General features: G+C 71.1%; 46 protein-coding genes and 2 pseudogenes. 25 read left to right on the forward strand and 23 right to left on the reverse strand.

What is annotated here, in order from left to right; all coding sequences use genetic code 11:
• Positions 1 to 40 precede the first annotated feature (40 nt).
• Together ABZV38_RS27065 and lnt are read right to left on the reverse strand one after the other, a co-directional pair.
• A complete protein-coding gene (locus tag ABZV38_RS27065; protein ID WP_356331062.1) occupies positions 41 to 520 on the reverse strand; it encodes an NUDIX domain-containing protein in 480 nt (159 codons plus the stop codon).
• A gap of 33 nt (positions 521 to 553) precedes the next feature.
• Complete coding sequence (gene lnt, locus ABZV38_RS27070) at positions 554 to 2,146, reverse strand: apolipoprotein N-acyltransferase (protein ID WP_356331063.1); 1,593 nt, start codon at positions 2,144 to 2,146, stop codon at positions 554 to 556.
• A 193-nt stretch (positions 2,147 to 2,339) separates the two neighbouring features.
• Here lnt and ABZV38_RS27075 point away from each other — a divergent pair, with 193 nt between their 5' ends.
• Positions 2,340 to 3,497, forward strand: a complete 1,158-nt coding sequence (locus ABZV38_RS27075) for an O-antigen ligase family protein (RefSeq protein ID WP_356331064.1) — start codon at positions 2,340 to 2,342, stop codon at positions 3,495 to 3,497.
• A 38-nt stretch (positions 3,498 to 3,535) separates the two neighbouring features.
• Here the strand turns inward: ABZV38_RS27075 and ABZV38_RS27080 are convergent, their stop codons facing one another.
• Both ABZV38_RS27080 and ABZV38_RS27085 read right to left on the reverse strand, forming a co-directional pair.
• Positions 3,536 to 4,099 (reverse strand): hypothetical protein, encoded by a 564-nt coding sequence (locus ABZV38_RS27080; protein ID WP_356331065.1) that lies wholly within the window; start codon positions 4,097 to 4,099, stop codon positions 3,536 to 3,538.
• Positions 4,100 to 4,167: 68 nt separating this feature from the next.
• On the reverse strand, positions 4,168 to 4,953 hold the full coding sequence (locus ABZV38_RS27085) for an aspartate/glutamate racemase family protein (RefSeq protein WP_356331066.1): 786 nt from the start codon (positions 4,951 to 4,953) through the stop codon (positions 4,168 to 4,170).
• A 58-nt stretch (positions 4,954 to 5,011) separates the two neighbouring features.
• Here ABZV38_RS27085 and ABZV38_RS27090 point away from each other — a divergent pair, with 58 nt between their 5' ends.
• Positions 5,012 to 6,190 carry a glycosyltransferase gene (locus ABZV38_RS27090; protein WP_356331067.1) on the forward strand — a complete coding sequence of 393 codons (1,179 nt, stop codon included), beginning with the start codon at positions 5,012 to 5,014 and terminating at the stop codon, positions 6,188 to 6,190.
• A 52-nt stretch (positions 6,191 to 6,242) separates the two neighbouring features.
• On the opposite strand, the gene ABZV38_RS27095 is transcribed toward ABZV38_RS27090, so the two are convergent.
• Positions 6,243 to 7,607, reverse strand: coding sequence for a TerD family protein (locus ABZV38_RS27095; protein WP_356331068.1), 1,365 nt, complete (start codon positions 7,605 to 7,607; stop codon positions 6,243 to 6,245).
• Positions 7,608 to 7,863: 256 nt separating this feature from the next.
• On the opposite strand from ABZV38_RS27095, the gene ABZV38_RS27100 reads away from it, so the two are divergent.
• The 3 genes from ABZV38_RS27100 (at position 7,864) to ABZV38_RS27110 (ending at position 11,923) form a co-directional block, all read left to right on the forward strand.
• Positions 7,864 to 8,343 carry a DUF6643 family protein gene (locus ABZV38_RS27100; RefSeq protein WP_356331069.1) on the forward strand — a complete coding sequence of 160 codons (480 nt, stop codon included), beginning with the start codon at positions 7,864 to 7,866 and terminating at the stop codon, positions 8,341 to 8,343.
• Between the two features lie 387 nt (positions 8,344 to 8,730).
• A complete protein-coding gene (locus ABZV38_RS27105) occupies positions 8,731 to 9,339 on the forward strand; it encodes a hypothetical protein (RefSeq protein ID WP_356331070.1) in 609 nt (202 codons plus the stop codon).
• A 151-nt stretch (positions 9,340 to 9,490) separates the two neighbouring features.
• The gene (locus ABZV38_RS27110) at positions 9,491 to 11,923 is read left to right on the forward strand and encodes a right-handed parallel beta-helix repeat-containing protein (protein ID WP_356331071.1); all 2,433 of its coding nucleotides are present in this window, start codon (positions 9,491 to 9,493) and stop codon (positions 11,921 to 11,923) included.
• Here the strand turns inward: ABZV38_RS27110 and ABZV38_RS27115 are convergent.
• Positions 11,893 to 14,325 (reverse strand): hypothetical protein, encoded by a 2,433-nt coding sequence (locus tag ABZV38_RS27115; RefSeq protein WP_356331072.1) that lies wholly within the window; start codon positions 14,323 to 14,325, stop codon positions 11,893 to 11,895. The genes ABZV38_RS27110 and ABZV38_RS27115 overlap by 31 nt on opposite strands.
• A gap of 203 nt (positions 14,326 to 14,528) precedes the next feature.
• Between ABZV38_RS27115 and ABZV38_RS27120 the strand changes: the two genes are divergently transcribed.
• The 3 genes from ABZV38_RS27120 to ABZV38_RS27130 all read left to right on the forward strand — a co-directional run bounded on the left by ABZV38_RS27120 (position 14,529) and on the right by ABZV38_RS27130 (position 16,649).
• On the forward strand, positions 14,529 to 15,371 hold the full coding sequence (locus ABZV38_RS27120; RefSeq protein ID WP_356331073.1) for a DeoR/GlpR family DNA-binding transcription regulator: 843 nt from the start codon (positions 14,529 to 14,531) through the stop codon (positions 15,369 to 15,371).
• Positions 15,372 to 15,446: 75 nt separating this feature from the next.
• Positions 15,447 to 15,899: an SRPBCC family protein gene (locus tag ABZV38_RS27125; RefSeq protein WP_356331074.1), complete on the forward strand. Its 453-nt coding sequence runs from the start codon at positions 15,447 to 15,449 to the stop codon at positions 15,897 to 15,899.
• A 60-nt stretch (positions 15,900 to 15,959) separates the two neighbouring features.
• Entirely contained in the window at positions 15,960 to 16,649 is a 690-nt protein-coding gene (locus ABZV38_RS27130) for a hypothetical protein (protein ID WP_356331075.1), read from the forward strand.
• A 312-nt stretch (positions 16,650 to 16,961) separates the two neighbouring features.
• Here the strand turns inward: ABZV38_RS27130 and ABZV38_RS27135 are convergent, their stop codons facing one another.
• On the reverse strand, positions 16,962 to 18,095 hold the full coding sequence (locus ABZV38_RS27135) for a PLP-dependent cysteine synthase family protein (RefSeq protein ID WP_356331076.1): 1,134 nt from the start codon (positions 18,093 to 18,095) through the stop codon (positions 16,962 to 16,964).
• A 414-nt stretch (positions 18,096 to 18,509) separates the two neighbouring features.
• On the opposite strand from ABZV38_RS27135, the gene ABZV38_RS27140 reads away from it, so the two are divergent.
• Both ABZV38_RS27140 and ABZV38_RS27145 read left to right on the forward strand, forming a co-directional pair.
• Positions 18,510 to 18,827: a hypothetical protein gene (locus ABZV38_RS27140; protein ID WP_356331077.1), complete on the forward strand. Its 318-nt coding sequence runs from the start codon at positions 18,510 to 18,512 to the stop codon at positions 18,825 to 18,827.
• 254 nt (positions 18,828 to 19,081) lie between these two features.
• Positions 19,082 to 19,603: an ATP-binding protein gene (locus tag ABZV38_RS27145; RefSeq protein WP_356331078.1), complete on the forward strand. Its 522-nt coding sequence runs from the start codon at positions 19,082 to 19,084 to the stop codon at positions 19,601 to 19,603.
• Positions 19,604 to 19,668: 65 nt separating this feature from the next.
• On the opposite strand, the gene ABZV38_RS27150 is transcribed toward ABZV38_RS27145, so the two are convergent.
• Genes ABZV38_RS27150 through ABZV38_RS27160 form a run of 3 tightly spaced genes read right to left on the reverse strand, consistent with a single transcriptional unit; the run spans position 19,669 to position 23,335 of the window.
• Entirely contained in the window at positions 19,669 to 22,260 is a 2,592-nt protein-coding gene (locus tag ABZV38_RS27150; protein ID WP_356331079.1) for an FtsX-like permease family protein, read from the reverse strand.
• Positions 22,257 to 23,036, reverse strand: a complete 780-nt coding sequence (locus ABZV38_RS27155; protein WP_356331080.1) for an ABC transporter ATP-binding protein — start codon at positions 23,034 to 23,036, stop codon at positions 22,257 to 22,259. The genes ABZV38_RS27150 and ABZV38_RS27155 overlap by 4 nt, the downstream gene beginning before the upstream one ends.
• Positions 23,033 to 23,335 (reverse strand): SHOCT domain-containing protein, encoded by a 303-nt coding sequence (locus ABZV38_RS27160; RefSeq protein WP_356331082.1) that lies wholly within the window; start codon positions 23,333 to 23,335, stop codon positions 23,033 to 23,035. The genes ABZV38_RS27155 and ABZV38_RS27160 overlap by 4 nt, the downstream gene beginning before the upstream one ends.
• Before the next feature lie 193 nt (positions 23,336 to 23,528).
• On the opposite strand from ABZV38_RS27160, the gene ABZV38_RS27165 reads away from it, so the two are divergent.
• The 3 genes from ABZV38_RS27165 to ABZV38_RS27175 all read left to right on the forward strand — a co-directional run bounded on the left by ABZV38_RS27165 (position 23,529) and on the right by ABZV38_RS27175 (position 25,688).
• Positions 23,529 to 24,098, forward strand: a complete 570-nt coding sequence (locus ABZV38_RS27165) for a TetR/AcrR family transcriptional regulator (protein ID WP_356331083.1) — start codon at positions 23,529 to 23,531, stop codon at positions 24,096 to 24,098.
• Positions 24,099 to 24,153: 55 nt separating this feature from the next.
• Positions 24,154 to 24,735: a DUF4865 family protein gene (locus ABZV38_RS27170; protein WP_356331084.1), complete on the forward strand. Its 582-nt coding sequence runs from the start codon at positions 24,154 to 24,156 to the stop codon at positions 24,733 to 24,735.
• Positions 24,736 to 24,968: 233 nt separating this feature from the next.
• The gene (locus tag ABZV38_RS27175) at positions 24,969 to 25,688 is read left to right on the forward strand and encodes a DUF4230 domain-containing protein (RefSeq protein WP_356331085.1); all 720 of its coding nucleotides are present in this window, start codon (positions 24,969 to 24,971) and stop codon (positions 25,686 to 25,688) included.
• A 114-nt stretch (positions 25,689 to 25,802) separates the two neighbouring features.
• Here the strand turns inward: ABZV38_RS27175 and ABZV38_RS27180 are convergent, their stop codons facing one another.
• Positions 25,803 to 27,017 (reverse strand): ROK family protein, encoded by a 1,215-nt coding sequence (locus tag ABZV38_RS27180; protein WP_356331086.1) that lies wholly within the window; start codon positions 27,015 to 27,017, stop codon positions 25,803 to 25,805.
• A 241-nt stretch (positions 27,018 to 27,258) separates the two neighbouring features.
• Between ABZV38_RS27180 and ABZV38_RS27185 the strand changes: the two genes are divergently transcribed.
• Complete coding sequence (locus ABZV38_RS27185) at positions 27,259 to 28,476, forward strand: MFS transporter (RefSeq protein WP_356331087.1); 1,218 nt, start codon at positions 27,259 to 27,261, stop codon at positions 28,474 to 28,476.
• 205 nt (positions 28,477 to 28,681) lie between these two features.
• Positions 28,682 to 29,443, forward strand: a complete 762-nt coding sequence (locus ABZV38_RS27190) for a maleylpyruvate isomerase family mycothiol-dependent enzyme (protein ID WP_356331088.1) — start codon at positions 28,682 to 28,684, stop codon at positions 29,441 to 29,443.
• Positions 29,444 to 29,496: 53 nt separating this feature from the next.
• On the opposite strand, the gene ABZV38_RS27195 is transcribed toward ABZV38_RS27190, so the two are convergent.
• Positions 29,497 to 29,898 carry a MarR family transcriptional regulator gene (locus tag ABZV38_RS27195; protein ID WP_356331089.1) on the reverse strand — a complete coding sequence of 134 codons (402 nt, stop codon included), beginning with the start codon at positions 29,896 to 29,898 and terminating at the stop codon, positions 29,497 to 29,499.
• A gap of 138 nt (positions 29,899 to 30,036) precedes the next feature.
• Here ABZV38_RS27195 and ABZV38_RS27200 point away from each other — a divergent pair, with 138 nt between their 5' ends.
• Positions 30,037 to 31,500 (forward strand): MFS transporter, encoded by a 1,464-nt coding sequence (locus ABZV38_RS27200; RefSeq protein WP_356331107.1) that lies wholly within the window; start codon positions 30,037 to 30,039, stop codon positions 31,498 to 31,500.
• A gap of 103 nt (positions 31,501 to 31,603) precedes the next feature.
• Entirely contained in the window at positions 31,604 to 31,918 is a 315-nt protein-coding gene (locus tag ABZV38_RS27205) for a DUF6332 family protein (RefSeq protein ID WP_356331090.1), read from the forward strand.
• Here the strand turns inward: ABZV38_RS27205 and ABZV38_RS27210 are convergent.
• The 3 genes from ABZV38_RS27210 to ABZV38_RS27220 form a co-directional block, all read right to left on the reverse strand.
• On the reverse strand, positions 31,879 to 32,544 hold the full coding sequence (locus ABZV38_RS27210) for a response regulator transcription factor (protein ID WP_356331091.1): 666 nt from the start codon (positions 32,542 to 32,544) through the stop codon (positions 31,879 to 31,881). The two genes, ABZV38_RS27205 and ABZV38_RS27210, sit on opposite strands and share 40 nt — an antisense overlap.
• Complete coding sequence (locus ABZV38_RS27215) at positions 32,541 to 33,791, reverse strand: sensor histidine kinase (protein WP_356331092.1); 1,251 nt, start codon at positions 33,789 to 33,791, stop codon at positions 32,541 to 32,543. Before ABZV38_RS27215 ends, ABZV38_RS27210 begins: the two co-directional genes overlap by 4 nt.
• 261 nt (positions 33,792 to 34,052) lie before the next feature.
• A complete protein-coding gene (locus tag ABZV38_RS27220) occupies positions 34,053 to 34,790 on the reverse strand; it encodes a TetR/AcrR family transcriptional regulator (RefSeq protein ID WP_356331093.1) in 738 nt (245 codons plus the stop codon).
• Positions 34,791 to 34,919: 129 nt separating this feature from the next.
• Between ABZV38_RS27220 and ABZV38_RS27225 the strand changes: the two genes are divergently transcribed.
• On the forward strand, positions 34,920 to 35,369 hold the full coding sequence (locus ABZV38_RS27225; RefSeq protein ID WP_356331094.1) for a nitroreductase family deazaflavin-dependent oxidoreductase: 450 nt from the start codon (positions 34,920 to 34,922) through the stop codon (positions 35,367 to 35,369).
• 141 nt (positions 35,370 to 35,510) lie between these two features.
• Here ABZV38_RS27225 and ABZV38_RS27230 read toward each other — a convergent pair whose 3' ends face one another.
• Both ABZV38_RS27230 and ABZV38_RS27235 read right to left on the reverse strand, forming a co-directional pair.
• A complete protein-coding gene (locus tag ABZV38_RS27230; protein ID WP_356331095.1) occupies positions 35,511 to 36,272 on the reverse strand; it encodes a hypothetical protein in 762 nt (253 codons plus the stop codon).
• A gap of 390 nt (positions 36,273 to 36,662) precedes the next feature.
• Complete coding sequence (locus tag ABZV38_RS27235; protein ID WP_356331096.1) at positions 36,663 to 37,877, reverse strand: geranylgeranyl reductase family protein; 1,215 nt, start codon at positions 37,875 to 37,877, stop codon at positions 36,663 to 36,665.
• 182 nt (positions 37,878 to 38,059) lie between these two features.
• On the opposite strand from ABZV38_RS27235, the gene ABZV38_RS27240 reads away from it, so the two are divergent.
• A complete protein-coding gene (locus ABZV38_RS27240; protein WP_356331097.1) occupies positions 38,060 to 39,424 on the forward strand; it encodes a dipeptidase in 1,365 nt (454 codons plus the stop codon).
• Between the two features lie 235 nt (positions 39,425 to 39,659).
• On the opposite strand, the gene ABZV38_RS27245 is transcribed toward ABZV38_RS27240, so the two are convergent.
• The gene (locus tag ABZV38_RS27245; RefSeq protein WP_356331098.1) at positions 39,660 to 40,697 is read right to left on the reverse strand and encodes an NUDIX domain-containing protein; all 1,038 of its coding nucleotides are present in this window, start codon (positions 40,695 to 40,697) and stop codon (positions 39,660 to 39,662) included.
• Between the two features lie 197 nt (positions 40,698 to 40,894).
• Between ABZV38_RS27245 and ABZV38_RS27250 the strand changes: the two genes are divergently transcribed.
• From ABZV38_RS27250 to ABZV38_RS27260, 3 genes are all read left to right on the forward strand, one after another.
• Complete coding sequence (locus tag ABZV38_RS27250) at positions 40,895 to 41,071, forward strand: hypothetical protein (protein WP_107063570.1); 177 nt, start codon at positions 40,895 to 40,897, stop codon at positions 41,069 to 41,071.
• 175 nt (positions 41,072 to 41,246) lie between these two features.
• On the forward strand, positions 41,247 to 41,510 hold the full coding sequence (locus ABZV38_RS27255; protein WP_356331099.1) for a hypothetical protein: 264 nt from the start codon (positions 41,247 to 41,249) through the stop codon (positions 41,508 to 41,510).
• Positions 41,511 to 41,514: 4 nt separating this feature from the next.
• On the forward strand, positions 41,515 to 41,724 hold the full coding sequence (locus ABZV38_RS27260) for a hypothetical protein (protein ID WP_356331100.1): 210 nt from the start codon (positions 41,515 to 41,517) through the stop codon (positions 41,722 to 41,724).
• 83 nt (positions 41,725 to 41,807) lie between these two features.
• Here the strand turns inward: ABZV38_RS27260 and ABZV38_RS27265 are convergent, their stop codons facing one another.
• Both ABZV38_RS27265 and ABZV38_RS27270 read right to left on the reverse strand, forming a co-directional pair.
• Complete coding sequence (locus ABZV38_RS27265; protein ID WP_356331101.1) at positions 41,808 to 42,734, reverse strand: carbohydrate ABC transporter permease; 927 nt, start codon at positions 42,732 to 42,734, stop codon at positions 41,808 to 41,810.
• Positions 42,731 to 42,892, reverse strand: a pseudogene (locus ABZV38_RS27270) (sugar ABC transporter permease); the annotation flags it as partial. The gene ABZV38_RS27265 and the pseudogene ABZV38_RS27270, both read right to left, overlap by 4 nt.
• Here ABZV38_RS27270 and ABZV38_RS27275 point away from each other — a divergent pair.
• Positions 42,885 to 43,634, forward strand: a pseudogene (locus ABZV38_RS27275) (NPCBM/NEW2 domain-containing protein); the annotation flags it as partial. The pseudogenes ABZV38_RS27270 and ABZV38_RS27275 sit on opposite strands and share 8 nt — an antisense overlap.
• A gap of 257 nt (positions 43,635 to 43,891) precedes the next feature.
• On the opposite strand, the gene ABZV38_RS27280 reads toward ABZV38_RS27275, so the two are convergent.
• Positions 43,892 to 44,857, reverse strand: a complete 966-nt coding sequence (locus tag ABZV38_RS27280; RefSeq protein WP_356331102.1) for an ROK family protein — start codon at positions 44,855 to 44,857, stop codon at positions 43,892 to 43,894.
• Between the two features lie 185 nt (positions 44,858 to 45,042).
• Here ABZV38_RS27280 and ABZV38_RS27285 point away from each other — a divergent pair, with 185 nt between their 5' ends.
• Positions 45,043 to 46,071, forward strand: coding sequence for a LacI family DNA-binding transcriptional regulator (locus ABZV38_RS27285; RefSeq protein ID WP_356331103.1), 1,029 nt, complete (start codon positions 45,043 to 45,045; stop codon positions 46,069 to 46,071).
• Positions 46,072 to 46,096: 25 nt separating this feature from the next.
• Here the strand turns inward: ABZV38_RS27285 and ABZV38_RS27290 are convergent, their stop codons facing one another.
• A complete protein-coding gene (locus ABZV38_RS27290) occupies positions 46,097 to 46,948 on the reverse strand; it encodes a DUF5937 family protein (protein WP_356331104.1) in 852 nt (283 codons plus the stop codon).
• Positions 46,949 to 46,966: 18 nt separating this feature from the next.
• On the opposite strand from ABZV38_RS27290, the gene ABZV38_RS27295 reads away from it, so the two are divergent.
• Positions 46,967 to 47,269, forward strand: a complete 303-nt coding sequence (locus ABZV38_RS27295) for an alpha/beta hydrolase (protein WP_356331105.1) — start codon at positions 46,967 to 46,969, stop codon at positions 47,267 to 47,269.
• A 59-nt stretch (positions 47,270 to 47,328) separates the two neighbouring features.
• Here the strand turns inward: ABZV38_RS27295 and ABZV38_RS27300 are convergent, their stop codons facing one another.
• Positions 47,329 to 48,627, reverse strand: coding sequence for an aldolase (locus tag ABZV38_RS27300; RefSeq protein WP_356331106.1), 1,299 nt, complete (start codon positions 48,625 to 48,627; stop codon positions 47,329 to 47,331).
• Between the last annotated feature and the right edge of the window lie 271 nt (positions 48,628 to 48,898).

Below are 48,898 nucleotides of genomic sequence, written 5' to 3' on the forward strand. Positions count from 1 at the left end.
TGATCGAGCCCGTCCGGCGACGCCACGAGCGGTTACGGCGTCACCGCTGGACGGTGGGTTCGAACCACGTGGGCTCATCGGTGAGCGACTGCTTGATCCGGAGGAGCGCCAACTCGTTCATCGGCGGCAGGGCGTCGACCGAGAACCAGGCCACCTCCAGCGACTCGTCGTCATTGACGCGAGCCTCACCTCCGGTCGCCCGGCAGCGGAAGGTCACGTCCAGGAACTGGCACCGGTCGCCGTTCGCGTACTGCACGGGGTCCAGCATCTGCGTGAGCACCACCCGCTCCACCACGCAGTGCACAGCGGTCTCTTCGTACACCTCGCGCACCGCGGTCGTGGCGGGCTGTTCCCCCGGCTCGCAGATGCCGCCGATGACCGACCATTTACCGGTGTCGGTGCGTCTCCCCAGCAACACCCGGCCCTCGTCGTCGAAGACCACGGCAGTGACGCCCGGCAGCAGGAGCAGCTGTGTACCGGCAGTGACACGAAGTTCGCGGATGAAGTCAGGAATGGCCATGGGGACGACCATACGTGGCCCGCCGGGCGCGGCTCAGCGCCCGCGGCGGACCCGTACCGTCCGGACAGCCACCCAGCCCAGTCCGGCCACGGCGATCAGCGCGAGCAGCCCTTCGGGGAGCGTGCCCAGCCGGGTCGCGGGGGTCAGTGAGGAGCGCAGCGGCACCTTGTCCACCAGTGCGTCCGGGGTGAACATCTTCGTCTGCTGGACGATCGTCCCGTCCGGGCGGATGACCGCGCTGACCCCACTGGTGACGGGAACGACGACGGACCGGCTGTGCTCGACGGCCCGCACCCGGCTCATGGCCAGCTGCTGGTACGTCATCTCGCTGCGCCCGAAGGTGGCGTTGTTGCTGGGGACGGCGATCAGCTGGCTGCCGTGTTCGACGGTGTCGCGTACGGCGTCGTCGAAGGCGGCTTCGTAGCAGGTGACGAGCCCCACCTGGGTGCCCGCCAGATCGAAGACGCCCACCTTCTTGCCCGGGCCGAAGTCGCGCTGCACCCGGTCGACGTCCGAGCTGAAGATGCGTGCGACGGAACGCATCGGCATGTACTCGCCGAAGGGCTGGATGCGGCGCTTGTCGTACGTGGCGACGGGGCCGCCCTCCGGGTCCCACTGGATGAGGGTGTTGCGCAGGTTGCCGGTACTGGGCTCGACGACGGCGCCGACCACGGTGGGGGCGTTGATCGCCTTCACGGCCTCGTCGATGACGATCCGCGCGTCCGCGTTGCGGTAGGGATCGAGGTCGGAGGAGTTCTCCGGCCACAGGACGAAGTCGGGCTGCGGCACCTTGCCCGCCTTCACCTCGCGGGCGAGCTGTTCGGTTCGGCGCGCGTGATTGTCGAGGACAGCGCGGCGCTGCGCGTTGAAGTCGAGTCCGAGGCGCGGCACATTGCCCTGGATCGCCGCGACGGTCGCGGTGCCGTCCTCCGCCGAGTCGTCGACGAGCGGCAGCGCGGCCAGCGCCCCGGCAAGGGGTACGAGGACGGCGGCGGCCGCTGCGGCGACCGTGGCCCGGGGAACCTGACCGGTGCTGCGGTACCTACGGAAGGCACGCACCGCTTCGAGGAGCCCGAAGCCGCACAGCACCACCGCGAACGAGAGCAGCGGGGTGCCGCCGACGGCCGCGAGCGGCAGGAACACACTGTCCGCCTGCCCGAACGCGATCTTGCCCCAGGGGAAGCCGCCGAAGGGCACCCTCGCCCGGACCGCCTCGTCCAGCGTCCAGACCGCAGCGGTCCAGACCGGCCACCAGGCGAGCCGGGACACGGCGGCGATTCCGATGCAGCCCACCGCGACGAACAGCGCTTCGGCGACGGCGAGCGCCAGCCACGGGACGGGTCCGACCTCCTCGCCTGTCCAGTGCAGCAGCGGCAGCATGAAGCCGAGGCCGGCCAGCAGGCCGAGGCCGAAACCGGCGCGGAGCCGACGGCCGTGCAGGCACCAGCCGAGCAGGGCGAAGCCGGGCAGAACCAGCCACCACAGGGGCCGGGGCGGGAAGCTCAGGTACAGCAGCACGCCCGCGAGCACGGCCGCCGCCGGTCGCACGAGCCGCGGCAGAAGCCGTCTGCCCCGGGACGAAGGGGCGGACTGCGGGTCGTCGACTGCGGTGATGGTGGCGCTCACCAGGCGGAGTCTACGGTGGTCGGCTGTGTGCGGGGCAGTCCCGTGCCGTGCCGGAATCCTCCCTACCGGATGGTTCCTGCGCTTTTCCTCCACAAACCCGCACCACTGCCGTTACCGTGTGCGCCAGTCCCCCGCCGACCGGCCGCATCCGGCCGCCGCGGACGGGACGGTCACAGTTCGGGGGGTCGGACGGATGACTGCACCGGCAGGCGGGCACGCGGCTCGGGAACGCGGCAACGCGTCCGACGGAGCCGGAGCGGCGATTCTCGCCGCCTGCGCGATCTGGTCGTTGGTCAGCGCGGCCGGGCGGGAGACGAGGCCGGAGGGCGTGCTGCTGGCGCTGCTGGCCGTCGCCGCGGGCTTCGCCTGCGGCCGGATCTGCGGGACGCTGCTGCCGGTGGCCACCGCCACGGCCGCCGCCGTCGCCGCCCTCGTCATGGCCCTCGTCTCACGCACCAGCGGTATGCCGGGCGCCACCGCCGCCGTCGACATCGCCCCCGGGCACACCGGGGCGGCGGCCGCGCTGCTGGTACTGGCCGCGGGCGCCGCCTGCTGCGCGGCCGCGGTGGCCCGGCGGGCTCCGTTGCGCCTCACGCTGCGGCTGCTCGCGTTCGGTACCGCCTGCGCCGCGCTGACCATGCGGTCGGTGGCCGGTTTCGTCGCGGCGCTCGGGGTGCTGCTCTGTTCGCTGGCCGCGGCGAAAATGCGCCGCAGGCTGCTCGGGCTCGCCGGGTTCGCACTGGTCACGGCGCTGGTGGTCGGTACGTCATGGGCGGTGGCCGAGGAGGCACTGCCCGACGGCCTGATGATCTCCCTGGAGGGTCAGCTCACCCGGAACCGCGTGCTTCTGTGGCAGGACGCGGTGACGCTCGCCAAGGAACATCCGGTGCTGGGCGTCGGATCCGACCGGTTCGCCGAACTGAGCCCGACCGCCCAGCAGACCCTGCGATCCGACGGGAAGCCGCACTCGGCGCCGCTGCAGCAGGCCGCCGAGCAGGGGGTGGTGGGGGTGACGCTGCTGGGGGCGGCCTTCGGCTGGCTGCTGTACGTGCTCTGGCGCTCGCCCCGCACCACGGCGGTCGTCCTGACGGCAGGCGCCGCGCTCACCGCACTCGCGGCCCTGGCGAGTGTCGGAAATGCACTGAGCTTCACGCCCGTGACGGCGGGGGCAGGACTGCTCGCGGGGCTGGCATCGGCCCGGTTGCCCATCGGGAACGGGAGAGCTGCGTCGGACACGGCACGAGCGGCTGACGGGTCCCGTGCGGAGGGTTCCGGCGATGCGGGCCCCGCCGCGGACGGGAGGCAGACCGCGGCCGAATGCGGCCCGCGGGCGGATCACACGCCGCTCTGACCGACCGGGTTGGCTGAGCCACTGGGGCTGCTACCCGCTCAGGCCCCGGCCGGTGCGCCGGCCGCCGGCAGGTGGAGCCGCTCGCGGATGAACCGTACGCCCGCCTCCGCGTCGTCCACCGTGACCGTGAAGGTCCTGCCGTCGCCGAGCCTGAGCACCAGGCCCTCTCCCTTGCGGACCACCACGGCTGTGCCCCGCTCGGGCCGCCAGCGGTAGCCCCAGCCGCCCCACTGGCGGGGGGTGACCTGGGGTACGAAATCCGCGCCCACCACCTGGGTGAGCAGGATCCGGCGGCGCGGCAGGCCCATGTGACCGCAGCGCACTTCGAGGGCGCGCGCGTCGACCCGGACGGCCACGTTCACGAAGGCGAGCGTGCCGAACAGCATGAGAAGTCCGGCCGCCACGCAGCCGATCACCGCCATCAGCAACGGGACGATGCCGGAGGTCCAGTCGGAGCTCACGGCGAGCTGAACGCCCAGGGCCGTGCAGGCCGCACCGGCGGCGGCGAGCACCCACTGGGCCTTGTTGGTGGCCCGTCCGGTCCAGACGGCGGGAGACGTCTCGGCTCCGGTGTGCGTCGGTTTTCGGGGGTGGTCCCTCATGCCAGAAGCGTACTCAGAATCGGGGCAGCCGCGACGGGTGGAACAGCCCTCGCCGGGCCGCCGCAGGCTCAGCGGGCGGGGCTGACGGCGCCCAGCAGCAGTCCCTCGGCATAGGCCAGGGCGGCTTCCGGCAGCTCGGCGGCGCGGCCGCTGAGGAGCACGGTGAGCGAGGTGGCCGGTTCGGCCGAAGGAACGGGTGCGGCCCCGATCCGGCGCAGCGCCTGGGCGGCGACGGCCCCGGCGGAGCCGTGCAGCGTGACGGGCGGCAGACCGGGCTGCTGCACGGCGGCCCGGATCCGCTCGGCGACCAGTTCGTAGTGGGTACAGCCCAGAACGACGGCCCTTACGTCCGATGGAGTGAGAGCCGCCGCCGCGGCGACGGCACGGTCGATCGCGGCTTCGTCCGCGTTCTGCACGGCGTCGGCGAGACCGGGGCACGGAACTTCGGTGACGGCGACCGAGCGGGCGAAGTCCCCGATGAGTCCGCGCTGGTACGGGCTGCCCGTGGTGGCGGGAGTGGCCCAGATCGCGACCGGACCGCCACCGGCCGCGGCCGGCTTGATCGCGGGGACGGTGCCGACGACCGGCAGCGTGGGTTCCAGCTCGGCGCGGAGCGTCGGCAGAGCGTGCACGGAGGCGGTGTTGCAGGCGATGATCAGTGCGTCGGGCCGGTGGGCTGCGGCCGCGCGGGCCACGGCCAGCGCGCGTGCCGTCACGTCCTGCGGCGTACGAGGACCCCACGGCATGCCGTCGGGGTCGGAGGAGAGCACCAGATCGGCGTCGGGTCTCAGCCGGCGTACCGCGGCGGCCGCCGCGAGCAGGCCGATTCCGGAGTCCATGAGCGCGATCTTCACCCGGTCACCATAGTCGACCGCCCTTGCGGTCTCGTCACAGTGGGGCAGACTGCGGCGAATGAGTGCCATTGCCTGGATCGCCGTGGGTTCACTGTTCGCATGGGTGTGGCTGCTGCTGGGACAGGGGTTCTTCTGGCGGACCGACCAGCGGCTGCCGCGGCGTGCGGCCCCGGACGGCTGGCCGTCGGTCGCGATCGTGGTGCCCGCCCGTGACGAGGCGGACATGCTGCCGGTGAGTCTGCCGTCGCTGCTGGCGCAGGACTATCCGGGGGCCTCGGAGGTCATCCTGGTCGACGACTGCAGCAAGGACGGCACGGGGGATCTCGCCCGTGCGCTGTCCGTACGGTACGGCGGGCTTCCGGTGACGGTGGTGTCGCCCGGGGAGCCCGAGCCGGGCTGGACGGGCAAGCTGTGGGCCGTGCGGCACGGGATCTCCCTCGCGCGTGCCCGGGAGCCGGCGCCGGAATACCTGCTGCTGACGGACGCGGACATCGCGCATGAGCCGGACAGTCTGCGGGAGCTGGTCGCCGCTGCCCGCTCCGGTGGGTTCGATCTGGTCTCGCAGATGGCGCGGCTGAGGGTGGCGAGCGCATGGGAGCGCCTCGTCGTGCCGGCCTTCGTGTACTTCTTCGCGCAGCTCTATCCGTTCCGGTGGGTGAACCGGGCGACGGCGCGGACCGCGGCCGCGGCGGGCGGGTGCGTGCTGTTGCGGACCGAGGCCGCAGAGCGGGCGCGGGTGCCGGAGTCGATCCGGCAGGCGGTGATCGACGATGTGTCGCTGGCGCGCGCGGTGCAGCGCAGCGGCGGCCGGATCTGGCTGGGGCTCGCGGAGCGGGTGGACAGTGTGCGGCCGTATCCCCGGCTGGCGGATCTCTGGCGGATGGTCTCGCGGAGCGCGTACGCCCAGTTGAGGCACAACCCGCTGCTGCTGGTCGGTACGGTGCTGGGTCTCGCGCTCGTCTATCTCGCACCGCCGGTCGCGCTTGCGGTGGGGCTGCTGGGCAGTGACCCGGTGGCGGCGTGGGCGGGTGGCGCGGCGTGGGCGGTGATGACCGGGACGTATATGCCGATGCTGGGTTTCTACCGGCAGTCGCTCTGGCTGGCGCCGCTGCTGCCGTTCACCGCCGTGCTGTATCTGCTGATGACGGTCGATTCGGCGGTGCAGCACTACCGGGGCCGTGGCGCGGCCTGGAAGGGGCGTACCTACGCCCGTCCCGAGGCCGCGCCGGACCGTTGAGCGGATGGCGGTGCCGGTCCGCCGACTGAGGCGGGACCGGACGGATCCGGGGTCATTTACGGCCTGGTGTCCAGTTCATCCCCCACCCGTAGGCGTAGTCGATGGTGCGCTGCGGGCTCACCCCGCGCTCGGGTACGAGATAGCGGGCTTCGCGCTGCACGGTGAGGTCTCCCCCGGTGTTGGTGATGAGTGCGAGCGCGCAGACCGTGGAGGGGACGGTGCATTCGTCGAGCGAGAAGTCGATGGCAGCGCCGTGCTGCGGCTGCAGGGTGACGGTCGCGTGCAGATCGGCGAAACTCCGGGCGCCTTCATAGATGGTGACGAAGATCAGGACGCGGCGGAGCCGGTCCTTGTGATCGAGGTTGATCGTGAGGTTCTCGCCGGTGGAGACGCCACCGGTGCGGTCGTCTCCGTCGAGATGGACATACGGGGGCTGCCCGAGAGCGCCGAAGGCGTTTCCGAGCGCCTGCACAACTCCCTTCCTGCCATCGGTCAGTTCGTAGAGGGCACAGAGATCAAGATCGAGGTCCGCGTGGTTGGCGATGGCTCTGCCGAGTTTGCTGCCCCACCCCGTGAACTGTTTGCGGACTTGCCAGTTGAGATTCACACGCATGGCCCCCGAAGTGCCGCCCTGCTTGGCGAGCGAGACCGAGGGCGCCTCCTTGGTGAGCGTCACCTTGGTCAGCCGGACGGGCTGAGCGGCCGGCGGGGCGGCCGGGGGTGCCGGAGGTACGAGTGGTGCCATCCGGGCGGCAGGCGGGGACTGGGGGTACTGTCCGGGGGGCACCTGTGGCGGTGTCGGCAGGTCAACGCGCGTTGCACTTTGGGGCTGTTGAGGCTGTTGCGGCTGATGTGATTGCTGAGGCTGCTGCGGGTGCTGTGGTTCGTCGACGGAAATACCGAAGTCCGTGGCGAGACCTTCGAGACCGGTGCTGTACCCCTGGCCCACGGCCCGGAATTTCCAGGCCCCCTGCCGCCGGTACAGCTCACCGAGAATGAATGCGGTCTCCACCGTCGCGTCGGCACTGTCGAAGCGCGCGATCTCGGTGCCGTCCGACGCGTCCGTGATCCGTACATGGAGCCCCGCCACCTGCCCGAAGGTGCCGCCGTCCGCGGAGGCGGCCAGGACGACGCGATCGATGGCGGGCTCCACCCGCTCCAGGTCCACCGCGAGGCTGTCCGTGACGCCGTCGGCCACGCTCCGTCTGCCCTCGTGACGCACCGCACCCGAGGCGTGCACCGGCTGGTTGTAAAAGACGAAGTCCGCGTCGCTGCGGACCTTACCCGACACGAGAAGGAGCGCCGATCCATCCACGTCCGGTGCGCCCGGCGCGGTACGCCACCCCAATTCGACCCGCACGGCCTGAGCCGCCACCGGAACATTGGTTCCCTTTAGCATGGTCATGCTCGCCCCCATCGCGAGTCCGGCTGCCGAAGACTTTCCCGGGCCAACCTAATCCGCCTCCCTCGTCGAGCCCACAGCGATGACGTACCCCGTCCCGCGATCCGCCGGTAACCCCCCGTGAACTCGCCCTTTACACGATTACTACGCGCCCGGACGCCCTTTTTTCCCAAGTTCGCTCGCATTGGGGATCCTGGTTCACTCACATCTCGTAAACCAACCCTCTTATCGGGCTCCCCAACCAGCACATCGTGGGCTTAACTTATGTGTCATGACCTCCCCCCGCTCCACCTACGGCGGCGGCTACTACGCCGCGCCGTCGTTCCCCGACACTCCGATCTACGACTCCCTGGTCGCGGAGCGGGGTACCCCTCAGATCGCCCCGATCCGAGTGCCTGCCGCCTATGACATCGGCAACAGCTACCTGCCGGCGCTCCCGGCGGCTCTGCCGGCTCTTCCCGCGGCGCCTTCCCAGCCCAACCCGTCGTACGGCTACCCGCAGCCGATGGCCGCGCAGCAGCAGAGTTACGCGCCGATGCAGCCGGCTCATCTGCAGCAGGCCCCGGCGCCGTACATCCCGCAGCAGCCGACCGGGATGCGTGGCGGCTACCAGGCCCCTCAGCCCCAGCAGCAGCGCCCCGCGCCGGGTACCGGGTACGAGTCGATGCGTCCGGCGTCGCCGCGGCCCGCACCCGCGCCCTCTCCGTACGAGGACCCGTACAACCGCCCGTACCAGGGCCGGGGGTACTGAGCCGGAGGTACGGAGCCAGGCGTACGAGCCGGAGCGACCCGCCGCACACGGGCCTGTCCGGGGACCGGCAGGATGCGCGCTCACGCCCTCCCGTACTACGTGCTGCGCCCACGCATCCAGTCTGCGCGCCGTCGAGCCATGGGGACTCGACGGCAACCGTCGGCGGATGCCGTCCGACGCCGCGGACCGGGCCGTCGCACCACGTCAGCAGCCGCGCACAGCACTGGCCGTCTCATCACCACCGCCGACACACGACAGCCCGGTCGAGGGGGAACTCACCGGGGTGGACCGTGCGTTGGACAGGGTGAAGTAGCTCTCTCTTCGCTGCTCCAGCGCGCGAAGTGTGCCGTATCAGGTTATGACGGATGCGGAAGGGGGTGCAGAACTGTGCGAGCGGTATCGGGAGTCTGGCGTTGGCGGCACAATCCTCTGCGCCGCGCCACCGACCGGCGCGAGGCATGGGTGGCTCTGGTCGCGCTGCTGTTGATGGTGCTGGCGGCGCCGGCGCTCGGCTGGCTGTGCGGGGCGCTCACCGACGACGTCCTGCAGCAGTCGGTACGGTTCCAGCAGACGCAGCGCCATCCCACAACGGCGGTCGTGGTGCGCCGGGTGCCGGGGGCGCCGCACATGGTCACCGATCCCGAGGTGTCCTCGGAGCGTACGACGCGGACGTCGGTACTGGCGCGCTGGAAGGCCCCGGACGGCACGCCCATCAGGGGTACGGTGGCGACCTCCTCCCGGGTCACGGAGCCCGGCTCCCGGGTGCGGATCTGGACGGATCCGCAGGGCCACCCGTCGCTGCGCCCCATGGACGCGGCGACGGCCCGCACCCATGCGGCGCTGGCAGGGTTCGGGGTGACGCTGATCGGTGTCGGTCTGGTCGAGGCCGGGCGGCGTTTGATCGTATGGCGCATGGTGCAACGGCGGTACGCACGACTCGACCGGGCATGGGCGGAGGCCGGTCCGGACTGGGGCAGGACGGGCACCGGCAGCTGACGAGCTGCTGATCGCGTCAACTCCCGCCCTCCGCGCGCGCTACGGTGGACCGGCCCGCCCGCCTCTTCGACGGGCGGACCCGGAATGACCGCTGCCGAAAGGCCGGTGGTCAGGGCATCACACACGCACGAGGTGGGGGCACAGCAGCGCCATGGCACAGGGCACGGTCCAGGTGACGCACACCGGCACATCGCGGTGGCGGCGCCGCACTGGCGAATACGCCTCCCTCACCGCAGCCCTGGAGGCCGCGGCGGACGGTGATGTCCTCACCGTCGCGCCGGGCACCTACCGGGAGAATCTGGTCCTGCACCGCGCGGTGACGCTGCGCGGCCCGGAGGGCTCCGTCGGCTCCGTACGGATCGCGCCGGTCGACGGCGTACCGCTGACGCTCCGCGCCTCCGCCGTCGTCCAGGATCTGCATGTGGAGGGCCAGGACTCGGCAGCTCCCGCGCTCCTCGTCGAGGACGGCGCCCCGGAGCTGGCGGATCTGCGGATCGTGACGCGGTCCGCCGCCGGGATCGAGGTGCGCGGTGCGGCCCGCCCGACCGTGCGTCGCTGCACGGTCGACAACCCTGCGGGGGTCGGCATCGCCGTACTCGACGGTGCGGGTGGGGTGTTCGAGGAGTGCGAGATCGTCTCGGCCGGACAGTCCGGGGTCTCGGTACGCGGCGGTGCGCATCCGCGGCTGGAGCGCTGCCGCATCCACCACGCCTCGGGCGCGGGGCTGAGTGTCACCGGTGAGGGCAGCGCTCTGGAGGGGGTCGGCTGCGAGGTGTACGAGATCAAGGGCAGCGGAATACAGGTGACCGCCCGCGCCACCGCCCATCTCACCGACTGCACGGTGCACCGCACTTCGTCGGACGGGGTCACGCTCGACACGGATGCGGTGCTGACGCTCGCCGACTGCGACATCCATGACATCCCGGAGAACGCGGTGGATCTGCGTTCCCGTTCGGTCCTCACGCTGACCCGGTCCACGGTGCGGCGCTTCGGCCGCAACGGCCTCTCCGTGTGGGACCCCGGCACCCGGGTCGACGCCAACCAGTGCGAGATCCACGACAGTACGGGCGACTACCCGGCTGTCTGGGTGAGCGACGGGGCGACCGTGATACTGGACTCCTGCCGGGTCCACGACGTGCCGGACGCGATCTTCGTCCTCGACCGGGGTTCGCGCGCCGATGTCGTCGACAGCGATCTCACCCAGGTCCGCAACACGGCGGTGTCGGTGAGCGACGGGGCGACCGCGCAGCTCGACGACTGCCGGATCCGGGAGGCGTCGACCGGTGCCTGGTTCCGCGACCACGGCAGCGGCGGCACGCTGAACAACTGCACCATCGACGCGGCGCAGACCGGTGTCATCGTCACCAAGGGCGCGGACCCGACCATCGAGCGCTGCACGGTCACCTCGCCCGCCGAGGCCGGTTTCTATGTCTCGGCCGAGGGCCGCGGCACCTTCCACAGCTGCCGGGTCACCGGAAGCGACGGCTACGGCTTCCATGTGATGGACGGCTGCCGTACGACGCTGACCCGGTGCCGCACGGAGCGGTGTGCCCGCGGGGGCTACGAGTTCGCCGAAGGCGGCTCGCACGGCGACGGTCAGGGGACGGGCCCGGTCGTGGAGGACTGCACCAGCGACGAGAGTGGGCTGCGCACTCCCCCTCCCCCGCCACCCACGGTGCTGACGGCCACCGAGGCGGCCCCCGGGCTGCTCGATGCGGTGCCCCCGCAGCGGGCGGTCGCGCCCACCGCCGTCGACGTGCCCGCCGAACCGGTACGTACGTCGGGCGCCGTTCTCGGCGAACTGGACGCGCTGGTGGGCCTGGACAGCGTCAAGCGCGAGGTGCGAGCCCTCACGGACATGATCGAGGTGGGCCGCCGCCGGCTTGAGGCCGGACTCAAGGCCGCTTCGGTGCGGCGCCATCTCGTCTTCACCGGCTCCCCCGGTACCGGCAAGACCACCGTGGCCCGGCTGTACGGCGAGATCCTCGCCTCGCTGGGTGTGCTGGAGCGCGGGCATCTCGTCGAGGTGTCCCGGGTCGATCTGGTCGGCGAGCACATCGGCTCGACAGCCATCCGTACCCAGGAGGCCTTCGACCGGGCACGCGGTGGCGTGCTGTTCGTCGACGAGGCGTACGCGCTGTCGCCGGAGGACTCGGGCCGGGACTTCGGCCGCGAGGCGATCGACACGCTGGTGAAGCTGATGGAGGATCACCGGGACGCGGTGGTCGTCATCGTCGCCGGCTACACCCACGAGATGGAGCGGTTCCTCACCGTCAACCCCGGCGTGGCGTCCCGTTTCTCACGGACCATCACCTTCAGCGACTACGAGCCCGCCGAACTGCTGCGGATCGTCGAGCAGCAGGCCGAGGAACACGAGTACAGCCTGGCCGGGGACACCGGGGATGCACTGCTGAAGTACTTCACCGAGCTGCCCAAGGGCCCCGCGTTCGGTAACGGCCGCACGGCCCGCCAGACCTTCGAGTCCATGGTCGAGCGGCATGCGGGCCGGGTCGCCCAGCTCGCCGAGCCGAGCACCGACGACCTCACCCTGCTCTACCCGGAGGACCTGCCGGAACTCCCCTGAGTCTCCTCGGAGTCCCCGCCGGCCTGGCGGGGCAGGACCGGGCCGAGCCGGTCGAGCAGCGCGGCCCGCTCCTCGGCGAAGACCGGGTCGGCCTGGTAGTCCGAGTGCCCCAGCACGGGTTCGGGCAGCGGATGTTCCTGTGTACGCCCGTAGACCAGCGGGTCCCTCAGAGGCCCCCGGTCCACCTCGGGCCCCGGCCCGTCGTCGAGCCGGACCCGGCCGCCGATCGGGTCGGTGGCCCGCCACAGATTGCGCCAGCAGTGCACGGACCGGTGCAGTCCGTGCAGCGGTCCGGAACCGAAGTACGCCGGAAACCAGCGCCCGTACAGCCGCTCGATCGGCGAACCATAAGTGAGCAGGGCGACCCGATTCCGGGTCTCGGCGGGCAACTGCCAGACCGCGGACGCCGCAAGGACGCTGCCCTGGGAGTGGCCCGAGATGACGAGCCTGCCCCGGGTGCGGCCGGTCCAGCCGGACATCCGGGACGCCAGGTCGGGGACGGCACGCTCGGCGTAGCACGGCGGCGCGAAGGGGTGAGCGGCGCGCGGCCAGAACGTACCGACGTCCCAGAGGATGCCGATGGTGCGCCGCGCGGAGGCATCCCGGTAGGCGCGCCGCCCCCAGGTGACGAAGAGGATGAAGCCGAAGCCGATCATCCAGGACCCGGTCGACTGGGCCGCTTCCGCCACCGACTCGATGAACGGGCCGGCACCGTCCAGCGCCAGTCCCGGTACCTGTCCGCTCACCCACGCCCCGGCGACGGCGCCCGCGCCGAGCAGCAAAGTGGCGCCGGAGACCAGGCCCAGCAGCCAGGGCGCCGAGTCGGTGAGCGCGGCCGTGGCCCGGGTCCTGGCGATCTGCCGGGTACGGGCGCCGTCCGGCCGCTTCTGCCCGTACTCCTGGTCGACCTCGGGTTCCAGGGCGCGGGCGGCGAGCCAGGTGCGTACACCCAGCACGGCGGCGGGGACCAGCACGAGCACCAGGAATACGGGGATGACGGAGGCCTGCCAGCTGAGCAGGACGGGCGGCCCGTCGATGGCGGAGGTCCGCCCCATGCCGGGAGTGCCGGAGCCGTCGAGCCAGTCGGCGACGCGCTGCGCGACCCCGCCGGACATGACGCCGCCGAGGGCGCAGGCGAGCATCGCGACCGCGGGGCCACCGAGTCCGTACATGACCGTGCGCGGCTCGGGCGTCCGGCGGTACAGGCCGAGCGCCACCACCGCAAGGGCCACTACGAGTGCCCCCTGGCCGACGGTGAGGACACGGAACGTGACGTCGCCGGGGAGCGAGCCCGCGGAGACCCAGCCGGGGCGGGACCAGGCGGCGTACACAGCGGCGAGGAGGAGCAGGGCGAGGGCGGCGCCGGGAAGACAGCTGATGACGGCGCGGTCGAGCCGGTTGTCGATCCGCCGCTCGCTGCGGCCGCGACGGCAGACCACCCAGAGCACAACGAGGGTGCCCAGCACGAGCATTGCCTCGATCAGCCGGCCGAGGATGTCGGGTACGGGGCCGCTGACGGCGCGGTCGTGCCGGGCGGCGGCGCCCGCGACGGAGGCCGCCACGGTCAGGAACCCGGCGGCGGTGTGCGCGGCCCGCAGCCGGGCCACGAGCCGCCGGCCGTACCAGAAGCCGGGGCGGCCGAGGGCGGGGCGGACGGCGGGGGTGGCGTCGATCCCGCCGTTGGGGAGGCCGCCGGGAGGGCCGGCAGGAACGTCGTCGGGCATGTCGTCGGGAATGGCGCCGTCAGGAACGTGGTCGTCCGGCTCGGCACCGGTGAGCGGGCGCTGCGACTCGTATGCGCTCCAGGTCCGGTTGGACAGGTACCAGAGCAGTCCCACCAGGGCGGTGGGCACCAGGGCCGCGAGCGCGAGCCGACGGCCCGGCTGCGACCACCAGCCGCCCTGCTCCGTCGACAGGAAGCCGAGCCAGGACCGCTGGTTCGAGCAGTCGGGTACGCCCGCGCACTGCCAGGCCACCAGATCGAGCGCGACCTCACAGGCTGCCGCGGTGAACAGCACGGTGAGGCTGAGGGCGACGAGCCGGACGAGTACGCCGTAGAGCCGCACCGCGCGGGTGCGGCCCTTGGCGGTGGGCCGCATCCAGTGGGCCAGGTTGACCACCATGAACGGGAGCAGCAGGAGCCAGAGCGCGCGGGAACCGTTGCCGGAGGTGAGGTTGGACCAGCAGTAGGCCTCCTCGATGGGCCGTTCCCGATACCGCTCGGGGTGCTGCTCGGCGTCGACGTCCCCGGTGCGACGGTAGATGGCCGCCGTCGCGTCACCGGTGACCCGGACGATACGCGGATCGTCGAGCATGTCCTGGGGAGTGGCCCCGCCGACGCCGTGGACGAGCAGTTCCAGCGCGGCCCCCGTGCTCTGCGGGGCCTGGGTGACAGGGGGCACGTGGGTGACTCGCTCTCTCGCTCTCGCGGTGCTCCGGGCTGCGTGCTGATGCGCAGTCACCAGAATCGCGGAACAGCGGCCGCAAGGGCACCCGTCTCACCGAATCTCCCCAGTGCGGCGCCGGACGGAGCTGCGTGGCAGGATGACCCCGTCCGACAGACGGCCAGCCTGCAACAGGCGAGAGGGAAGGACCGGACCCGGCGTTGAGCGAGAATCAGAACCTCCTCGCGGAGCAGCGGCGTGCCCTGATCCTCGACGAGGTACGCAGGCGCGGCGGGGTCAGGGTCAATGAGCTGACCCGCAAGCTCAGCGTCTCCGACATGACCGTCCGCCGGGATCTGGACGCACTGGCCCGTCAGGGGGTCATCGAGAAGGTGCACGGCGGCGCGGTGCCGGTTGTCGAGGCGAGCACGCACGAGCCCGGCTTCGAGGTGAAGTCGACGCTGGAGCTGACCGCCAAGGAGGACATCGCACGGGTCGCCGCGACCATGGCCGTGCCCGGCAGCGCGATCGCGCTCTCCGGTGGTACGACTACGTTTGCGCTGGCCCAGCATCTGCTGGACGTACCGGAGTTGACGGTGGTGACGAACTCGGTGCGGGTCGCCGACGTGTTCCACACCGCGCAGCGTTCGGCGACGGGCGGGCCACGGGCCGGGGCCGCCACGGTGGTCCTCACCGGTGGGGTACGGACTCCGTCGGACTCGCTGGTCGGCCCGGTCGCCGACCAGGCGATCGGTTCGCTCCACTTCGATGTGCTGTTTCTCGGGGTGCACGGGATCTCGGTCGAGGCCGGGCTGTCGACGCCGAATCTGGCGGAGGCCGAGACCAACCGGCGCTTCGTGCACTCGGCGCGACGCGTGGTGGTCGTCGCCGACCACACCAAGTGGGGCACGGTGGGCCTGAGTTCGTTCGCAGCGCTGGAGCAGGTGGACACCTTCGTCACCGATTCCCGTCTGTCGGCGCGGGCCCGCGAGGAGATCGAGGAACATCTGCCGGGCCTGGTGGTGGCGGGCGAGACCGCCGAGGGCGAGCGCTCCGACAGCTAGACAGTGGGCGGCGCAGGAGCGAATCACACGTTCCGCTCTGTGCGCACCGTGCCCGTCACGTCCTAGGATCGTGCTGTGGCCGTCTTCCGGATCGAGCGATTCACCCCCCTGCCCGCCGCCGAGTCCTGGCGTCGGGTGACCGACTGGGAACGGCACGCCGCGCATGTCCCGCTCACCCGGATCAGCGTCCCGACGGGGCTGCCCACCGGAGTCGGGACCGTCTTCGTGGCCCGCACAGGGGTCGGCCCGCTGGGGTTCGACGATCCGATGGAGGTGGTGCACTGGACGCCGCCCGCGGCCGGCCGGGCCGGGCTCTGCCGGTTGCAGAAGCGCGGTTCGGTGGTGTTGGGCCGGGCCTCGATCGACGTGTATCCGGCGGAATGCGGATCGCATGTGGTGTGGGTGGAGGAGCTTCGCATCCGGCTGTTGCCGCAGTGGGGAGACGCGCTGATCTCCGGCGCGGGCCGCCGGATCTTCGGCCGGGTGCTGGACGGTCTCCTGGACGGCCCGGTGCGGCCGTATCGGTAGCACGGACCGGTGCGGACATCTGACGGTGTGACAGTTATCGTGTGGCACCTCGCGGACGGGGTGCGTCCGCTGCCGATCGCACGGGAGGTGCGTTCCGTGACTCCTCCCCCTGGTAAACGAGGGGGCTTCTCGCTATGCCTGGTTGGCGTGCTGACCCGGCAGGCCGGCTGGACCGGCTTCACCGGGACCATGCCGGTCGTGCCGGGCACCGTGATCCGGATCAAAGTCGAGCACCTGCCCGGCAACCGGGCGCCACAGGATCTGTGGCTGTGGCACACCGCGCCCGCTCACACGGCCTTCGACCTGGACCTGCTGTGGAAGACCTACCTGCGCAGGTTCGACATCGAGCACACCTTTCGGCTGATCAAAGCAGTGCTGGGCTGGACCCGCCCGCAGATCCGCACTCCCGAGCAGGGCGAGCGCTGGACCTGGCTGATCCTGGCCGCACACGCCCAACTCCGCCTTGCCCGCACCCTCACCCGTGACCTGCGACGCCCGTGGGAACGATCCATCCCCGCCGACCAGCCGATGACACCCGGCCGTGTCCGCCGAGGTTTTCGTCACCTACGGCGCACGATCGGCACCCCCGCCAGAAGACCGAAACCCGCAACCGCAGGCCCCGGCCGCCCGAAAGGCACCACCCGACCACCCCGTACCCGCTACCCAGTCGGGAAAAGGAAGACCCCCACCAGCAAAAACAGCCAGTGCCAACCAACACCAGAGGTCGAGAGCACCACAGCAGCTAAATGATCTTTACAGGTTTAATCTCAAGCTCAGAGGTCCTAACAAAGGCGTTGGACGTGTCGGTGGGTGATGAGGCAGGTAGCAAGGCCGAGTAAGGCTTCGCGAGAGCCATTCTGCCCGAACGTCTTGCTCGCGCCTTCGCCCGCCGATGGCCACGTCCGCGCCTGGCAGCGCTTCGGCAAGGCCTTCACCGGTAATGGTATTGACACCGGTGTTCGGAGACGCGGCAACCGCATCGTGGCCGTGCGCTTTGAGCTTGGTGATCAGCTTTTGACGCCACCTCCGCCTGAGGCTCGGCCCGCGGATGAGGGACGGGGCTCAGCGGGGCCAGTTGCCGGTGGCCAGGAAGTGTTCGATCGTCGCGGCGTACGGGGCGATGTCGAGGCCCTGTCCGGCGAGCCAGCTGTCGGAGTAGTACTTGTCGAGGTAGCGGTCGCCCGGGTCGCAGAGCAGCGTGACGATGCTGCCTGCGCGGCCCTGTTCCAGCATTTCGGCGACGAGCTTGAAGGCGCTCCACAGCCCGGTGCCGGTGGAGCCGCCCGCCTTGCGGCCGATGGCCTGCTCCAAGGCGCGTACGGTGGCGACACTGGCCGCGTCCGGCACCTTCATCATCCGGTCGATGGCGCCTGGTACGAAGCTCGGTTCCATCCGGGGCCGGCCGATTCCTTCGATGCGTGAACCGCAGTCGCTGGTGGCGAGGGCGTTGTGGTGGGTCCAGCCTTCGAAGAAACAGGAGTTCTCCGGGTCGGGCACACAGATCCGGGTTTCGTACTGCATGTAGTGCACATAGCGGGCTATGGTCGCCGAGGTGCCGCCGGTTCCGGCGGTGGCGACGATCCAGGTGGGCTCCGGGTAGCGCTCCAGCCGCAGTTGCTGGTAGATCGACTCGGCGATGTTGTTGTTGCCGCGCCAGTCGGTGGCCCGCTCGGCGTAGGTGAACTGGTCCATGTAGTGACCGCCGGTGTCGGCGGCGAGCGTGGCCGACTCCTCGTACAGCCTCTGGGCGTCGTCGACGAAGTGGCACTGACCGCCGTGGAATTGGATCAGCCGGCACTTCTCGGGGCTGGTGGTGCGCGGCATCACCGCGATGAACGGCACCCCGATCAGCTTCGCGAAGTAGGCCTCCGAGACGGCCGTCGAGCCGCTGGACGCCTCGATCACCGGCTTGCCCGGCCGGATCCAGCCGTTGCAGAGCCCGTAGAGGAAGAGCGAGCGGGCGAGCCGGTGCTTGAGGCTGCCTGTGGGGTGCGTCGACTCATCCTTGAGATAGAGGTCGATCCCCCAGGCCTCGGGCAGCGGGAAACGCAGCAGATGCGTGTCGGCGGAGCGGTTGGCGTCGGCCTGGACCTTGCGTACGGCCTCGTTCAGCCAGGCCCGGTACTCATGGTCGGTGCGGTCGACGTCGACGGTCGCCATGACCCTGCCGTCGTGCCTGTGCTCATTGGTGTCCATCAGCACGCTCCTGCTCGTCGTCACCGGACTGCCGGACCCCGGCCCCCGGACCCCGCACATCAACGATATGCCCCCTACCTGCATAAACATTGACTTTGGGGGTCCATAGCCCTGCCTTGGCGTTGGCGGCCCGGACGGCTGTCCCCTAAGGGCTGTCCCGTAATCCCTGGTGGATCAGCGCGCGGCGTCAGATGCGGTGCATCGCAAGGCGGAGGAGCGTCCTCACACTGGGCGTATTCGGGCGTTTCGACAGCGCAGCGAGGTGCCGTAGCTGTCGTCGCGCGCCCGCCAGGGATTACGGGACAGCCCTTGGCCCGGCGCAATTGCGACATCCGCCCCCGATACGGTCTGGTGCGCCGGCCGGGCCGCATGCAGACTTGCCGTCGGAAGCATGATGAAGGGGGCGAAGCAGTCATGGCGGAAACGGAGTTCAGTGCGACGGGGGTACGGATCGAGCGGTGGGCCCGCTCGCTCACGAGAGCCGGGCAGGTGATCGTGAAGGACGGCCGGGTGGCGCTGCTGACCAGTTACGGCCGGGAGATCGACAGCGCTCCGGTGGGGGCGGTCAGCGCGGGCAGGCCATGGTTCGCCGGTGCGGACTCGGCGGTGGCGCGATTCAACGGGACGCGCTACCGGCTGACGATGGGACAGCGCGATCATGGGCGGGACCGAGCGGGGCCGTCGCACCGGTTCCTCGAGGCACTGCACAGCGCGGGCGCCCGACGGGGCTGACATCACGGGCGGGCCTCGCACAGCCGGGACGACAGCCGACATCGCGGGGTCGGCACAGCAGGGCTGACGGAGCGGAGCCGTCCGGACACTGCGAGTTGCGGAGCCGTTACCCCTGAGCGACATTGGACTCACGTCACTCATGGTTCACCGGCGCTGACCCTGCGATCCAGGCCGCCGGCCCAGGAACAGCAGCCGGCTGTCCGCCGACTCCGTTCCGCCGTCTTCTTCCGGACCTATTTCGGGGAGTCGCAGCCGTGATCAGCGAGCCAAGCAGGCACTGCACGGTGGAGCTCCAGGCCCTGCCGTCGCGGATCGGTCAGGTCCGCAGAATCATCTCGGCGCAGTTGCGCTACTGGCATCTGGATCCTCTGATCGACCAGGCAGCGCTGGGCGTCACCGAACTGCTGACCAATGTCCACCGGCATGCACAGCCGGACAAAACGTGCACCGTCGAGATCGAGTTCCTGCTCGAACGACTGACGGTCTCCGTCCACGACCACGACCCCCGGCTGCCGACCGTGCGCGAGGCCGACGCATCCAGCACATCGGGGCGCGGGCTGGCCCTGATTGCCGCGGTCAGTGAGAGCTGGGGAGTCCGGCCGCGTGGTGAGGCCGGGAAGGTCGTCTGGTTCACGCTTCCGGCCCCTTCCCTGTTCGCCGCGGTGCGGCCGCACTCGGTGTACGGGGCCACGACCGACGGCCCGTTCGGGGATGTCGACAGCGCATCCCTGGAGAGGGTGGCCCACACCGACCCCCGGTCCGCCGCGGTGGGCTAAGGGCTGCCCCGGATCACCGACGCAGCGAGGAGCGGGGCGCCCGGAGGCGCCCCGCTCCTCGTCTGTCAGCGCCCCGCGGTCGTCGTCTCATCGGCAGCAATGGCGCGGAGCACGTCCAGCCGTGCCGCACGCCGCGCCGGTCGCCAGCCGGCCAGCGCCCCGGCAGTGATCCCCACCAGGGCGACCACCAGGAGCCGCGCCGGCGGCAGCGCGAAGGCGAACGGGGTGGTGCCCGCTCCCTCTGACGCCTTGACCAGCACCCAGCCGAGAAATCCGCCGAGCAGCAGACCGCCCGCCGTGCCGAACGCGGCGACCAGGACGAACTCCCAGCGGACCATGGCCCGCAACTGGCTCCGGGTCTGTCCGACAGCCCTCAACAGGCCAAGTTCCCTGGTGCGTTCATGGATGGCCAGGGTGAGGGTGTTGGCGATGCCGAGCAGCGCGATCAGTACAGCGAGTGCCAATAGCGCGTAGACCAGTGTGAGCACCATGTCGATGGAGCCGGCCGAGGACTGCGCGTACTCGTCACGGGTCTGGACGTCCGGACTGCCGTACGCCGCAGCGGTCTTCTCGACGGCCGCCTTTCCGTCGGCGGTGGACACCCCGTCTTTGAACGACACGGCGACCAGCATGTCGGAGTCCTGTGCGCGGTGCGGGGCCCATGCCTGTCGGGTGATCACATAGTCACCCGCCAGCTCCGACCGGCCGTAGAGCGCGCGGACCGTGAAGGTCTGCTGCCTGCCGTCGGTGAAGGTGAGCCGCGCGGCGGAGCCGGTGTGCAGACCCCGTTTGGCCGCCTCGGTACCGGATACGGCGATGCCGTTCGCGCCCAGCGCGTTCATCGATCCCTGGACCGTGCCGAGGTCGAAGACCTGGGCGAGCGCGGCCGGGTCGGTGACGGTCAGAGCGCGTCCCGACCCATTCACCTCCGCTACGCCCTTGCCGAGGCCGACCGCGGTAGCCACGTCGGGCAGCCGGTCGGCGGCGGGGGCGAGCCCGGGGCTGAGACCGCTGCCACCGGCGCCGAACACGGGCGCGCTGATGGCGACATCACCGGCGAAGGAGCGGTCGACCGTCTGGTTCGTCGTGGCCTTCAGGGAAGCGCCGAAGACCGTGAAGAGCGAGACGACGGCGACGCCGATCATCAGCGCGGTGGCGGTGGCGGCGGTCCGCTTCGGGCTGCGCAGGGCGTTGCGCCTGGCAAGGCCGCCGGTGACACCGCGCAGCCGGTCGAGCGGGGCGCCGAGGACCCGTACGGCGTACGAGGAGGCGACCGGGCCGAGCACGACGAACGCGGTGAGAGCCAGGACCGCCCCTGCGGCCGGCAGCCACATGGACGGACCGGCCAGGATGCCGGTCACAATCGTGCCGACGGAGGTGAGCAGCAGCACGACGCCGGTGACGGCACGGGGCCGGGAGGCCGCCGAGTCGTCGACGGCGGTCTCGCGAAGGGCCGCGAGCGGTGCGGTGCGTCCCGCACGGAAGGCTGGCAGGAGGGCGGAGCCGAGGCAGACAATGACGCCGACGGCGAGCGGCAGCAGCAGCGAGACCCCGCTGATCACGAGCGCGCCCTCGGGGAACGGGAAGCCGACGGCGGGGAAGAGCGCCTGCAGTCCGGCGGCGATGCCGATGCCCGCTGCCAGTCCCGCGGCGGACGCGGTCACGCCGACGACGGCGGCCTCGACGAGGGTCGAGCCGAGGATCTGCCGACGGGAGGCGCCGAGTGCGCGCAGCAGGGCATTCTCCCTGGTGCGCTGGGCGACGACGATCGCGAACGTGTTGTGGATGGAAAAGGTCGCGACCAGCAGGACGATCCCGGAGAACACCAGCAGGAGTGTGGTGAACAGGCCGAGGAACGCGCCGGAGATCATGTTCTGGTTCTCCGCGGCGGAGGCCTGGCCGGTGATGGCCTCGGTGTCCTTGGGCAGCACCGGAGTCAGCGCGTCCACGAGCTCCTGCTGGCTGGTGCCGGGCCCGGCACGCACCTGGATGCCGGCCGCCTCTCCGGGTTTCGGGGTGAGGTACTTCTCGGCGTCGGCCTGCGTCATCCCGGTGTAGGTGACCTGGCCCATGCCGTCCTCGCCGCCGAAGGTGGCCAGGCCGACGACCGTGACACGTACCGGGTCGGGGGTGCGCAGTACGGTCGTGTCGCCGACCTTCAGCCCGCCCCTGTCGGCGGTGCCGCGGTTGATGACGACCTCGCCGGGCGCGGACGGGGCGCGCCCTTCGGCGAGTTCGTACGGGTTGAGCTTCGGGTCCTGGATCCAGTTGCCCGCAAGGGTGGGCGGGCCCTGGCCGCCGATGGGCTTGCCGTCGGCGCCGATCAGCTGGCCGGCGCCCTGGATGTCGGGTGCCGCGGCGGCGACACCGGGGGTCTGTTCGATCTTCTTCACCAGGGCGGTGCTCACCGGCTGCCGGGTGCCCTCCCCCTCGCCGGACACCGTCACCACGTTGGAGCTGCGGACGACCGCGTCCGTACCGCTCGCGGCGGCGGCGAACATCGTGTCGAAGCTCGCCCGCAGGGTGTCGCCCATGATGAGCGTGCCGGCGAGGAAGGCGACACCGAGCAGAACGGCGGTGAAGGTGCCGGCAAAGCGGCGCTTGTGGGCGCGGAGCGACGAGACGCTGAGGCGCACGGCGGCGCGGGTGCTCGTCATGACGTCACCGCCGTCGTGCCGGGCGTGAGGTCGAAGGCCTTGAGGCGGTCGAGCACGCGCGCCGCGGTGGGATCCGGCATCCGGTCGACGAGGCGTCCGTCGGCGAGGAAGACGACCTCGTCGGCGTGGGCGGCGGCGACCGGGTCGTGGGTGACCATGACGACCGTACGGGCGGTCTGCCGGACCGTGCGGCCGAGGAGCCGCAGCACCTCCTGGCCGGAGCGGGAGTCGAGATTGCCGGTCGGTTCGTCGGCGAAGACGACATCGGGGCTGCCCGCGAAGGCGCGGGCCACGGCGACCCGCTGCTGCTGGCCGCCGGAGAGTTCGCTGGGACGGTGGTGCAGCCGGTCCCGCAGGCCCACGGTGTCGATGAGGGCGTCGATCCACTCCTGGTCGCCGCGCTCGCTGGCGAGGTCCATGGGAAGGGTGATGTTTTCGGCGACCGTGAGGGTCGGGATGAGATTGAAGGCCTGGAAGACGAAGCCGATGCGCTGCCGGCGCAGCAGTGTGAGCCTGCGGTCGTCGAGCGCGCTGAGGTCGGTGTCACCGATGAGGGCGGAGCCGGACGTGAGTGTGTCGAGTCCGGCGGCGCAGTGCATCAGGGTGGACTTTCCGGAGCCGGAGGGCCCCATGATCGCGGTGAAGCGGCCGGCCGGGAAGTCGACGCTCACCCCGTCCAGGGCCCTTACCTCGGTGTCGCCCGTGCCGTAGACCTTCACGGCGTCGACGACGCGGGCGGCGGTGGAGGTGGCGGTGGAGCCGACCGTGGTGGTCATACGGCACCTCCCCGACCGGTACGGCCGAACTGCTCGTCCAGCACGGAGAGCCGCCGCCAGTACTCGTCCTCGTCGATCTCGCCCGCCGCGAAGCGCCGGCCGAGCAGGGTGATGGGCGACTGTTCGCCGCGGGCACCCGGGGCGCCGTGCTCGGTGCGCGGGCCCCGGAGGCCACGTCGGCCGCCGCGCCAGACGGTACGGCGCAGCACGGTGACAACGGTGACGGCGACGGCCGCCCAGATCAGCGGGAAGAGGAGGATCCACGGTCCGGGTCCACCGGAGTACGCCAGGGTGTTCATCTCGGTCAGCTCCCTCGGGATGTGGTGCTGTTGTTCTCGCTGACGAGCCTGGCTCCAGGCGGGGGTCCGAGTCGTCGTACGGCCAGCGGCCGTGGGCGTACCCCCGCGGGAGTACACGGCCCTCGGGCGGCTGCTCCCCCGGGCCGACCAAGATCCCTGGATTCTGTACCTACTAGTATGTACAGTGAGTTTCATGAGCACTCCGGACCGTCTGGTCGAAGCCACCCGGGAGCTCCTGTGGGAGCGCGGCTACGTGGGCACGAGCCCGAAGGCCATCCAGCAGCACGCGGGCGCCGGCCAGGGCAGCATGTACCACCACTTCGCGGGCAAACCCGATCTGGCACTCGCCGCCATCGTCCGCACCGCAACGGAGCTGCGGGCCACCGCCGAACAGGTGCTGGGCGGCCCGGGACCGGCGTATGAACGGATCTCGGCGTACCTCCTGCGCGAGCGCGACGTGCTCCGCGGCTGCCCGGTCGGCCGGCTGACGATGGACCCGGATGTCATCGCCAGCGACAAGCTGCGCGCACCCGTCGACGAGACGATCGGCTGGCTCCGCGGAAGGCTCGGCGAAATCGTCCAGCAGGGCTTGGACCAGGGCGAGTTCGACCGCTCACTGAACCCGGACGAGATCGCGGCGACAGTGGTCGCAACGGTGCAGGGCGGCTATGTGCTGGCCCGCGCCTCGGGATCGACGGCGGCCTTCGACGCGGGCGTCAGGGGCCTGCTCTCGCTGCTCGCCCCACGCACCGGCTCCGCCTGACCTCTCCCAGGCACCCCAGCCGACGTGGCCGAATACCCGGCCCGAGGAGTATGCGATGCATGCCATGCAATACGAGATCACCCTTCCTGCCGACTACGACATGGGGATCATCCGCACCCGCGTCGCCACCAAGGGCCACCTCCTCGACACCTTCCCGGGCCTGGGAATCAAGGCGTACCTGGTACGCGAGCGCGGCGCGCACTCGCCGGTCAATCAGTACACGCCGCTGTACGTGTGGACGGCCCCCGAGGGTATGAACGCATTCCTCTGGGGGCCCGGATTCCAGGGCATCGTCGATGACTTCGGCCGTCCCGAGGTGCAGCACTGGACCGGCCTGTCGTACGCGGAAGGCCCCGCGTCGGCGGCACTCCCCCGCACGGCGACCCGGCACCGCGCGCCGATCCCGGCCCCGGTGGCCCCGGCGGACGCGGCCGAGGCGGCGCTGGAGGAGAGCGGGGCGCTGGCGAAGACCCCCGGCGCGGTCGCCACGGCACTGGCCGTCGACCCCCGCCGCTGGGAGCTGCTCCACTTCACGCTCTGGGACCACGACGCCCCCGAGGCACCCGGCGACCGCTACGAGGTGCTGCATCTATGCATGCCGGAGCGCGAGCAGCTCGGGGAGGGCAAGCAGTGGTAGCCATGGTCCGCACGGTGCTCGGCGACATTCCGGCCGGGGAGCTGGGCGTGCGGGGGTCTTGATCCGGAAACCTACTCGATCAGTGCGTGTGCGCCCGATCGGACTGGGGAGTGGCGCGCGGAGTCGTGGCGGTCCTGCTCGTCGGGGTGGCACTGTCTGTGCCGCCGTACGGATTCTGGCGGAGTTCCACCGGCGGACGGCGTGAATCCGCCCGGCCTGGTCACACGGAAGGTATGACGTCCACTGACGTAACGACAGACAAGTCGGGAAAGCCGGAGCGGACCAGGAAGAAGGACGGGCGGTCCGGCCACCGAATCCGCCGATGGGGGAAGGCCGGCGCTCTCTGCGCTGCCGCCGTCGCCCTGCTGCTTCTGGCGACCAGGCTCAGCCTGCTGCCTGCCCTCGGGGACATCTTCGGCGACGAGACCAAGGACCGCTCAGGTCCGGCCGTGCTCAAGTCGATCCAGGACATGAGCTCGTACGAGGCCGCCTCCGGCAATTTCCAGGTCGTCGTGGACCTGGAGAAGGATGCCAAGTTCCTGCCGGACGTGATCCGCGGGACCCGCACGCTGTACGTCGGCGCGGGCACGGTCGGCGCTTCCGTCGACCTCGGCAAAGTCACCGGGAGCGGCGTCGTCGTCAATGAGGACCGCACCACTGCCGAACTCCGGCTTCCCCACGCGGTACTGGGTAAACCGGCACTGGATCCGGATCGCTCCTACGCCGTCTCCAAACAACGAGGTCTCCTCGACCGGCTCGGGGACTTCTTCTCCGACAACCCCGGAAGTGAGCAGGCGGTCAACAAACTTGCCGCACAACACATCGGTGAGGCAGCAAAGGAGAGCGGTCTGACGCAACGGGCCGAGAAGAACACCACGAGCATGCTCCAGGGTCTGCTCGGCTCGCTCGGCTTCGAAAAGGTCACCGTGCACTACGGCCAGGTATCCCCGTAGTCGAGCGCTGCCCCCGGCACAGCGACCGTTCAGGTCCCGGCCGCCGGCTCCCGACTCCTCGTACGCAACCGACATCGCCCGGCGGCCCGCCGTCCCCGGACCTCACCCGCCGGTTCAGGCCAGTGCGACCAGCGGGTCGTCGAGAACCGGCTGCCAGGCCAGTTCGGCCGCGCCGACCAGACTGTTGTGATCGAGGGTGCACGGCAGGATCGGCACACTGCCGCTGCGTCCCCACAGGCTGCGGTCGGCGACGACGGCACGCAGTCGCTCCGGGTCGGCGCCGAGCAGTGCGCGGTGCAGTCCGCCGAGGATGATGCGGTCCGGGTTGAGGATGTTGACGAGTCCGGCCAGTCCGAGGCCGAGCCGGTCGATCAGTTCCTCGGCCGCGGCCCGTACCGCCGAGTCCTCGCACTCAGTGCGCAGCAGGTCGCTCGCCTGCTTGAGCAGTGACTCCTCGGGGCCCGGTTCGCGACGAGCGGCAGTGAGGAAGGCCAGCGGGTCGGTCTCGACGTCGAGGCAGCCGCGACCGCCGCAGTGGCAGGGGCGCCCCTCGGGGTTCACGGTGAGGTGGCCGACTTCGAGGGCCAGTCCCGAACTGCCGGTGTGCAGACGGCCGTCGAGAACGAGCGCGCCGCCGACACCGCGGTGGCCCGTGGCCACACAGAGCAGATGCTGGGCTCCGCGGCCGGCGCCGTGCCGGTGCTCGGCCAGCGCGGCGAGATTGACGTCGTTACCGGTGAACGCGGGGCCGGGGATGCCCGCTTCACGTACACACGTGGCGAAGATCTCACGAACCTGGGCACCTGCCGGCCAGGCAATGTGCAGTGGGTTGAGTGCGGTGCCCTCCGGTTCGGCCACGGCGGAGGGGACGGCGAGGCCCGCGCCGACGCAGCGCAGTCCGCTGTCGCGCAGCAACCGGGCGCAGGCGTCGACGACTTCGCCCACGACCTGCGCCGGGTCCGACGTGACGGTGACACAGCCGGGATCCGTGGCGACCATCCGGCCGCCGAGCCCCACCAGCGCGGCACGGAACCCGTCGGCATGCACCTGCGCGGCGATGGCGACCGGGCCGGACTCGTGGATCGCCAGCCGGTGCGAGGGGCGGCCCTGCGAACCTGCCGCGGAGCCGGGGCTGGAGTCGACGCGGATGAGACCGAGCGCCTCCAGCTCCGCGGCGACCGCGCCGGCGGTCGCGCGGGTGACGCCGAGCTCGGAGGTGAGCACGGCGCGGGTGGGCGCGCGTCCGGTGTGGACCAGCTCCAGGGCGGGCCCGAGCGCGCTCCGGCCCCTCTCCAACTTCGTCCGGGTGGTGGTCGCCTTGCCGTTCATGGGGGCGAGTCTCCCATGATCCGGAGCGGCTGCGGACGCTGCGGTCGGGCACTCCTGCCCGCTCGCGGCCACGGCGGACGCCGTTTCGGCCCGCGGCGATCGCCCCTCCCGGCCACCGCGATCACCCCTTCCCGTCACTGTCATCGCTCCTCCCGGTCACCGTGATCGCGCATTCCTGCCGTGGCGGCCCTGGCGGTCGGCCATCTTGCATCCGTCGCCCAGAGGCCCCTATGCTCATTTTGTGCCGCAACTAAACAAACTGCGGACGGCCCTACCGGGGGGACCCTGCGGAGACACCGCCCCACCCCCGTCGGCCCGCCTCCGTACCGCGCTGACCGTGTTCTTCGCCCTCGACGGTTTCCTCTTCGCCGGGTGGGTGGTCCGCATCCCGGCCATCAAGCACCAGACCGGCGCCTCCGCATCCACCCTCGGCCTCGCCCTGCTCGGGGTCTCTGCCGGAGCCGTCATCACCATGATGCTCGCCGGCAAACTGTGCAGACGGTTCGGCAGCCACCCCCTGACGGTGGTCTGCGGAGCCCTCCTCTCGCTCGCCATCGCCCTGCCCGCGCAGACGCATTCGGCCCTCGCGCTCGGTCTCGTCCTGCTGGTCTTCGGCGCCGCGTACGGCGCGATGAACGTCGCGATGAACAGCGCCGCGGTCGATCTGGTCGTGGCCCTGCGGCGCCCGGTCATGCCGAGCTTCCATGCCGCGTTCAGCCTCGGCGGCATGCTCGGCGCCGGGCTCGGCGGACTGGTCGCAGGCGGCCTCTCCCCCGCCACACATCTTTTCAGCCTCACCGGGGTCGGGCTGCTGGTCACCGCTGCCGCCGGGCCGGCCCTGCTCCGACACCCGGCTCCCCGGACGGTGACCGCGGCGGACCCCGCGGAGCAGCCGCGCCGGATGGCGGGGCGGGCCCGCAACCTGGTGCTGCTGTTCGGTGTGATCGCCCTGTGCACCGCGTACGGGGAAGGGGCGCTGGCCGACTGGAGCGCGCTCCATCTGACGCAGGACCTGCACGCCCGTCCGGGCGTCGCTGCCGCCGGATACTCACTGTTCGCCCTGGCCATGACCGCGGGCAGACTCACCGGTACCGCCCTGCTCGAACGGCTCGGGCAGACCTGCACGCTCGTCGCGGGCGGTGCCACGGGCGCGGCCGGAATGCTCCTCGGCTCGCTCGCACCGACCACCTGGCTCGCCCTTCTCGGCTTCGCCGTCGCCGGACTCGGCCTGGCGAACATCTTCCCCGTAGCGGTCGGCCGGGCCGGCGAACTGGCGGGCCCGAGCGGAGTGGCCGTCGCGTCGACGATCGGCTACGGCGGAATGCTGCTCGGGCCGCCCGCGATCGGGTTCCTGGCCGACTGGTTCTCGCTGCCAATGGCCCTCACTACGGTGGCGGTGCTCGCCGGCGCTGCGGCAGGCCTGGGGTACGCGGCACGGCATGCGACGGCCCGCGCCTGATCGCCGTACGCACGACAGCCATCCGCGACACACACATCTGCCCGGTCGAGTAGGCGTACTCAGGCAGGACCGGCTCCCCGGCCGCACGATGGAGGCATCGACCAGGCGCTCGCCCTCAGCTGGTTCGTACGGTTGGTGCGCGGCGAGGGGGCGGTCCCGTTCCGCCCATCCCCAGGGCGTCTGAGCCACTGGCACAATCTCTGCCATGGAGACCACGGACCACGTCAAGTCCCTCGTGGACGCAGGACACTTGCTGACTTCCGCGGCACAGCAGGCCGGCCCCGGCGCATCGGTGCCGACATGTCCGGGCTGGCAGGTGCGCAATCTGCTCCGGCACACGGGCATGGTGCACCGCTGGGCGAGCGCATATGTCGCCGAGGGGCACACGACGTACCACGCCGGCGGCGGAGAACCCGATCTGGACGGCGGGGAGTTGCTCGACTGGTTCCGCGAGGGACACGGTCTGCTGGTGAACGCGCTGGAGAGCGCTCCGGCCGACCTGGAGTGCTGGACCTTTCTGCCCGCGCCCTCCCCGCTGGCATTCTGGGCACGGCGGCAGGCCCACGAGACGACGATTCACCGGGTGGACGCCGAGTCCGCGCGTGGCGGCCCGCTCTCGCCGGTGGCGGCCGGGCAGGCGCTGGACGGGATCGATGAGCTGCTGCTCGGCTTCCACGCCCGCCCGAAGAGCAGGGTGCGCACCGATGCACCACGCACACTGCGGGTGCGTGCCACGGACACGGGCGACGCATGGACCGTACAGCTCTCGTCGGAGCCGCCGCAGGCCGTACGCGAGCCGGAGGCCGACACACACCGACCGGGGTCCGTCGACTGCGAATTGAGCGGGACGGCCGAGGGGCTCTATCTGACGCTCTGGAACAGGCTGCCGCTCACCGCGGTCACGGTGACGGGCGATCGGGGACTGGCACGGCTGTGGTGCGAGAACTCCGGCGTCACGTGGTCCTGACAGACGTACGGGAACGACGGCCGGGTGGTCCCCGGCCGCGGCCCGCACCGCACTCAGCCGGTCGCGCCGCCCAGCATCCGGGCGAGCACCGACCGCTGCAAAGGCTTCACCTCGGCATGACGCGCCCGGCCCTTCGCCGTCAGCTCGACCCGGACCCCGCGCCGGTCCTCGCTGCACATCCCGCGGCACACGAGTTCGTCCTTCTCCAGCCGTGCGACCAGGCGTGACAGCGCACTCTGGCTGAGATGGACCCGGGAGGCCAGCTCCTGTACGCGATAGGACGCACCGCCGCCCTCCGACGTACCTTCCGCGAGGACGTCGAGCACCTCGAAATCGCTGGCGCCGAGGCCGTGCCGATGCAGCTCACGATCGAGCTCGCACAACGTCCTGGCGTGCAGCGCAAGGATGTCCCGCCACTCCGCGACGAGCACCCGCTCGGGCTTGTTCGCTGCCATAACCGCACGTTAGCAGAGATGAGGCCGTTTGTTGCATCAGCATTAAATGCACTTGCATTCAATGCATGTGCATGTACCGTCGTCGCCATGACCTCTCCGCTCAACGTCTCCGATTCCCATGAGCGTTGAAGCCCGCGCCTGTGGGGCACCCTGCTCGTGCTCTGCGCCGCGATGTTCCTGGACGCCCTCGACGTCTCCATGGTCGGCGTCGCTCTGCCGTCCATCGCCGACGACCTCGACCTGACCACCTCGACCCTGCAGTGGATCGTGAGCGGGTACATCCTCGGCTACGGCGGACTGCTGCTCCTCGGCGGCCGCGCCGCCGATCTGCTCGGCAGACGCCGGGTCTTCCTGATCGCACTCGCCGTGTTCGCCCTCGCCTCGCTGCTCGGCGGATTCGTCGACTCCGGCCCACTGCTGATCGCCAGCCGCTTCATCAAGGGGCTGAGCGCCGCCTTCACTGCACCGGCCGGGCTCTCGATCATCACCACGACGTTCAAGGAGGGCCCGCAGCGCAACCGCGCGCTGTCCATCTACACCACGTGCGCGGCCACCGGCTTCTCCATGGGCCTGGTGCTGTCCGGTCTGCTCACCCAGCTGTCCTGGCGCTGGACGATGCTGCTGCCCGCCCCCATCGCCCTGATCGCCCTCGTCGCGGGGCTGAGGCTGATCCCTCACAGCGACCGCGAGGACACCCACCGCGGATACGACCTGCCGGGCGCCGTCACCGGCACGGCCTCCATGCTGCTGCTGGTGTTCACCGTCGTCCAGGCCCCGGAGGCCGGCTGGGCCTCCCCCCGGACCCTCCTGTCGTTCCTCGCCGTCGCCGTACTGCTCACCGTCTTCGTCACCATCGAGCGGCGCACCGCCAACCCGCTGGTCCGGCTCGGTGTGCTGCGCTCCGGCAGCCAGGTCAGGGCCCAGCTGGGCGCCGCGGCGTTCTTCGGCAGCTATGTCGGCTTCCAGTTCCTGGTCACCCAGTACATGCAGTCGCTGCTCGGCTGGTCGGCCCTGCAGACCGCGCTGGCCTTTCTCCCCGCGGGTGTGCTGGTCGCCCTGTCGTCGACGAAGATCGGCGATGTGGTCGACCGGTTCGGGACGCCGCGCGTGCTCGCAGCCGGCTTCACCTTCCTCGTCATCGGCTACGCACTCTTCCTCCGGATCAGCCTCACTCCGTCGTACGCGGCGGTCGTGCTGCCCTCGATGCTGCTGCTGGGCGCGGCCTGCGCGCTGACCTTCCCGTCCCTCAACATCCAGGCCACCAACGGGGTCGACGACAACGAGCAGGGCATGGTGTCGGGCCTGCTGAACACCTCGATCCAGGTCGGCGGGGCGATCTTCCTGGCCGTCGTGACCGCGGTGATCACGGCGCACGGCAGCGGAGACGGCTCCCCGCAGGCCGTCCTCGACAGCTACCGGCCGGGCCTGATGGTGGTCACGGTGATCGCGCTCGTCGGGCTGCTGATCACGCTGACCGGGCTGCGCCGCCGAAGGCCCGTTCAGCACTCCGTGCTGGTCGCGTCGTCCGAGGGCGACCGGGCGGCCGCGGAGGCGGCAGCCGCACAGAAGTCGGCCGCACAGAAGGTGGCGGTCCGGGACTGACCGGCCGGTCCGCTGTCCCGATGACCGACCGACAAGGGGGAACGGGGCGGTGGACTGCGAGGCATGCTTGCCCGCAGCCCACCGCCCCTGTGACACTTCGGACATGGGACGACGAAGTCAGGAAGACCGGGACGCGATGACCGTCGAGATCGGCTTCGCCCTGGTCAGTGCGGCTGTTCTGGCCGCGGCCGCGTTCCTCGCCGTGGGCGCGCCCACCGTCTACCTGGATCTGTCGCGCGCGACGGAGCGAGTGGTGTTCCTGATCGGGGCCGTTGTCGCGGCCGTCGTCTTCGTCGCCCGCCTCGTCGATGTGTTGTGGGGATTCCCCCGTCGGGGGAGCCGTCGTCCGGTCGCCACACACCGCCCGCAGGCTCCGTCTCAGCCGAGCCAGCCGGGCCGTACGAGCCCCGACTCATAGGCGAGTACCACGAGTTGAGCCCGGTCGCGGGCACCGAGCTTCACCATGGTGCGACTGACATGGGTCTTGGCCGTGAGCGGGCTGACGACAAGCCGGCGGGCGATCTCCTCGTTGGAGAGGCCGATACCGACCAGCGCCATCACTTCCCTTTCCCGTTCGGTGAGTTCGCTCAGCCCGGTCGCGGCCGCGGGCTCCTTGGAGCGGGCCGCGAACTCGGCGATCAGCCGTCGGGTCACCCCGGGCGAGAGCAGGGCGTCGCCGCCCACCACGGCCCGGACCGCCCGCAGCAGTTCCTCCGGTTCGGTGTCCTTGACCAGAAAGCCGGAGGCCCCCGAGCGGATTGCCTCGAAGACGTACTCGTCGAGCTCGAAGGTGGTGAGCATGACCACCTTGACGTCGGTCAGCTCCGGATCCCCGGTGATGGTGCGGGTCGCGGCGAGGCCGTCGAGATGCGGCATGCGGATGTCCATCAGCACGGTGTCCGGCCGCAGTTCGCGTACCAGACGTACGGCCTCCTCGCCGTCGGCGGCCTCCCCCGCCACCTCGATGTCCGGCTGGGCGTCCAGCAAGGCGCGGAAGCCGGCCCGGACCAACGACTGGTCATCGGCGATCAGTACGCGGATCACGGTGTCTCCTCCGTCGTCTCCTGCACAGTGTCCCCCGTCGTGTCCTGCTTGGTGCCGCGCGTCGCCTCCTCCCTCGCGTCCGGCGCGGTGTCTTCCGGCGACGCCGGGCGCAGGGGAAGCTCGGCCAGTACCCGGAAGCCGCCGTCCGGCCGAGGATCCGCCTCGATCGTGCCGCCCAGGGCAGCGGCCCGCTCCCGCATGCCGGCCAGCCCGTTTCCGCTGCCCCCGGCCTCGCTGCCGGTGGCGGGTCCCTCGTCGTCGATACGGAGCCGGATGCGGTCGGCCCCGTAACCGATCCGGACCCGCGCGCTGCGCGAGCCCGAATGCCGCACCACATTCGTCAGCGCCTCCTGCACGATCCGGAAGGCCGCCAGATCCGTACCGGGCGGGACGGCGTTCCGTGCACCGTCCGTCTCCACCGCGACGGTCAGTCCGGCACTCGCCGCCTGGTCGACCAGCTCGGGCAGCCGGTCGAGACCGGGGGCCGGGGCCCTGGGCGCGTCGCCGGGGGCACGGAGCGTGTCGAGGACCTGGCGGACCTCGCCGAGCGCCTCCTTGCTGGCTGCCTTGATCGTGGTGAGGGCCGTGCGGGCCTGCTCGGGGTCGGAGTCGAGCAGCGCGCGTCCGACGCCCGCCTGGACATTGATGACGGAGATGCTGTGGGCGAGCACGTCATGCAGCTCCCGGGCCATGCGCAGCCGCTCCTCATCGGCCCGCCGCTTCTCCGCGGCGTCCCGCTCGGCCCGCTGCGAGGCCCACTGCTCACGGCGCACGCGCACGAACTCCGCTGCTGCGACGATCGCCACCACCCAGGCGGCAACGCCCAGTTCCTGCCCCCACGGTGCGCCCGAGTCGCCGCTCGGCGGCAGCCAGCGGTAAAGCCAGTGGGCCACCAGCAGATGCCCCACCCACACCATTCCCACAGCCGACCAGGCGGCCCGCCGGTGCCCGGCCACGACGGCGCTGAAGGATCCGACCGCGACGGCCAGGAAGACCGGACCGTACGGATAGCCGGCCCCGAGATAGATCATGGCCGCGGCCGCGGAGACGAACACCGCCAGGACGGGGCGGCGGTGGCGCAGCAGCAGTACGGCGACGGCGACGAAGAGCAGCACCCTGGCGAAGAGGTCCAACGGGGCGCGCTCGCCGAGCTGGCCCCGGGCGGCGACGGACGAGCCGATCATGACGATCGCACCGACCAGAATGGTGGAGGGCCACGGCAGGCGGGCGGTGGACCGCGCCCTCATCCCCGTCAGCCGGCGCGGCAACCCGCCGTGCTCCCACGGTCCGCCGGAGCCCGTGTGAATCCAGGGCCGCCGCTGCGGCGGTCCGCCCTGCACCCGAGGGGGACCGCCGCTTCCGTGTGAGCGCTGCTCTTCCATACCGGCAACGCTAGTCCGCGGGCCATGGCTGCGGCGTCAGCCGGGCGTGGTGATCACGCGTACTCCCGGCGGAGTATGCCGTCGGCGCAGGCTCGCGAGCAGGGCCAGGAGCGTTGCGCTGCGGGCTCAGGCACCGGTGCCCGACTTGCGGTCGACCCGGCCGCCGAGCAGCCCGACGTGTCGCGCCAGTTCGCCGACGGCCTGCCGGAAGAAGGCCTCCCGCGCCTCGACGATCCGGTTGAACTGCCCGAAGACCTCGAAGGAGATCAACCCGAAGAGCTGCGACCACGCGGCCACGAGCGGGGCGACGACCGCCGGGGGGAGATCGGGGGCGAGGTCGGCGGCCATCCGTTCAGCCTCGGGACGCAGCTCGGCGTCGAGCGGCGGCAGGGCGAGACCGTCCGTGCGGTGGGCGTCGCCGACGATCGCGATGAGGACGAGGCCGACGCGGGAGGCGGGGCCGATCGTCGCCTGGGGCGCGGAGTAACCAGGCACCGGCGACCCATAGATCAGACCGTACTCATGGGGGTGGGCGAGGGCCCAGTCGCGTACGGCGCAGGCGACCGCGGTCCAGCGGGCGAGATGGGGGGCGGGGGCGGACGGTCCTGCACAGGACGCGCGGTCGGCGGCCTCTGCGGCCTCGCCCACGGCGTCGTACGCATCCACGATCAAGGCCGTGAGCAGCTCGTCGCGGCTGGGGAAGTAGCGGTAGAGCGCGGACGAGACCATGCCCAGTTCACGGGCGACGGCGCGCAGCGAAAGTCTTGCGGCGCCGTCGGCCGCGAGCTGCCTTCTCGCCTCGTCCTTGATGGCGGCGGTGACTTCGATGCGGGCCCGTTCCCTGGCTCCTCGGATGGCGCTCATGGCGATCAGTCTGCCATGGAGGTGGAGCACCGACCAGCAACAAGAGCAGCGCTCTTGCTTTTGAGCACCAAAGGCGTGCACACTGATCTCAAGCGAGAGCAGTGCTCACACTTTCCGAAAGGGAACTCGATGTCCGTGCACGTTCAGAAGCCCGGCTGGTTCACCGTCAACGTCTTCAACCGCACGGTCGCCTGGATCACCCGGCGCGGCATCAGCGTCTGGGGCTCGCGGGTCCTGGCGGTCCGCGGCCGCAAGAGCGGCGAGTGGCGCCGCACCCCGGTCAACCTCCTGACCGTGGACGGCCGGCAGTACCTCGTCGCGCCCCGCGGCCACGTCCAGTGGACGCACAACATGCGCGCGGCCGGCGGCGGCGAGCTCCACCTCGGCAAGAAGGTCGATGTCTTCACCGCCATGGAGGTTCCCGACGACGAGAAGCCCGAGCTGCTGCGCGCCTACCTCAAGCGCTGGAAGGCGGAGGTCGGCGTCTTCTTCGGCGGCGTCGGCCCGGACTCGTCCGCCGAGGAGCTGCGCCGCATCGCCCCCGACCACCCGATCTTCCGGGTCACGATCGAGGCCTGACGGGCTCGCACCCGACCGGGCCCGGGCCTGCCGTCCCGTGCGGACCCCCGGCCCGCCACTCAGGACCTTCCGGTCCGCCCCCGGCCACCCTCGTCCGCGCACCCGCCTCGCTACGCATACAGGGAGCCAGTGGTTCGTGGATCAGTAGCGGTGGCCGGACCGATGCGGGTCGTCCCAGCGATCAAGACCGGTGACCCCCAGCAGCCGCACCCGGTGAAGCAGGTCCTCGGATACGCCCAGGCCACGGAGCCGGGCGGGAGCATGGTGGACGAGCCAGGCGGTCAGCTCGACGCGCATCTCTTCCTCGTCCTCCCACGCGTGCCAGGGAAGTCGGTCACCAAGCAGGTCGTACTCCCACTCTTCCGCCGCTTCGGCCAGGTGTTGGTCGGCCACGGGGTCAGTCAGTACTTCCCAGGTGCGGAGCCACGGGCTCAACGTGCCCGATGCCTCAGCACACAGTACGAGGACCTCGTACGCCGGTTGGGCGGGATCCGGATCGGTGAGCGTGTGCGCCCACCATGCCTGCAGGAATTCCTTGACTGCCGAAGCCTGCTCCGGAGGCCACTGCTGCCAGTGGCCGCGAGCGAACGAACGCCCGGCCTCCTCCATACGGAAGTGGGACTCGATGAGGCCACTGACGAGGGCTGTGGCGAACTGGGGCAGGATCCGGCGCAGTACGGATGCGTGATCGCGCCAGTCGACGGCCTGCCATGTGCGCTGCAGGAGGTCGGGGTCCAGCTCCGTGTCCGGCACCTTGAGCTGTGCGAGATCTTCAGCGCTGCCCCAGTGGCACTCGCAGTTGTGCTCGTCGGGGCGGGCGATCATCCCGCGGAAGGTGGAGGCCAGGCCGTCCAGCGCTGCATCGAGACGGAGTCGTGCGCTGGGCCGGTCGAGGTTCAGCATGGCGTTCGCCTTCGAGGACTCCGGAGGTTGCGCCGCCCGAAGATCGCTAACCTACCGGGGCGCTGCCATGCCGGCAATCCCCATTCCCGGAGACGCTCGCTCGTCCGGTGGGCGCTGGTGCTGGTAAGGGTGGCTGTTCGTCAGGGGCGGGTTCCCGGGCCAGGAAGGTGCTCGCCCCCGGGCGCCGGCGCACCGACGTCACCGGCAAAGACAGACGGGGCAGCAGATTCGCGAGCACAAAGGGCGCGACCTTGGGGTGGAACGGCAGCCAGGTGGCGGTGGTCAGGAGGGGGGCACCCTCCGCATCCATCCATCGAGTCGGCTCTGGGCGGAAACCGCATGATGAAGACGGCTCAGCTCACACAAGCAGCGTGATCGCCCGGACAGTTCCTAGCGGTCCATCGCCGACAGGGCGCGCTGTGCCAGCGGATGCGTACGGACCAGCTCGGCCAGCGAAGTCGTCCCCCGGGTGATCCCGGCGAACGCCTTCCAGGCCGGGCGGAATCCGGTCAGCACCGCGTGCAGTATGCCCGGGCGGCGCTCGAAGAGCTTCAGCATGCGCCTGCCGACGCCCATCTCGACGCCCATTCCGGCCTTGATGGCGAAGGCGTAGTTGAGCGCCTGGCGGCGGGCGTCCACCGCGTCGTGGGACTCCGCGATCCGGACCGCCCACTCACCGGCGAGCCGCCCCGAACGCAGCGCGAACGAGATGCCTTCACGGGTCCACGGCTCCAGCAGGCCTGCTGCGTCACCGCAGACGAGCACCCGCCCGCGCGACAGCGGCGAATCGTCGCTGCGGCAACGCGTGAGATGACCGGAGGAGATCTTCGGCTCGAACCCGGCGAGACCGAGCCGGGCGATGAAATCCTCCAGATACCGCTTGGTCCCCGAGCCGTCGCCACGCGCCGAGATCACACCGACGGTCAGGGTGTCGCCCTTCGGGAACACCCAACCGTAACTACCGGGCATCGGGCCCCAGTCGATCAGCACCCGCCCCGCCCAGTCCTCCGCGACCGTGGCCGGGACCGGGATCTCCGACTCCAGGCCGAGGTCCACCTGGTCGAGCTTCACTCCGACATGGGCCCCTATGCGTCCCGCGCTGCCGTCGGCGCCGACAACCGCACGGGTGAGGACGGTTTCGCCGCCGGACAGCACCACGGCGACCGTGCGCCGGTCCGGGACCGCGGCGCCGTGCTGCTCGACCCGTGTCACCGTCGCTCCGGTCCGGAGTTCGGCGCCCGCCTTCTGCGCCTCCTCGACCAGGCCCGCGTCGAACTCGGGCCGGTTGATGAGCCCGAAGAGCATCCGCTTGGAACGGCGCGTCCGCGCCAGCCTGCCGTTGAGCGAGAACGTCACCGCGTGGATCCGGTCCTGCAGCGGCAGTTCGAACCCGGGCGGCAGCGCATCACGGGAGTACCCGATGATGCCGCCGCCGCAGGTCTTGTACCGGGGCAGCTCCGCCTTCTCCAGCAGCAGTACCCGTCGGCCGGCAACCGCCGCCGCGTATGCCGCGGAGGCGCCGGCCGGACCGGCGCCGACTACGACGACGTCCCACACGGACGACTCTTCCAGCTCACGTCCGGCGTCTGCGTTCTCGCTGCTCACGATGTGCTTCTGCTCCCGATCCCGACCAGTGGCCCAACTGCTCACGGCATCCTACGGCGCGTTGCAGCCGGCCCTCTCTGTGGGAGGATCGACCGTGCGTTCGCCAGACATGCAACGCCGCACCCACGGCGTTCGTGCAGACGGATTCGTACACATAACGTCGCACCACGAGGAGCGTGCCCATGACCGCCCATCCGATTTCCGAGACCGTCGCCTCGCTGATGCCCCGTGCCAAGGCGGAGCTGTCCGAGCTGGTGGCCTTCCAGTCGGTGGCGGATCCTGCGCAGTTCCCGAAGAGCGAATGCGAGGCGGCCGCCAACTGGGTCGCCGATGCACTGCGCGCCGAGGACTTCCAGGACGTCGCCCTGCTCGACACCCCCGACGGCACCCAGTCGGTCTACGGCTTCCTGCCCGGCCCGGCCGGCGCCCCGACCGTGCTGCTCTACGCGCACTACGACGTGCAGCCGCCGCTCGACGAGTCCGCCTGGCTCTCCCCGCCGTTCGAGCTGACGGAGCGCGACGGCCGCTGGTTCGGCCGTGGCGCGGCGGACTGCAAGGGCGGCTTCATCATGCACCTCCTCGCCCTGCGCGCGCTCAAGGCGAACGGCGGCGTCCCGGTCTCCGTCAAGGTGATCGCCGAAGGCTCGGAAGAGCAGGGCACCGGCGGTCTGGAGCGGTACGCGGAGGCGCACCCCGAGCTGCTGGCTGCCGACACCATCGTCATCGGCGACACGGGCAACTTCCGGGTCGGTCTGCCGACGGTCACCGCGACGCTGCGCGGGATGACCATGCTCCGGGTCACGCTCGACACCCTCGAAGGCAACCTGCACTCCGGACAGTTCGGCGGTGCCGCGCCCGACGCGCTGGCCGCGATGATCCAGCTGCTGGCGTCGCTGCGCGCCGAGGACGGCACCACGACGGTCGACGGGCTCGCCACGGACGCCGGCTGGGAGGGACTGCAGTACCCGGAGGCCGAGTTCCGCTCAGACGCGAAGGTGCTCGACGGTGTGGAGCTGATCGGCACGGGTACGGTCGCCGACCGCATCTGGGCCCGGCCGGCCGTCACCGTCATCGGCATCGACTGCCCGCCCGTGGTCGGCGCGACGCCGTCGTTGCAGGCGACGGCGCGGGCGCAGGTCAGCCTGCGGGTGCCGCCGGGCCAGGACGCCGCCGAGGCGACGAAGCTGCTGACCGCCCATCTGAAGGCGCACGCGCCGTGGGGTGCACGGGTGGCCGTCGAGCAGGTGGGCCAGGGCCAGGCGTTCCGCGCGGACATCTCCAGCCCGGCGTACACCTCGATGGCGCAGGCCATGGAGGCCGCCTACCCCGGCGAGAAGATGCAGTCGTCCGGCATGGGCGGGTCGATCCCTCTCTGCAACACGCTGGCGGCGCTCTACCCGGCGGCGGAGATCCTGCTGATCGGCCTGAGCGAGCCGGAGGCCCAGATCCACGCGGTGAACGAGAGCGTGTCGCCCGAGGAGCTGGAGCGGCTGTCGGTCGCCGAGGCGCTGTTCCTGCAGAACTACGCGGAGTCCAAGCGGGCCTGATCCCGCATCGCCCGCTCCGGTCCGGCACCGGCGGGAGCGCTCCTCGGGGGCGTACGCACAGGGCCGGGTGCTGCGGCGCGACGATCCAGGGGAATCGGCGCCGGCTGCGAGCAGAGCGTCGCCGCAGCGCCCCGGGGCTCCGGTTCGCGCTGGGCGAAGCTCGCTCAGAGCGCAGGTCCGCCCGGCGGGCGGCCGTGGTCCGCTCACCGTCGACGCGGCGGCGGTGCTGCGGGCGTCAGCCGACCGGGACTCCGGCTTCCAGGTTGAGCACGGTTGACCGCTCGCGGGCCCGCAGTGCCCAGCGGAGCCGTTCGTACCGGATGGGCGGCAGCATCGTCGCGGCCTCCGCCTCGGTGACGAACCGCCAGCCGCGCAGTTCGGAGCCGGGCAGCAGCAGCCGGTCGGCGTCCTCGCGGCGCAGCAGGCCGCCGTCGAAGAGCAGCCGCAGTCCTCCGTAGCCGGGAGGGTTCGGCGGCTCCCAGTCGACGACCAGCAGGTGCGGTATCCGGTCGAGCTGTATCCCTATCTCCTCGGCCACTTCCCGTATCCCGGCCTGTGCCGGTGCCTCGCCGGGCTCCACCACCCCGCCGGGGAACTCCCAGCCGGGCTTGTACGTGGGGTCGACGAGCAGGACCCGGTCGTGTTCGTCGAAGAGCAGGACCCCGGCGGCGAGGGTCTCGGCGGTCGGTTCAGGCGTCTGTACGATCTCGCACGTGCCGGCCGCTCCAGTGCGTACGGCCTCGGCGATGCGCTCGGCCGTCTCCTGCGGAGTCAGTGTGCTGGTGTCGATGGTGTGGGCGTCCGCGGTGATCCAGTCGAGAGCGGCACGGTAGGGGTCGATGTGCTCGTAGGCCCACTGCCGTATGCGTTCGCTGGCTTCCGGGTCGTCCGGTACTTCCTCGCGACCGGCAATCCGCTGCCGCAGGATCGTTTCCTCAGGTGAGAGCAGCACATGACGCACCGGAATGCGCCTGGAGGCGAGCCCTCCGAATATCTCGTCGCGGTACTCCTGCCGCAGCAGCGTCATCGGCACCACGAGCACCCCGGGCAACTCGGCAAGCAGAGCCGCTGCGGTGTCCACCACCATCCGCCGCCAGATCGGCAGATCCTGATAGTCGGTCACCTCGGCAAGTCTCTTCTGAGGCAGCAGGTACCGCAGTGCCCCGCCGATCAGTTCGGGGTCGTAGAAGGTGCTGTTCGGGATCAGATCGATCAGTTCGCGCGCGGCGCTCGTCTTGCCCGTGCTGAACGCACCGTTGATCCAGACGATCACGGTTCCCCCTCTTCCGTAGCCCTCTGTGGCTTGCCCGCAACACCCTGCCGCGAAAACCCGGCCGTGGCGATCCTGTTGCATGAACGGGCCGCCGGAAGCCGCCGACGAGCGTCCCACTGTATGAGCCGAGGCATTCGCCCGGCCGTAACGACGACAGCGGGGGGTCGTTGGAGCCGTCGAGGGCAAGGGGGTACACCGTGCGGCGCACAGTACTGGAGCGGTTTCCGGCGGGCGGTCCGCGGGGCAGCTGGCCTGCGGAGGAGTTCGCGGCAGCGCGCCGCGTCGAAGGCATGGCGGCCGAGGTCGTGATGGACCTGGAGGAGGACGCGTTCCTGGTGGTCGTACCGCAGCAGTCGGCGGACCGGGGCCACTGATCCGGTCCGTCGGCCGGTTCCAAAAACCTCCCACGGCCCCCGGGGCTGCCGGGAGGCGACCCCAGGGATACAGGCCGGAGGCGGCCGGGCCGCCCGTATCCCGATCCTCATGCCGGATTCCCCGCATCCGGGTCGGCCAGATGCGCCCGCCGCCACGCCGGTCCACCCTGGAGTCATGGCAACACCACCGATCACCATCCACGCGCCCACCCCGTCCGGCGCCCGGCCCGTGAGCGTGCATGTCAACAATCGAGACGAACGGCTCGGACTCGCGCACAACGACCACGATCTCATCGTGTTCCTCGCCGACGCCGGACTGGCGGACCCGGCGCGGATCCTCGACAATCCCGCCGTGGTCCAGTGGCAGGGCACCAAAGCGCACCAGTACGAGGCCGCCCGACCCACGGTGAGCGAGAGCAGCCGAGTGGGCGCACCCTGAAGGCATGGGCGCCCCGATAGTCGTACACCGCTCCTCACCCACCGGCGGCCGGGCGGTCACCATCAACGGTGAGCTCGCCGGTCTTGCCCACGACGACCGCGACCTGATCGAATTCCTCCGGCAGGCCGGGACCTACGACGCCGAACATGGCCTCGACGACCCGGGCTGGATCGAATGGCGCGGCGGCCGGGCGCATCGGTACGAAGCGGCATGATCGTGCGGCGCGCCCCGTGGCGGGGCCCTTTCGCGTCCCGCGGAACACTGGGGAACGCCTCGCGGAAGGTGTCCGTGGCGCTCCTAACCCTTGCTCGAGCCCAGCGTCAGTCCCGCGATGAAGTGACGCTGGAGCAGCAGGAAGACCACGAGCGTCGGCAGGGCGACGATCACCGAGCCTGCGGCCAGGAGGTTGTGGTCGGTGAAGAACTGACCGCGCAGGTTGTTGAGGGCCGAGGTGATGGGGAGCTTGTCACCGTCGGACACGAAGACGAGTGCCCAGAGGAAGTCGTTGTACATCCAGGTGAACTGGAGTGTGCCGAGCGCGGCGAGGGCCGGGCGGCACAGCGGCAGGGTGATCCGCCAGTACTGCGTCCAGACGCCCGCGCCGTCGACGATGGCGGCCTCCAGGATCTCCTGCGGCAGTGTGCGCATGAAGTTGGCGAGGACGAAGACACAGAAGCCGATCTGGAAGCCGATCTGCACGACCACGACGGCCCAGTAGGAGTCGTACATCGTCATCGAGTCGGACATCCAGTACGGCAGCGGGATGCGGTTGAACACCACGTACAGCGGTGTCACGATCACCTGCTGCGGCAGCAGGTTCCCGGCCGTGAAAAGCATGAGCAGGACGATCCCGCCGCGCATTTTCAGCCGGGCCAGCGCGAAGGCCACGAATGAGGCGAGGAAGAGGGTGACGAGCACCCCGGGGACGGCAATGATCATCGTGTTGACGAAGTACTTCGTCATCCCCGAGTCGGTGAACGCCTGCCGGTAGTAGTCGAAGGAGAGATGCTTCGGCAGCGAGAAATAGCCGTACTCGGAGGTTTCGTCGTACGGCCGCAGCGAGGCGTACACCGCGAGCAGCAGCGGGGCGAGGAAACCGAGCGATACCGCCATCAGGAAGGCGTGCACCCCGAGCCGGCCGGGGCGGAGCCTGCGGCGCCCGGCAGCGGGTGTCGCAGGCGCGGGCTGGGCGGCGGGGCGGGCGGGGGCGGTGTCGACGGTCATCGGTTCTTCTCCCCTCGGAGCTCCTGGACCAGGTACGTCAGGACGAATCCGAGGGAGACTGTCAGCAGGACGACGGCGATGGCGGAACCGAAGCCGACCCGGCTCGCCTCGCCGATGATGTTGTCGGTGACAAGCACCGAGAGCAGTTCGAGTCCGTTGGTGGAGGCGGGCCGCACAGCACCGCTGACGACGACGGTCACCGATCTGGGTCGTACGGCCGCCAAGAGGGTCTCCACGGCGCTCACCGGCCCGTCGGGATGGCAGATCAAGGCGCTGTCGCCGACCGGAGCCGCAACCGTGCCGACCGGCAAGGCACTGACCACGCGCTGGCAGGTGACGCCACCCGCGGGCGCCGCCACCGGCACGTACGATCTGACGCTCTCCGCCCGGTACCGCTCACCGGCCGGGACGCGTGTCCGGTCCTCGGTCCCGTTCCAGGCCCATGTGGTGGTGGCTCCGCCGGCGGGCAGCAGCTATCTCAGCGATCTGCCGCAGCTCTCCGCGTCCAACGGCTGGGGGCCCGTCGAGAAGGACACCAGCAACGGTGAGAGCAAGGCGGGCGACGGCAATCCGCTGACCATCGGCGGCACGGTCTTCGCCAAGGGGCTCGGGGCACACGCGGACAGCGCGGTCGAGTTCTACGCGGGCGGCGCGTGCAGCGCCGTGACCGCGCAGGTCGGCGTCGACGACGAGAAGGGCGCCAAGGGCACGGTGGCGTTCGAGATCTGGGCGGACGGCGCGAAGGTGGCGTCGACCGGGGTACTGACCAATGCAATGGCCGCGCAGCCGATCACTGCGGATGTGAGCGGTGCACAGGTGGTACGTCTGGTGGTCACCGACGGCGGGGACGGGGTCGACTCCGACCACGCGGACTGGGCGGACCTGCGGATGGGGTGCTGAGCCGGATCAGCTGCTGAGTCCGGGCCGGCGCCGGGCCGGCTCCCGTCCGGACCCGATACCGAGTCCGGCGCGGGTGCCCGGTCCGGCGCCGGGGGGGCCTCCGGTCCGGGGGCCGGGCGGGCAGGGCGAATGGGCCTGATGCCGCTTCCGGAACGGTTCCGGACCTGGGCGCGGCCACCGGGGCGGGCACGGATGCCGGTCGTGGCTCGGCTGCCGGACCTCATCGATCACCGTGGGATTCGGCAGCCGGTCCGCGTTCAGCCGCTCAGCGCCACCGTGGCCGGCGTACCGCCCGGCCTGACCGATGAGGCCGCGGCCGCGGCGCCCACCAGGCCGGCGTTCGTGCCCATCACCGCAGGGGCCACCGTGAGCTGCTGCACGAAGGAGAGCGTGGCGTAGCTGCGAAGGGCACGGCGCAGCGGGGCGAAGAGGATCTCGCCCGCGCCCGCCACTCCCCCGCCGATCACGGCGATGTCGATCTCGACGAGCGTGGCGGTGGCGGCGATTCCGGCGGCCAGCGCCTGGGCGGCGCGCTCGAACGACGCGAGGGCGACCGGATGTCCGGCCCGGGCGGCGGCGGCCACGGCGGCCGCCGTGGCGTCGCCGTCCGGGCCGGGCTGCCAGCCGCCCTGCAGGGCGCGTCGCGCGATGTTCGGTCCGCTGGCGATCCGCTCGACGCAGCCGCGCGAACCACACGGGCACGGGTCGCCGTCCAGATCCACGCTGATGTGACCGATGTGACCGGCGTTGCCGGTGGGGCCCGGGTGAAGCTTGCCGCCGAGGACCAGACCGCCGCCCACCCCGGTCGACACGACCAGGCACAGCGCGTTGTCATACCCGCGGGCCGCACCCAGCCAGTGCTCGGCCGCCGTCATCGCGACCCCGTCGCCGACCAGCTCGACGGGCAGCCCACCGGCAGCCTTCCGTACCCGCTCCACCAGCGGGAAGTCGCGCCAGCCGGGAACGTTGACGGGGCTGACCGTACCCGCCGACGCATCCACCGGGCCCGCGCTGCCGATGCCGACGGCGGTCGCCCGCCCCCACAGCGGCGAGGCGGTCAGCTCAGCCAGCACATCCGTCACCGCACGCATCACCGTCTCGCCGCTCTCCCGGGCGGGCGTCGGCCGCTGCGCCCGCACGAGAAGCGCGCCGGTGTCGTCCACCAGAGCGCCGGCGATCTTGGTGCCGCCGATGTCGAGTGCGGCGACGAGGTCGGTATGCATCGGTGTGGGCTCCGGATGTAGTGAGGGGGCGGGACCTGCATCTTCAGTGAATAGTCTGCATAGTCTCCATTCAGCTGACAACGTTGTCCAGGGCCTATGCTCGACGCCACAGCCTCCGGCAGGCTCCGCCGCACCCGACTGCAGGCCCGCCGGACAGCCCGCACCCGACGACAGGACAGCGCACCGTGGCCGAGACCGCCCGTCACCCCGAGCCCCGTTACGGCAACCGGCCGACCATGAAGGATGTCGCCGCCCGCGCCGGAGTGGGCCTCAAGACGGTCTCCCGCGTGGTCAACAGCGAGCCCGGGGTCACCCCCGACACGGAACGCCGGGTACAGGAAGCGATCGATGCGCTCGGTTTCCGCCGCAACGACAGCGCGCGGGTCCTCCGCAAGGGCCGCACCGCCTCCATCGGACTGGTCCTGGAGGATCTCGCCGACCCCTTCTACGGGCCGCTGAGCCGCGCCGTGGAGGAAGTCGCCCGCGCGCACGGCGCCCTGCTCATCAACGGGTCGAGCGCGGAGGACCCGGAGCGCGAGCAGGAGCTCGTGCTCGCACTGTGCGCCCGCCGGGTGGACGGACTGATCGTGATCCCGGCCGGTGACGACCACCGCTATCTGGAACCGGAGATAAAGGCGGGCATCGCGACCGTCTTCGTGGACCGCCCGGCCGGCCGGATCGACGCCGACATCGTCCTCTCCGACAGCTTCGGCGGGGCCCGCGAGGGTGTCGCCCACCTGATCGCCCACGGCCACCGCAGGATCGGATTCATCGGTGACCAGCCCCGTATCCACACGGCCACCGAGCGGTTGCGCGGCTATCACGCCGCGATGGTGGACGCCGGAATCACGGTCCAGGACTCCTGGGTCTCCCTCGGCTCCACCGACCCCGCGCGGGTCAGGGCGGCGGCCGAGGCGATGCTCTCGGGCCCCGAACCCGTCACCGCCCTGTTCGCCGGCAACAACCGTGTGACGGTCACGGCGGTACGTGTGCTGGCGGACCGGGAGCGCCCGGTCGCCCTGGTGGGCTTCGACGACATCGAACTCGCCGACCTGCTGGGCATCACGGTCATCTCCCAGGACGCCGCGGCCGTGGGCCGGACGGCGGCCGAGCACCTCTTCCGCCGGCTGGACGGCGCGGACGACGCCCCGGCACGGGTGGAGCTGCCGACGTCACTCATCGCCCGCGGCTCCGGCGAACTGCCGCCTGCCTGAGCCGGGGCGTCGGCGGAGGGCTCGATCAGCTTCCGGCGGGCGTCAGCAGCGCGTCAGCGACGGATGTACGTGCGTAGAGGACCGAGCGTCCGGCCCGGTGGGCGGTGACCAGGCCCGCATTCCGCAGGGCCGTGAGGTGCTGGGAGACCCCGGCCGCGGACAGTCCCGAGCGCTGGGCAAGCACGGTGGTCGAGGCCGGGGTGTCGAGCTCGGCGAGGAGCGGGGTGCGGGAGCGGCCCGGGACGGCGGCGACCGCCTCACCGGCGACCGGGGTCCGCGGCTCCCAGAGGGTGCCGATACCCCGTGCCGGATACGCAAGTTGTGGCGGGTCCGGCGCCACTGAGCGCGTCAGCACGCGCGGCCAGGCGAACACGGAGGGCACCAGCAGCAGCCCCGCGCCCGTGTCGGCGCGGGTCAGGGCGCAGTGACGGCGGACCAGGCGCAGGCTGCTCTCGTCCCAACGTACCGACTCGTGCAGCTCGTTGAGGACCTGCGCGGCACCGAGCTCGGCCACCTGCCGTGCCCTGCGGAAGACATCGGCTTCGAGCAGCTGGCGGATCCGGGCCCAGTAGGGTGCGAGCGCCAGCTCCCAGTAGGTCTCGATCTCCGCGGCGACCTTCTCCAGCGCCGCTTCCGGTGCCTCTCCCAGCAGCCTGAGCCGCGCGGACTGCCCGAGATCCCGCTCGGCGCCGAGTCTGCCGAGATCGGTCCGTACCCGCTCAGGAGGGGTCTGCCGGATCGCCTCCAGCTCACCGGCGAGTTCCGGGAACGGGGCGGGGGGTGTCGGATTGAGGAAGTCCGCGAGGTAGCCACCTGCGGGGATCAACTCAGCGAGCCACCCACGGTCGAGCCCCGCCTCCACCAGCCGGGGCCGCACCTGTGCGGCCCACCGCCGGTGCAGCGGCGGCTCGGCCTCGGCGCCGACGTCGAGCAGAGCAACTACGAGGCCGCGGACATCTACGCGGCCGACGGCGCCTTCGCCCCTGCCACGGCCCGCGACGCCATCGCCGCGTTGGACGCCCGGGTCCTGGTCGTTGCGGGCGAGCTGGACGGTGGTCCGCTTCCTCGCGTCGCGGCCGCCGTCGCAGGGTTGTTCGCCCGGGCCGAACTCGCCGTCCAGCCGGGCGCCGGGCACTTCCCGTGGCTCGACGATCCCTTCTGCTTCAGCGGGACCGTCGAGACGTTCCTGCGGGGCTGACGGCACGGCCGAGGCCCGCACCTTCCTGCGGGGGACGGTCCGGTGCTGAACCACGCGCCCTACGGCGCCGTCACCGTGAGTCCCCCACGCCGCGGCGAGGCGAAGGCGTCGAGGTCTGCCCGGGTCAGGCCCGTCAGGCGGGCGACCTCGGCAGTGTCCAGGGCGCCGCAGTCGATGCCGCGCAGCAGGTAGCAGCTGAGGGCCTTGGCGGTGGCGGGTTCGTCCATGACGTCGCCGCCTGCCTTGGCGACGTATGCGGCGAGTCGTGCCGCAGCCTGTTCCAGGCCCTCGCGGTAGAAGGTGTAGACAGCCGCGTAACGGGTCGGCAGGTGACCCGGGTGCATGTCCCAGCCCTGGTAGTAGGCGCGGGCCAGGGCGCGGCGGGTGAGGCCGTAGTGGAGCCGCCAGGCCTCGTGCACCTGGTGGGTCGGGCCCACCGGAAGGACGTTGGTCGAGCCGTCCGACACGCGTACCCCGGTGCCTGCGGCAGCCACCTGCATGACGGCCTTGGCGTGGTCGGCGGCCGGGTGGTCGCTGGCCTGGTAGGCGGCGCTGACGCCGACGCAGGCGCTGTAGTCGAAGGTGCCGTAGTGCAGGCCGGTCGCACGGCCGCGGGAGGCGTCGATCATGCGGGCCACGGCGGCGGTGCCGTCGGCGGCCAGGATGGACTGGCTGGTCTCGATCTGGATCTCGAACCCGATCCGACCCGAGGGCAGCCCGTGGGCCTCTTCGAAGGCTTCGAGGAGCCGGACGAAGGCGGTGACCTGTTCGGGATACGTCACCTTGGGAAGGGTGAGGACCAGGTCGTCGGGGAGGCCGCCCGCCTGCATGAGGCCGGTGAGGAAGATGTCCGTGGTGCGGATGCCCCGGTCGCGTACGCCTGCTTCCATGCACTTCATCCGGATGCCCATGTACGGGGCCGCCGTGCCGTTCTCGTACGCCTCCGAGATCAGCCGGGCGGCTCGGGCGGCCGCCACGTCCTCCTCGGCGTCGGGCCGGGGGCCGTAGCCGTCCTCGAAGTCGATCCGCAGGTCTTCGACGGGCTCGCGGCTCAACTTGGCGCGTACGCGGTCGTGGACGGGTGCGGCGAGCTCCTCCGGAATGCCGAGGACAGCGGCGAACGAGGCCGCGTCGGGGGCGTGCTCGTCGAGGGCCTTCAGCGCCTGGTCGCCCCAGGAGCGGATGGTGCCGGCGGTGAAGGTGTCGCCCGGGACGTAGACCGTGTGGACGGGCTGGCGGGTGCCGGGGTCGCCCGGGTAGCGGCGGGCGAGCTCGGTGTCCACTGCCGTGAGGGAGGCGCTGATCTCCTCGCTGACCGCACCGGCGAGGCTCGTTGCCACCTTCTCCTGCTGACCCATTTTCGGCACCCTCCACACTCTCACTGTTTCCACTTCCCGGAATCAGCAATCCGTATAGTGAAGTTATAAGGCTGTCGGACCTGCGTCAATGGTGATCAGAAACGGTCCGGGGCCGCGCGGTGAGAACACACCGCGCGGCCCCGGACCGTCGAGAACGAGTACAGCTCCTCGGAGGATCAGCCCTTGCGGGTGTTGACCTCGTCGGTGAGCTGGGGGACGACCTGGAAGAGGTCGCCGACGACGCCGTAGTCGACGAGGTCGAAGATCGGGG

This window comes from Streptomyces sp. NPDC005181 (assembly GCF_040608395.1).
GTDB lineage: Bacteria > Actinomycetota > Actinomycetes > Streptomycetales > Streptomycetaceae > Streptomyces.

Bases quoted from the DNA above. Each gene is read 5' to 3' on its own strand.
- ABZV38_RS27280 (WP_356331102.1), bottom strand. From the start codon at position 44,857: ATGCATACCGACCTCGTCGCCGCACTCGACATCGGCGGCACCAAGATC.
- ABZV38_RS27080 (WP_356331065.1), bottom strand. From the start codon at position 4,099: ATGAGGGACCACCCCCGAAAACCGACGCACACCGGAGCCGAGACGTCT.
- ABZV38_RS27240 (WP_356331097.1), top strand. From the start codon at position 38,060: ATGACCGCCCATCCGATTTCCGAGACCGTCGCCTCGCTGATGCCCCGT.
- ABZV38_RS27220 (WP_356331093.1), bottom strand. From the start codon at position 34,790: ATGAGCGCCATCCGAGGAGCCAGGGAACGGGCCCGCATCGAAGTCACC.
- ABZV38_RS27265 (WP_356331101.1), bottom strand. From the start codon at position 42,734: ATGACCGTCGACACCGCCCCCGCCCGCCCCGCCGCCCAGCCCGCGCCT.
- ABZV38_RS27090 (WP_356331067.1), top strand. From the start codon at position 5,012: ATGAGTGCCATTGCCTGGATCGCCGTGGGTTCACTGTTCGCATGGGTG.
- ABZV38_RS27190 (WP_356331088.1), top strand. From the start codon at position 28,682: ATGGAGACCACGGACCACGTCAAGTCCCTCGTGGACGCAGGACACTTG.
- ABZV38_RS27135 (WP_356331076.1), bottom strand. From the start codon at position 18,095: ATGGACACCAATGAGCACAGGCACGACGGCAGGGTCATGGCGACCGTC.
- ABZV38_RS27170 (WP_356331084.1), top strand. From the start codon at position 24,154: ATGCATGCCATGCAATACGAGATCACCCTTCCTGCCGACTACGACATG.
- ABZV38_RS27100 (WP_356331069.1), top strand. From the start codon at position 7,864: ATGACCTCCCCCCGCTCCACCTACGGCGGCGGCTACTACGCCGCGCCG.
- ABZV38_RS27065 (WP_356331062.1), bottom strand. From the start codon at position 520: ATGGCCATTCCTGACTTCATCCGCGAACTTCGTGTCACTGCCGGTACA.
- ABZV38_RS27205 (WP_356331090.1), top strand. From the start codon at position 31,604: ATGGGACGACGAAGTCAGGAAGACCGGGACGCGATGACCGTCGAGATC.
- ABZV38_RS27155 (WP_356331080.1), bottom strand. From the start codon at position 23,036: ATGACCACCACGGTCGGCTCCACCGCCACCTCCACCGCCGCCCGCGTC.
- ABZV38_RS27140 (WP_356331077.1), top strand. From the start codon at position 18,510: ATGGCGGAAACGGAGTTCAGTGCGACGGGGGTACGGATCGAGCGGTGG.
- ABZV38_RS27165 (WP_356331083.1), top strand. From the start codon at position 23,529: ATGAGCACTCCGGACCGTCTGGTCGAAGCCACCCGGGAGCTCCTGTGG.
- ABZV38_RS27150 (WP_356331079.1), bottom strand. From the start codon at position 22,260: ATGACGAGCACCCGCGCCGCCGTGCGCCTCAGCGTCTCGTCGCTCCGC.
- ABZV38_RS27260 (WP_356331100.1), top strand. From the start codon at position 41,515: ATGGGCGCCCCGATAGTCGTACACCGCTCCTCACCCACCGGCGGCCGG.
- ABZV38_RS27180 (WP_356331086.1), bottom strand. From the start codon at position 27,017: ATGAACGGCAAGGCGACCACCACCCGGACGAAGTTGGAGAGGGGCCGG.
- ABZV38_RS27110 (WP_356331071.1), top strand. From the start codon at position 9,491: ATGGCACAGGGCACGGTCCAGGTGACGCACACCGGCACATCGCGGTGG.
- ABZV38_RS27160 (WP_356331082.1), bottom strand. From the start codon at position 23,335: ATGAACACCCTGGCGTACTCCGGTGGACCCGGACCGTGGATCCTCCTC.
- ABZV38_RS27225 (WP_356331094.1), top strand. From the start codon at position 34,920: ATGTCCGTGCACGTTCAGAAGCCCGGCTGGTTCACCGTCAACGTCTTC.
- ABZV38_RS27175 (WP_356331085.1), top strand. From the start codon at position 24,969: ATGACGTCCACTGACGTAACGACAGACAAGTCGGGAAAGCCGGAGCGG.
- ABZV38_RS27195 (WP_356331089.1), bottom strand. From the start codon at position 29,898: ATGGCAGCGAACAAGCCCGAGCGGGTGCTCGTCGCGGAGTGGCGGGAC.
- ABZV38_RS27075 (WP_356331064.1), top strand. From the start codon at position 2,340: ATGACTGCACCGGCAGGCGGGCACGCGGCTCGGGAACGCGGCAACGCG.
- ABZV38_RS27215 (WP_356331092.1), bottom strand. From the start codon at position 33,791: ATGAGGGCGCGGTCCACCGCCCGCCTGCCGTGGCCCTCCACCATTCTG.
- ABZV38_RS27230 (WP_356331095.1), bottom strand. From the start codon at position 36,272: ATGCTGAACCTCGACCGGCCCAGCGCACGACTCCGTCTCGATGCAGCG.
- ABZV38_RS27300 (WP_356331106.1), bottom strand. From the start codon at position 48,627: ATGGGTCAGCAGGAGAAGGTGGCAACGAGCCTCGCCGGTGCGGTCAGC.
- ABZV38_RS27255 (WP_356331099.1), top strand. From the start codon at position 41,247: ATGGCAACACCACCGATCACCATCCACGCGCCCACCCCGTCCGGCGCC.
- ABZV38_RS27095 (WP_356331068.1), bottom strand. From the start codon at position 7,607: ATGGGGGCGAGCATGACCATGCTAAAGGGAACCAATGTTCCGGTGGCG.